Annotated in this window: 58 protein-coding genes, 1 pseudogene and 2 riboswitches (1 of these 61 running past the window's edge); of the genes and pseudogenes, 39 read left to right on the forward strand and 20 right to left on the reverse strand. The window is 29.7% G+C overall.

Annotation, left to right across the window (positions count from 1 at the left end; translation table 11 throughout):
- Positions 1-78: 78 nt before the first annotated feature.
- Positions 79-510, forward strand: a pseudogene (locus ABNK64_RS05395) (2-hydroxycarboxylate transporter family protein); the annotation flags it as partial.
- A 58-nt stretch (positions 511-568) separates the two neighbouring features.
- Here ABNK64_RS05395 and ABNK64_RS05400 read toward each other — a convergent pair.
- From ABNK64_RS05400 to ABNK64_RS05430, 7 genes are read right to left on the reverse strand one after another with little or no spacing between them, the layout of a single operon-like run.
- Entirely contained in the window at positions 569-1291 is a 723-nt protein-coding gene (locus ABNK64_RS05400; RefSeq protein WP_300340841.1) for a COG1470 family protein, read from the reverse strand.
- A 13-nt stretch (positions 1292-1304) separates the two neighbouring features.
- On the reverse strand, positions 1305-2981 hold the full coding sequence (locus tag ABNK64_RS05405; RefSeq protein WP_349763734.1) for a hypothetical protein: 1677 nt from the start codon (positions 2979-2981) through the stop codon (positions 1305-1307).
- Positions 2978-3412 (reverse strand): hypothetical protein, encoded by a 435-nt coding sequence (locus ABNK64_RS05410; protein ID WP_349763735.1) that lies wholly within the window; start codon positions 3410-3412, stop codon positions 2978-2980. The genes ABNK64_RS05405 and ABNK64_RS05410 overlap by 4 nt, the downstream gene beginning before the upstream one ends.
- A complete protein-coding gene (locus tag ABNK64_RS05415; RefSeq protein ID WP_349763736.1) occupies positions 3409-3888 on the reverse strand; it encodes a hypothetical protein in 480 nt (159 codons plus the stop codon). The genes ABNK64_RS05410 and ABNK64_RS05415 overlap by 4 nt, the downstream gene beginning before the upstream one ends.
- A 5-nt stretch (positions 3889-3893) precedes the next feature.
- Positions 3894-6488: a hypothetical protein gene (locus ABNK64_RS05420; RefSeq protein ID WP_349763737.1), complete on the reverse strand. Its 2595-nt coding sequence runs from the start codon at positions 6486-6488 to the stop codon at positions 3894-3896.
- Between the two features lie 12 nt (positions 6489-6500).
- The gene (locus ABNK64_RS05425; RefSeq protein WP_300390280.1) at positions 6501-7205 is read right to left on the reverse strand and encodes a fimbrial biogenesis chaperone; all 705 of its coding nucleotides are present in this window, start codon (positions 7203-7205) and stop codon (positions 6501-6503) included.
- A gap of 48 nt (positions 7206-7253) precedes the next feature.
- Entirely contained in the window at positions 7254-7802 is a 549-nt protein-coding gene (locus ABNK64_RS05430) for a hypothetical protein (protein WP_349763738.1), read from the reverse strand.
- Between the two features lie 409 nt (positions 7803-8211).
- On the opposite strand from ABNK64_RS05430, the gene ABNK64_RS05435 reads away from it, so the two are divergent.
- Positions 8212-9444, forward strand: a complete 1233-nt coding sequence (locus tag ABNK64_RS05435) for a Fic family protein (RefSeq protein WP_349763739.1) — start codon at positions 8212-8214, stop codon at positions 9442-9444.
- A 180-nt stretch (positions 9445-9624) separates the two neighbouring features.
- On the opposite strand, the gene ABNK64_RS05440 is transcribed toward ABNK64_RS05435, so the two are convergent.
- Complete coding sequence (locus tag ABNK64_RS05440; protein WP_349763740.1) at positions 9625-9837, reverse strand: DUF7675 family protein; 213 nt, start codon at positions 9835-9837, stop codon at positions 9625-9627.
- 634 nt (positions 9838-10471) lie between these two features.
- Between ABNK64_RS05440 and ABNK64_RS05445 the strand changes: the two genes are divergently transcribed.
- The 21 genes from ABNK64_RS05445 (at position 10472) to ABNK64_RS05545 (ending at position 28313) form a co-directional block, all read left to right on the forward strand.
- Positions 10472-10654, forward strand: a complete 183-nt coding sequence (locus tag ABNK64_RS05445) for a type II toxin-antitoxin system HicA family toxin (protein WP_349763741.1) — start codon at positions 10472-10474, stop codon at positions 10652-10654.
- A 32-nt stretch (positions 10655-10686) separates the two neighbouring features.
- Entirely contained in the window at positions 10687-11097 is a 411-nt protein-coding gene (locus ABNK64_RS05450; RefSeq protein ID WP_349763742.1) for a type II toxin-antitoxin system HicB family antitoxin, read from the forward strand.
- A gap of 138 nt (positions 11098-11235) precedes the next feature.
- Complete coding sequence (locus ABNK64_RS05455) at positions 11236-11466, forward strand: hypothetical protein (RefSeq protein WP_349763743.1); 231 nt, start codon at positions 11236-11238, stop codon at positions 11464-11466.
- Between the two features lie 171 nt (positions 11467-11637).
- On the forward strand, positions 11638-11865 hold the full coding sequence (locus ABNK64_RS05460) for a tyrosine-type recombinase/integrase (protein ID WP_349763744.1): 228 nt from the start codon (positions 11638-11640) through the stop codon (positions 11863-11865).
- A 120-nt stretch (positions 11866-11985) separates the two neighbouring features.
- Positions 11986-13029, forward strand: a complete 1044-nt coding sequence (gene dinB / locus ABNK64_RS05465) for a DNA polymerase IV (RefSeq protein ID WP_349763745.1) — start codon at positions 11986-11988, stop codon at positions 13027-13029.
- 54 nt (positions 13030-13083) lie between these two features.
- Positions 13084-13350, forward strand: a complete 267-nt coding sequence (locus ABNK64_RS05470; protein ID WP_349763746.1) for a hypothetical protein — start codon at positions 13084-13086, stop codon at positions 13348-13350.
- Positions 13351-13371: 21 nt separating this feature from the next.
- Positions 13372-14247: a DUF2156 domain-containing protein gene (locus ABNK64_RS05475; RefSeq protein ID WP_349763747.1), complete on the forward strand. Its 876-nt coding sequence runs from the start codon at positions 13372-13374 to the stop codon at positions 14245-14247.
- 13 nt (positions 14248-14260) lie between these two features.
- On the forward strand, positions 14261-14947 hold the full coding sequence (locus ABNK64_RS05480; protein WP_291255364.1) for a PdaC/SigV domain-containing protein: 687 nt from the start codon (positions 14261-14263) through the stop codon (positions 14945-14947).
- An 81-nt stretch (positions 14948-15028) separates the two neighbouring features.
- On the forward strand, positions 15029-15235 hold the full coding sequence (locus ABNK64_RS05485) for a DUF896 domain-containing protein (RefSeq protein WP_291255363.1): 207 nt from the start codon (positions 15029-15031) through the stop codon (positions 15233-15235).
- 18 nt (positions 15236-15253) lie between these two features.
- The gene (gene asnS, locus ABNK64_RS05490) at positions 15254-16645 is read left to right on the forward strand and encodes an asparagine--tRNA ligase (protein ID WP_291255362.1); all 1392 of its coding nucleotides are present in this window, start codon (positions 15254-15256) and stop codon (positions 16643-16645) included.
- A gap of 13 nt (positions 16646-16658) precedes the next feature.
- Positions 16659-17681, forward strand: coding sequence for an alpha/beta hydrolase (locus ABNK64_RS05495; protein ID WP_349763748.1), 1023 nt, complete (start codon positions 16659-16661; stop codon positions 17679-17681).
- Positions 17682-17728: 47 nt separating this feature from the next.
- Positions 17729-18274 (forward strand): ribonuclease M5, encoded by a 546-nt coding sequence (gene rnmV / locus ABNK64_RS05500; protein ID WP_291255360.1) that lies wholly within the window; start codon positions 17729-17731, stop codon positions 18272-18274.
- A 121-nt stretch (positions 18275-18395) separates the two neighbouring features.
- A riboswitch (purine riboswitch) is annotated at positions 18396-18495 on the forward strand.
- A gap of 89 nt (positions 18496-18584) precedes the next feature.
- Positions 18585-19919: a uracil-xanthine permease family protein gene (locus ABNK64_RS05505; protein WP_349763749.1), complete on the forward strand. Its 1335-nt coding sequence runs from the start codon at positions 18585-18587 to the stop codon at positions 19917-19919.
- Positions 19920-19945: 26 nt separating this feature from the next.
- A complete protein-coding gene (locus ABNK64_RS05510; protein ID WP_349763750.1) occupies positions 19946-20734 on the forward strand; it encodes an FAD binding domain-containing protein in 789 nt (262 codons plus the stop codon).
- Complete coding sequence (locus ABNK64_RS05515) at positions 20734-21189, forward strand: (2Fe-2S)-binding protein (protein WP_291255357.1); 456 nt, start codon at positions 20734-20736, stop codon at positions 21187-21189. Before ABNK64_RS05510 ends, ABNK64_RS05515 begins: the two co-directional genes overlap by 1 nt.
- Positions 21189-23438 carry a xanthine dehydrogenase family protein molybdopterin-binding subunit gene (locus tag ABNK64_RS05520; RefSeq protein ID WP_349763751.1) on the forward strand — a complete coding sequence of 750 codons (2250 nt, stop codon included), beginning with the start codon at positions 21189-21191 and terminating at the stop codon, positions 23436-23438. The genes ABNK64_RS05515 and ABNK64_RS05520 overlap by 1 nt, the downstream gene beginning before the upstream one ends.
- A gap of 66 nt (positions 23439-23504) precedes the next feature.
- Positions 23505-24071 carry a xanthine phosphoribosyltransferase gene (locus ABNK64_RS05525; RefSeq protein WP_291255355.1) on the forward strand — a complete coding sequence of 189 codons (567 nt, stop codon included), beginning with the start codon at positions 23505-23507 and terminating at the stop codon, positions 24069-24071.
- Between the two features lie 288 nt (positions 24072-24359).
- Positions 24360-25121, forward strand: a complete 762-nt coding sequence (locus ABNK64_RS05530; protein ID WP_349763752.1) for an amino acid ABC transporter substrate-binding protein — start codon at positions 24360-24362, stop codon at positions 25119-25121.
- A gap of 22 nt (positions 25122-25143) precedes the next feature.
- Positions 25144-25770, forward strand: a complete 627-nt coding sequence (locus ABNK64_RS05535) for an amino acid ABC transporter permease (protein ID WP_349763753.1) — start codon at positions 25144-25146, stop codon at positions 25768-25770.
- On the forward strand, positions 25770-26405 hold the full coding sequence (locus tag ABNK64_RS05540; RefSeq protein ID WP_349763754.1) for an amino acid ABC transporter ATP-binding protein: 636 nt from the start codon (positions 25770-25772) through the stop codon (positions 26403-26405). The genes ABNK64_RS05535 and ABNK64_RS05540 overlap by 1 nt, the downstream gene beginning before the upstream one ends.
- 171 nt (positions 26406-26576) lie before the next feature.
- On the forward strand, positions 26577-28313 hold the full coding sequence (locus tag ABNK64_RS05545) for a phosphoenolpyruvate carboxykinase (RefSeq protein ID WP_349763755.1): 1737 nt from the start codon (positions 26577-26579) through the stop codon (positions 28311-28313).
- A 69-nt stretch (positions 28314-28382) separates the two neighbouring features.
- Here the strand turns inward: ABNK64_RS05545 and ABNK64_RS05550 are convergent, their stop codons facing one another.
- The 5 genes from ABNK64_RS05550 to ABNK64_RS05570 are packed head-to-tail and all read right to left on the reverse strand — an operon-like array spanning position 28383 to position 32341.
- Positions 28383-29393: a hypothetical protein gene (locus ABNK64_RS05550; protein WP_349763756.1), complete on the reverse strand. Its 1011-nt coding sequence runs from the start codon at positions 29391-29393 to the stop codon at positions 28383-28385.
- Between the two features lie 53 nt (positions 29394-29446).
- Positions 29447-30217 (reverse strand): flavodoxin family protein, encoded by a 771-nt coding sequence (locus ABNK64_RS05555; protein WP_349763757.1) that lies wholly within the window; start codon positions 30215-30217, stop codon positions 29447-29449.
- A 21-nt stretch (positions 30218-30238) separates the two neighbouring features.
- Positions 30239-31318: a tRNA 2-thiouridine(34) synthase MnmA gene (mnmA, locus tag ABNK64_RS05560; protein ID WP_349763758.1), complete on the reverse strand. Its 1080-nt coding sequence runs from the start codon at positions 31316-31318 to the stop codon at positions 30239-30241.
- A 21-nt stretch (positions 31319-31339) separates the two neighbouring features.
- Positions 31340-31960: a LysE family transporter gene (locus tag ABNK64_RS05565; protein WP_291256112.1), complete on the reverse strand. Its 621-nt coding sequence runs from the start codon at positions 31958-31960 to the stop codon at positions 31340-31342.
- A 24-nt stretch (positions 31961-31984) separates the two neighbouring features.
- On the reverse strand, positions 31985-32341 hold the full coding sequence (locus tag ABNK64_RS05570) for a zinc-ribbon domain-containing protein (protein ID WP_291256111.1): 357 nt from the start codon (positions 32339-32341) through the stop codon (positions 31985-31987).
- Between the two features lie 157 nt (positions 32342-32498).
- Here ABNK64_RS05570 and ABNK64_RS05575 point away from each other — a divergent pair, with 157 nt between their 5' ends.
- From ABNK64_RS05575 to ABNK64_RS05585, 3 genes are read left to right on the forward strand one after another with little or no spacing between them, the layout of a single operon-like run.
- On the forward strand, positions 32499-32645 hold the full coding sequence (locus tag ABNK64_RS05575) for a hypothetical protein (RefSeq protein ID WP_349763759.1): 147 nt from the start codon (positions 32499-32501) through the stop codon (positions 32643-32645).
- A gap of 8 nt (positions 32646-32653) precedes the next feature.
- A complete protein-coding gene (locus tag ABNK64_RS05580; protein WP_291256105.1) occupies positions 32654-32938 on the forward strand; it encodes a hypothetical protein in 285 nt (94 codons plus the stop codon).
- A gap of 21 nt (positions 32939-32959) precedes the next feature.
- Entirely contained in the window at positions 32960-33919 is a 960-nt protein-coding gene (locus ABNK64_RS05585) for a dipeptidase (RefSeq protein ID WP_349763760.1), read from the forward strand.
- Between the two features lie 45 nt (positions 33920-33964).
- Here the strand turns inward: ABNK64_RS05585 and clpB are convergent, their stop codons facing one another.
- On the reverse strand, positions 33965-36535 hold the full coding sequence (gene clpB, locus ABNK64_RS05590; RefSeq protein ID WP_349763761.1) for an ATP-dependent chaperone ClpB: 2571 nt from the start codon (positions 36533-36535) through the stop codon (positions 33965-33967).
- A 214-nt stretch (positions 36536-36749) separates the two neighbouring features.
- On the opposite strand from clpB, the gene ABNK64_RS05595 reads away from it, so the two are divergent.
- Positions 36750-37247, forward strand: coding sequence for a PTS sugar transporter subunit IIA (locus tag ABNK64_RS05595; protein ID WP_300340311.1), 498 nt, complete (start codon positions 36750-36752; stop codon positions 37245-37247).
- A 65-nt stretch (positions 37248-37312) separates the two neighbouring features.
- Entirely contained in the window at positions 37313-38179 is an 867-nt protein-coding gene (locus ABNK64_RS05600) for an ROK family protein (protein WP_349763762.1), read from the forward strand.
- A gap of 47 nt (positions 38180-38226) precedes the next feature.
- Here ABNK64_RS05600 and ABNK64_RS05605 read toward each other — a convergent pair whose 3' ends face one another.
- From ABNK64_RS05605 to ABNK64_RS05615, 3 genes are all read right to left on the reverse strand, one after another.
- Positions 38227-40434, reverse strand: coding sequence for a transglycosylase domain-containing protein (locus ABNK64_RS05605; RefSeq protein WP_349763763.1), 2208 nt, complete (start codon positions 40432-40434; stop codon positions 38227-38229).
- Between the two features lie 9 nt (positions 40435-40443).
- Complete coding sequence (gene rlmN, locus ABNK64_RS05610) at positions 40444-41502, reverse strand: dual-specificity RNA methyltransferase RlmN (protein ID WP_456879372.1); 1059 nt, start codon at positions 41500-41502, stop codon at positions 40444-40446.
- Between the two features lie 88 nt (positions 41503-41590).
- Complete coding sequence (locus ABNK64_RS05615) at positions 41591-42709, reverse strand: alanyl-tRNA editing protein (protein WP_349763764.1); 1119 nt, start codon at positions 42707-42709, stop codon at positions 41591-41593.
- 141 nt (positions 42710-42850) lie between these two features.
- Here ABNK64_RS05615 and ABNK64_RS05620 point away from each other — a divergent pair, with 141 nt between their 5' ends.
- Both ABNK64_RS05620 and ABNK64_RS05625 read left to right on the forward strand, forming a co-directional pair.
- Positions 42851-45655, forward strand: coding sequence for a type I restriction endonuclease subunit R (locus tag ABNK64_RS05620; protein ID WP_349763765.1), 2805 nt, complete (start codon positions 42851-42853; stop codon positions 45653-45655).
- A gap of 57 nt (positions 45656-45712) precedes the next feature.
- Positions 45713-45809, forward strand: a riboswitch (purine riboswitch).
- Between the two features lie 47 nt (positions 45810-45856).
- Entirely contained in the window at positions 45857-47356 is a 1500-nt protein-coding gene (locus tag ABNK64_RS05625; protein ID WP_349763766.1) for an MATE family efflux transporter, read from the forward strand.
- A 45-nt stretch (positions 47357-47401) separates the two neighbouring features.
- Here the strand turns inward: ABNK64_RS05625 and ABNK64_RS05630 are convergent, their stop codons facing one another.
- From ABNK64_RS05630 to ABNK64_RS05640, 3 genes are all read right to left on the reverse strand, one after another.
- Positions 47402-47758 carry an RloB domain-containing protein gene (locus ABNK64_RS05630; RefSeq protein WP_291255156.1) on the reverse strand — a complete coding sequence of 119 codons (357 nt, stop codon included), beginning with the start codon at positions 47756-47758 and terminating at the stop codon, positions 47402-47404.
- Between the two features lie 39 nt (positions 47759-47797).
- Positions 47798-49123, reverse strand: a complete 1326-nt coding sequence (locus ABNK64_RS05635) for an AAA family ATPase (RefSeq protein WP_349763767.1) — start codon at positions 49121-49123, stop codon at positions 47798-47800.
- 175 nt (positions 49124-49298) lie between these two features.
- Positions 49299-49664, reverse strand: a complete 366-nt coding sequence (locus ABNK64_RS05640; RefSeq protein WP_291255154.1) for a hypothetical protein — start codon at positions 49662-49664, stop codon at positions 49299-49301.
- Positions 49665-49793: 129 nt separating this feature from the next.
- Between ABNK64_RS05640 and ABNK64_RS05645 the strand changes: the two genes are divergently transcribed.
- The 9 genes from ABNK64_RS05645 to ABNK64_RS05685 all read left to right on the forward strand — a co-directional run.
- A complete protein-coding gene (locus tag ABNK64_RS05645; protein ID WP_349763768.1) occupies positions 49794-51335 on the forward strand; it encodes a type I restriction-modification system subunit M in 1542 nt (513 codons plus the stop codon).
- A gap of 8 nt (positions 51336-51343) precedes the next feature.
- Positions 51344-52342, forward strand: a complete 999-nt coding sequence (locus tag ABNK64_RS05650) for a PDDEXK nuclease domain-containing protein (protein ID WP_349763769.1) — start codon at positions 51344-51346, stop codon at positions 52340-52342.
- Positions 52339-53541: a restriction endonuclease subunit S gene (locus ABNK64_RS05655; protein WP_349763770.1), complete on the forward strand. Its 1203-nt coding sequence runs from the start codon at positions 52339-52341 to the stop codon at positions 53539-53541. The genes ABNK64_RS05650 and ABNK64_RS05655 overlap by 4 nt, the downstream gene beginning before the upstream one ends.
- Before the next feature lie 112 nt (positions 53542-53653).
- Positions 53654-55099, forward strand: a complete 1446-nt coding sequence (locus ABNK64_RS05660; RefSeq protein ID WP_349763771.1) for a hypothetical protein — start codon at positions 53654-53656, stop codon at positions 55097-55099.
- Positions 55100-55201: 102 nt separating this feature from the next.
- Entirely contained in the window at positions 55202-55381 is a 180-nt protein-coding gene (locus tag ABNK64_RS05665) for a GNAT family acetyltransferase (RefSeq protein WP_349763772.1), read from the forward strand.
- Positions 55381-55950: an ATPase gene (locus ABNK64_RS05670; protein ID WP_349763773.1), complete on the forward strand. Its 570-nt coding sequence runs from the start codon at positions 55381-55383 to the stop codon at positions 55948-55950. The genes ABNK64_RS05665 and ABNK64_RS05670 overlap by 1 nt, the downstream gene beginning before the upstream one ends.
- 82 nt (positions 55951-56032) lie before the next feature.
- Positions 56033-56539: a hypothetical protein gene (locus tag ABNK64_RS05675; RefSeq protein ID WP_349763774.1), complete on the forward strand. Its 507-nt coding sequence runs from the start codon at positions 56033-56035 to the stop codon at positions 56537-56539.
- A gap of 178 nt (positions 56540-56717) precedes the next feature.
- A complete protein-coding gene (locus ABNK64_RS05680; protein WP_349763775.1) occupies positions 56718-57587 on the forward strand; it encodes an RluA family pseudouridine synthase in 870 nt (289 codons plus the stop codon).
- 26 nt (positions 57588-57613) lie between these two features.
- On the forward strand, positions 57614-57671 hold the 5' end (the start) of the coding sequence (locus tag ABNK64_RS05685) for a beta-class carbonic anhydrase (protein WP_291255144.1). It continues 521 nt past the right edge of the window; 58 of the gene's 579 nt are visible here — the first part of the coding sequence; its start codon is at positions 57614-57616; the stop codon falls past the right edge of the window.

Consider the following 57671-nt stretch of genomic DNA (forward strand, 5'->3'; position numbering starts at 1 on the left):
TTTAGGGTAAATTTACAATGGATTTTTTATTGAAATTTTATGCTGCAACTTCTTGGAATTCTATTATACACCAAACAGATGATAATATCAGTTGTTATATGTAAATTGTTTGGAGCAATAGATCCATATTATGAGGGGTGTTGTGCAAAATGGTTTAACTTTGTGGCTAAGAACTTTACAATTCCACTATTAGTTGGAATAGGAGTGGCTTATACAAGTATAGAGCAAGTTCTAGCATCATTTAGCTTAACTTATATAGTTTTAGTTACAACAACTGTTGTAGGGGCTATTATAGGTACAGCAATAGTTGGACATTTTATAGGTTTCTATGTGATAGAAGGGTCTATAACTGCAGGACTTTGTATGGCAAATATGGGTGGAACAGGAGATGTGGCTGTTTTATCAGCAGCAAATAGAATGGTACTTATGCCATTTGCTCAGATCTCTTCAAGAATAGGTGGGGCGTTTATGTTACTACTCACTTCCCTTATAATAAATTTTGTAAAATAAAAAAGAGTTGATAAAAAAGGAAAAAAGTTACTTCAGAGTAATTTTTTTCCTTTTTAGTTTAAAATTTAACTATTTTTAGAATGTTTTGACTAGGGAATTCAATAACCTCAATTTTATCAAGATCAGTTATACTAGAAAAATTATCACTTAAAAGAGTATCAAAATTTTTGCTCTGATCAATAAAGATAAATCCACCGTCAATAACTTGAGAACTATTTTTACCATAGGCTGTAACTCTATATTGAACAAATCTCTTTTTAGTAAGATTTTTTAATGTTCCTTTTATATGAAGTCTACCATTTTTTTTATAGACTTTATAGTTGTAGAGATCAACTTTTGGGGGAAGATCACCAACCCAAGCAAACATCTGTATAGCTATATTTACTCCAAATTGAGTGCCTGCTACAAGGGCAGTTTTTTCTTTATCAAAGACAAAATCTGGAATGGTAATACTCTCTATGTAAGTATAGAAGGCATACTCTCCTACTTGAGCATTCAAAGGAGAGTTAGCAAAAATCTTCAAGCACCTGCTCTCTCCAGGTTTTATAGTCATATATCTAGGCTGAAATACCACCCACTTATCCATACTCTTCTCCTTTATTTTACTAGGAAGAGCACTAAATCGGTAACGAACAGTATGGTTTGTCTTATTACTTATGGTATATTCTTGAAAAGCACCTCCATTATCCAGACGTTGTCCAAAATAATCTGGGGTAATTTCAAAGGCAAATAGATTTAAAGTGATTATGAAGGTAAAAATAAGTGTTGTAATTTTTTTCATAGTTAGCTCCTTTTTAAAATTTTCCACTCTTATTTTTTGGAACAAGAGTAACCTTTACATTTAATCTCCCTTGGTAGTATCCTGGGATAGTTTTTGTGTAATCAACAATTTGGGCTGTGATTAGAAATTTTCTTTTGTTAAATCGTTCATCAACACTTATTGGCTCTTTAGGTATGATTGAGTTAACCTGAGCAGTAACAAATTTTGTAGGATCAAGTCTGTTCTTTTTTCCAATATATTTTAAAGTCATACTTTTTTCAGTTTCGACTAAACAATCATAATTTTTATTGTATTCAGTAGCTATTTCAGCTGTTTTTTTCTCACCAATAGAACCATTTTTAACTTTACCAAATTCAAAATTTTGAAGGGTATTAACAAGGAGGTCAGGTTTTGGATCTTCAGTAAAAAGAATTTCCAAAACAGTATTGGGAAGGAGAAAGCCACCATAGAACTCAGTTTTAATCTTGTCTATTCCCACTTTTTTAAACTCCTCTCTATTTATTTTACAAGTGATTATGTTATTAGCAATAGAGTAGGAGATAGAGTCTTTTCCTAAACTCAGATTTAAATCCATATATTCTTTTACTTTAGGACCTTTTTTTACCTGTTTATTTCCTCTATAAAAGAATATCTGCTTAGATTTAGTATCAAATATCCTAGCTCCAAAAAATGAATCTTCTTGAATAACTTCAGAAGAGGGAAGGTGGTTTTCAATATACCCCCACCACAATATTTTCTTTATATAAAAAATATCATTATTAAGTGTTTTTGCATAAACTTTGATAACTCCATTGTGTTCCCAGAGAAGACTATAGGGTTTAAATGAATAAAAATTAGCAGGAGGAGTATCAATATTCGTGCCTCTTTTCATCAATCTAGGTCTTGTTGAAAACTTTACCTCAATAGGATAACTAGACAGATTGCTCTCTTCAGATTTTAATACATACTCTTTAGATTCAAGTGGTATATTGATATTGGAATCAATTTTTCCATAGAGAGTGTCAGAGTTATGTATATTATTTAGATTGGTTAATTGCTTATTATTTTCAAAATAGAGAGAGATTGGAATTTTTTCTTTAAACTCCTTCCCTTCTAAAAAGTACTTGATATTCCTAATATCTAAAACAATATTTTGATTGCTCTCTTTTCTATGAGATATTTTAGCTATTTTGAGAACTACTCCATATCTATCAAGCTTGTAAAGTGTATCTTTTGTGTCGTTGACACTTTCAATTATAATATGTCCGTCTGCTCTTGAAAGATCAACATATTCATCTACTATTCTTCCAGTGTAAACTTTTTTTATCCTATCTCCTTGGATCAACCAAAAATATAGTTGTTTAGGAGTAGAGGTAAAAGAGTAATCAACTTCTAAATACTTTTTATTGTTAAGAGAGATAACTTTATTTGGGAACATTCCAACAATATCTGTAAAGGATCTTATACCCTTTATGCTATCAGTTATATATACCCTGTTTGAAAATAGATCCATATCTGATGTCAGTTCAGCATAGAATTTTTTATTGTTACGATCGACTATTAAATCCAAATAATTGTTGCTTTTAATTTTTGTAACCTCTATATTCAATTGAGCAGTACGTCCTTTTTCATAAGCCATTATCCCAGCTGTTCCCAAAATTGTATTTGTAAATAGGAGAAAAGAGATGAGAGTGGTAATTATTTTTTTCAAATCTCCTCCTCCTTACCATAAATAGAGTAGTTAAGAGGAAGAGTTCCCAGATAATCTCCCTCTATCTCATTTTGATTTTTTCCTTGAGAAAACTCTTTCTTATCTAAAATAACAAAGTATATGAGCTTTTCATTCTCCTTCTCTATTATGATCTCATCTTTTTTATTTTCAAAATTAATATTTTCACTTTTAATAAAGTTTTTTCCATTACTTAAAACCAATTGTTCAGGAGTTTTAAATTTAATAAGTTTTCCAATATCCTCATCTAGATTATCTGTAGTTATTATGATTATTCCTCTAGCAGTAGCACTATATAGTCCACTATTTTGTGCTCTGATTTCGTGAAATTCTAAAGGTTTAACCTTTATTTTAATTTCAGAATAAGAGATTCTATTAAAAATTAAAAGCAAAAGTGTAATTAACTTTTTCATCTACTATCTACCTCCACAGTTATATATACTCTTTTTCTATGAGTTCCCTCCTTACTAATATTTTTTCCAGAAATTTTAACATAGTTATCTCGAATAATTTTACTATCAATATTTTTATTAACATAGATTACAGTGTCAATTTTTCCATCACTATCTATATCAATCTCTTTATTACTGAGATTAAATCTGTATTTATAAAAAGTATCAGGTTTTTTGTTTAATTCCATTTCAAACGGAAGAGTAATCTCCTCATCATCTACAACTAAGGTTTTTACCTCTATATCTGAGATAACTTCTAGTGGAACAAACACTTTAGCCTTAGCATCAACTCTGATTGAATCACTTTTTATTAACTTTCTCTCTTTTTTTACAACTTTTGTACTCTCTTTGTTTTCTGTATCTACAGTAGTTACTGTGGTTTCAGCCCAAAGAAGAGCAGAGGAGATAAAACATAGAGAGATAATTTTTTTTAACATCTTTTCTAACTCCTTTCTACTATTTTATTTTTATCAATAGTTGCATTTAATATAATTGTATTTCCATTTCCTTTTTTGTATTTAACTCTTATTTTTTTTATTAAAGGAGTTATATTTGTATTTTTAAATGATCTGATCTCAAGAGTGTATTCACCTTGAGGAAGTTGACTGATATCATAGTAACCTAAATAATCAGGAAGTGTGTTAGTAATCAAATTTCCTTTACTATCTTTTAGAGTAATTACTATTTCTGAAAGTATTTTTTCATCAAGTTGTAACTGTCCAGAGACACTGAAAAAAGGTTTAATTGGAATATCTACAAGAATATCCCCACTACCTGTTCCCTTAAGATAGAGTTTTGTATTATATAGATCATAGCCAGGAAATCTAATAATTGGTTTAAGTTCATAGAGTATATCATTGGGAATATTGTAAAAATATATGGGTTTTTTAGAGTTTGTTATCTTCTTTTCTCCATTAATTTCAATTTGAACATTCCCTACAAAGCTCTCCCCAATATCATATCTATTATTTCCATTTAAATCTAAAAAGCTTCTCACTTTAGCTCGAGAACTATCCATATTATCAATCGGTTTTCTAATATCCTTGAGATCCATAATTCTATTGAATCCAAGAGAAATATCGTAATTTCCATTATCTTTTGTATTCACATCAATTTTAAATAGATTGTCAAGCTCTATATTGAACTTAAAGGTTAGTTTTTCTCTCTCCTTTTTGTCATAGGAAAATTCAATAGAGTAGTTTACTCCACTGTTTCCTCTGATGTTGTACAGGGCTATTTTACTTTTTAGATCTCTTTCTCTTTCTGTTATGGAGCTATTCCATCTGATTCCATAATTATTAGGTAGGTAGTAATAGAGATTGGCCGAGTAAATATCATCTCTATTGTCAGCTCTCTCATATTCAAATGTAGTTAAAACCCTTCCAAAAGATTTAGAAATCTCCATATCCCAATTATATTCACTATATCTTTCGCCCTTCCAACTCTCTCTCCATTCATAGGATTGATTTAGTGTTAGAAAGGAGAAAGGTTGGTAGTTTAATGACAGAGTATCTAAATTTTTATCAGAATAGTATTCACTATAATTAGCTTTTTCATACTCAAAAGTTAAATCTGAAATTTTGATCTGTGTTTTTCCAAAAAAACTGTTACTCTTCCTATAGATATTTTTATTCAATATTTTTTCACTGTTTAGATCAATAGTATAGGTAATAAAATCAAGAGTATTTGTATATATAAGCTCCATACCACCAAACTCTAAATACTTTAAATCTCTGTTATTATCTTTATTAACCAATAATTTTGGAGATTTAGAGTAGCTACCACCAATTGTTAAAAAGTCAGTAATACCATAAAATATCTTGGAGTTAAATTCACTTCTTTTTCTATCATATGAATCTTCCAACTGAGAAATATCTAGTTGATATTGAAATTCACCTCTATTCTGTTGATTAAAATTATCAGCTGTTTCAATAGTTTTAATCTCTATTGTTCCGTTGGGGTTGTGTATTCTAAGAGTGTACTCTCTATTATCTCTAAGTTCCTTATTATCAAAAACAACTACTCCATTAACAGCATCTTGAATATCAATAGTGGTTCCTAGATAGATCAGTTCTACACGACTTCCAATTGGTACATTCTCTTTGATAATAAAGTTTTTTCCATTGTCATAATAGCCAAGGTTTTTATCAATTGAGATAGAGTTAATCCAACTACCATTGAAGCTCTTTTCTCCCTTAAACTCTAAGTAGTGATAGTAGGGTAAGTTATCATAACGTAGTTTTAAAAGATCCAATTTTCTGTTTTTTAAATCATAATTTCCAGTAAAAGTTCCATAGAGTAGATCGCTTTGATATATCAGTTTACCATTCCAATCACTATTTTTTTTCTTGGAAAATCTAGAAAAATATCGATTAAAATCAACTTGTAAATAACCTAAATTGATAAGCTGATGTTTATTTGTATAGTATATTTCATCAATGTTTTTTTTCTTTTCTAATAGGGATTTAGTTTCTTTTAGTCTATTGCTAATTTTATCAGGAAGGTTGTATTTAGAAGTTAGAGATAACTGTTGCTTATTGTTATCAATGTGAAAAGTTGAAGTGAAAATGTTTTTAAATAGATTGATACTAATATAATATCTATTCTCCTCTATATAAAAATCAGATTGTTTAAATTCTGCTGTTCTATTATCTTGTATAACCGTGAAATTTTCAAAATCAATCTCCACTTTATTTAAAGAATCTTCTAAATACATCGTTAATACACTATTTTTAAATTGATAGTTATTAAAATGTATTAATTTAAAGTAATCATCTAAGGATATATAATTTTTATTATTTCTAGTTAATATTTTTAAGTTGTTTGTTATTAGTTTTCTATCAATAAAAAGAGAGTATGAATAATCTTCTTTTAATCTACCCTCTAATTCTGCTTTTAAAAAAGCATAATCTTCATTAGTTATATAATTTTTAGCTTTTAATTGTTCTAGTTTTTCAAGTATTAATCTATCTTCTCCCAAAATAGTGGTACTTACTAAAATAAGAGAAGAGAGAAAAAAAATAAGTTTTTTCTTCATTGAAGTCTTCTCCTATCTTAATTTAAAGATTTTGATCTCTTCATCACTATCAAAATCTTTAATCACCAGTTTTTTAGGTCTTTTATAATTTTTATCTTTTAAATAGTAAAATTCATTTTCCTTAAATTCAAGGGAATCCCCTTTATTTAAACGTAGATTTCCTAAGAAATATTCATCTAAATAAATCTTGTATCTTCCCTGCCTTTTACCTATATTGGTAATTGTTCCTTTTAATGTAACTCTATCACTGTTCTCTTCAATACCTATATTTTTTATCTCTAATTTTGGGAATATGTTGCCAGCATATCCATTTAATACAAGTTTGAAATCTGTATATACAGCAATAGAACTTTTTTCCTTTTTAATCTCTTCTTCATATACAGGAATCTCTCTAATACCTAAAATTGCAGAATACTCACCTTCAGGAAGTGGTTCATAACTAGCTATATTGATCTTTATTATTCCCTCTTCTCCAGGTTTTAAAGTTAGAGAGTGTGGAAAATAGTTTATCCATTTTGACATATCTCTATCTTTACTGTTAGAAGGCTTTTCAACATAAACACGATAAAATATTGGTTTATCTGTTTGATTAAATAGTGAGTATTCTTGATAACTCCCCTCATCATCAATTTTTTTATCAAAGGAGAGAGGGTAGATATTAATATAGGCATATGTTATCTGTAAGGAGAGAAGAAAGAGTGTTATTAATTTTGTCATAAGATCTCCTATTTTAAAATAGGAAGAGATGGTTCTCTTCCTAATTGCCTAATATTTTGAATTTTTTGTGTATGTAACTACTAAATTTTGAGGAGTAGTAGTGTAAGTCTTTAAGTTTTCATAAATATATTGACTATTATCTTTGTTAGAAAGGGTTGAAGTAACAGAAAATTCAGCCTCAACATCTTTACCAATGGAATTTTTGTTGACAGAAGTGCTAATAGTTGTTTGTAGATTTGTGGTATCTACAAAGGGAATAATTTCACTAGTTCCACTTTTTCCATCAAAGCTTATTGAAATTTCACCTGTACTATAATTTCCCGGTGTTGTTTGAATAATTTTAAACTTTTCAGTAACTGGAGTAAGTCTAGAGATCTCTGTTCCATTCTTGATTTTTCCATGGTTTAAAGTTATTTTATCAATATCATTTCCTTCAGAATTTACAATTTTGAAAGAGATATCTTCTGGGATAATTTCAACAGTAGCTTCAACAGGTACAGTGACACTATTTTTTGTTTCACCACTTGTTACAACCCCTTGAATAGCACCAAAACTAATTAAAGAGATTGAGCATGTTAAAAAAATAATTTTTTTCATAATAATATTACCTCACAATAAGTTGTTTAAATGTTTTTTACTTAAAGAAAGGAATTGTTTTTATTTTAAATAAAGTCACAATTCCTATAATTTCTTTAAATAATAGAAGTAATTACAATTAATACAGAATTACTAAAAAGTAAGAGTTAAAATATAAAAATATTGTAGAAATAATATCAAAAATAATTGGTAATTATATGGTTGAAAGATGAAGAATGTGAAGAATAGATAAAAGCTTCTATTTTTATATCCTTAAAAAATTAATATCAATAGATATAAATTAATAAAAATATATTGTTTTGTATTATTTTTGATAACTTTTTAATAAAATAATAAAAAATCAACTTTTTTTATATTTTAAAATATAGTATAATATAGTAATAAATGTAATATAGGAGGTTTTTGTAAAATGATTCAATATGAAAGTTTAGAAAAATTACATTTTAAAGGTGAAAATGTAGTTGAGGAATATAGAAAAAGAATTGAGAATTATTGTACTTATAATACTGAATTAAAAATTTATCCTATATTAAGAGGAGAAAGAGTGGTAAAGGAACAGTATTCTTTATTCTGTTTACCTATAAATGAAATTAATTTTCTTCAAGAAAAAATATTTTTAAATAGTAAAAAGATTATGGCACTAGATTCAGAGTTACCAGATGCTGCAAAGTTTGCTTGTATCAATGATATTATGACAAATGAAATTACTAAAACTAATGGAATCGAAGGGATACATTCGACCAAAAAAGAGATATATGAGAGTATGGAACAAAAGAAAAACACTCGTTATTCTGGTATTGTTAATAAATATACCCAAATTATATTAAATAATATTGAAAATATTGATTCTCCAGAACAAATAAGAAAAATGTATGATGATATATTTTCAGAAGATATTTTAAAAAATCCAGAAAATAAATTAGATGGAGTTTTATTTAGAAAAGGAAGAATAAATGTTTCAAATGGAACTAGTAACATACATAGTGGAGATCCTTCAGAAAACACCATAGTAGAGCATATTAGTGACTTAATTAAATTTATGAATAGAAAGGATATTCCTTCTTTGATAAAAGCTTCTATTGTTCATTATTATTTTGAGTATATACACCCATTCTATGATGGAAATGGAAGATTTGGAAGATTCCTTTTCTCTATGTATTTAGCAAGAAAAATAGATATTTATACAGGTTTATCTCTTTCTTATTCAATATTTGGAGATAGAAAAAAATATGCTGAACTTTTCTTAAATACTTCAAAAGTAAAAAATTATGGAGAGATAACATTCTTTGTAATAGGAATGTTAAATTTCATTGTTAATGGTCAAGAAAGTATTATACAAATGCTTAAGGATAAGATATTAAAACTTAACTATGCAGAGAAGTATATAAAAAGTATTGAGTCCTCTTTTAATCTCTCAGAGATTGAATGTAATATATTATTTATCTATATTCAAAACTATATTTTTGCTAAAGAAAATCCATTATCCGATAAGGAATTATTAAAATATGTAGAAGGAATAAAAAGTATTCAAACTTTAAGACGTCATTTAGATAATTTAACAGATTTAGGTTTAATTGATTTAAATTCAAAGAAACCTTTAATCAGAATTATTAGTAATACTATTAAGGAAGTGTTAGATTGATAATTCCATATGGCTATAAATGGAAAAGAAAAAATACTGATAATTAAATCGAGTACTTGACAGGGTATAGTTCAGTTGTTATTACAGGAATATTATGATTAAGTAAAACAAGTTTAAGATCAAAAGTTAAATAATTAAGCACCTAGATTTCTCTAAGTGTTTAATTATTAACTTTAATTTTTATTTACTTCTATCTTTAAAAAATTTAGCCCAGTATGGATTTTCTCTATCAAATATTTCTTTCTCTTTTTTAGATAGAGTGTGAGGATAATCTGCAAATAAATTGTAGATTTTCTTTTTATCAAAACTAAATAAAAATTCTCCTTTGGTATCTAAGTCATTAACCCACCAAATAGTATCATCTTTATTTTCTTTATAAAAATCACTTTTCATATCCCTCAACTCCTTTTAGCTGCTTTTTTTTAGCTGTATTAATAAATCCCAACATTTGTTTAAATTCTTTATTACTTATAAATATACTTTACGATTTCCTTTAAAATCAAAAGTTTTATAACCATTCTTATTTCAAGCATATACAAAGGCTAAAGATGAACAGGATACCTTATTTTATTTCTAACATCAAGTTCTGAAATAATAACCTCATCAAGAGAAATGGTTAAGAATTTTTCTATACCTATATATTTCCCCTGCTTTTTTATGCAGCTTTTTATTATTATTTGAGTTATTATCTAATTGTATTATATCATTTTTTTCAAATTTTTGCTTTATATATTATTATACCATTCTTTATAAGTTATGTTTATGGAACATATCCTACTAAGTTAATAGCCAATGGAGTTCCTAAAAATAGTATCATTGCTGGTAAAATCAGTAAAATCTTTTTTCGTGAAACAATGAAAATTTAATGAACTTGAAATTAAAGCAGAAAATGTTTAGGCACTAAAATTAAAAGAAAAAAGTACAGTGATTAATTGAAACTTATTGAATATTAGCAAGTGAATAAAACTGAGGAAAAAAACATTGACGTACACACTAATAATGTGTATAATATAAATGAGGTGATACCATGGGAACAAACTTTAAAGACCTCATCCAGCTATTAAAAGAAAATGGTTGGGAATATTGTAGAACTAAAGGTAGCCATTATATTTATACTAAGAATGGGAAAGCCTTACCCATTCCTAGACATAACAAAGATATTGGTAAAGGGTTATACAATAAAATTCTTAAGGAAGCTAGGGCTAAATAGCTCTAGTTTCTCTTAACAAAAGGAGGGAAATTATGAAAGATAAATATATTTATCCTGCAATATTTCATGTAGCAGAAGAAGGTGGGTATTGGATAGAATTTCCAGATTTACCAATGGCTAATACTCAAGGAGAAGATTTAGAAGATGCCTTATTTATGGCAAAAGATTGTTTAGGAGTTTATTTAAGTTGCTTGGAAGAAGAAAATGAAAAGATACCTAGACCTACTATTCCATATACTAATACTAATGAGTTAAGCAATGGCGATTTTACTCAACTAGTAGAAGTTTATATGGCTCCTTACAGAGATGAGTATAAGAATGAAATGGAAAGAAAAAATGTGACAATCCCAAGATGGCTTAATGATATTGTAAAAGAAAAGAAGATAAATTGTTCTGCAGTCCTAACTACTGCTTTAAAGGAAAAATTAGGAATTACATATTAAATTTATGAATAGCTTTATTAAGCCTCAGAGTAAAATCTGAGGTTTTTGTTTATATAGTTCTATATCAAGTTGCAAATAATTTAATAAATAGTAATCTTCAGTATTAATTTACTAGGGATTTTTTATTGGAGGAAGAAAATGGAATTTAACATAAATGATTTAGAAAAATATAAAAATAAAATAATGAAATTAAAAAAGAAAGTTCTGAAGTTTGATAATGGGTATTCAAATATTTACTCATTAATTTTAATAGGTAACAATTCGATATTTGATAAAAGAAATATTGTAAAAGTAAAAAATGAAAATTGTGATATGTTCAAAATGGAGATTTTTAGGTATGAGCAGACAAGCAAAGAAAAGAGAAATTAATAAATATAATGAAAATTTAATCTTGATTAATTTGGTAAAAAGAGGGTATTATATAAGTAATCCTCTCTTTTTTACAAAAAATAAAGTTATAGAGGAGAAAATTATGAAAAATGAAAACGGATCAGGAAATATTTATAAAATTAAAGAGAAAAAGGAAATACTGCTACTCAATTGAGTTACTCTACTTTTAAACCTAGGTTTATTAAGTTAATGAAAGAACTGGGGTTAGAACATACTATTCATGATACACGGCATACCTTTGCAACTTTGTTAAGCAATGCTAATGCTAATCCAACTTCAATTGTTAGGTTAATAGGTCATAGTAAATTTTCTACTACTGAAAATATTTATACTCATAAAGATATTAAAGAGTTAGAAAAGGCAATAAATTTAATTTAATTTTTGCTAGCTACTTGCTAGCTAAAAAGAAAAAATACAGAGAATTTAGATAATAAATATAATACATAAAAAATAGAAAGCCTTGATTTTAAAGAGGTTTTGAAAAATAAGGAGTGATTAATGGATAAGATAATCATGCATTATGACATGGACTGTTTTTATGCTTCAATAGAGATCAGAGATAATCCAAAATATAGAGGGCTCCCATTAGTAGTAGGTGGTGGTGTAGTTACAACAGCTAGTTATGAAGCTAGAAAATATGGCATACACTCTGCTATGAGTGTTTTTGAAGCTAAAAAGCTTTGTCCTAATTTGCTAGTGATACCTGTTGATAAAGATAAATATATAAAGATTTCACAACAAATTCAAAGATTAGTTTTAAAAGTTACAGAAAAGGTGGAGTTTATAGCCTTAGATGAAGGTTATGTAGATATAACAGATATAGCAAAAAAGTATGATTCTTTGGATAAGTTTGCTAAAAAATTTCAAGAGAGAATAAAGCATCATACCAATCTAACTTGTTCTGTGGGAATAGGAATAAATAAATTGAGTGCTAAAATTGGAAGTGGAATAAATAAACCTGGGGGAAGATATATATTCAATTCACAGATGGAGTTTGCAACTTATATTGGACCAAAAGATATTAAGATAGTTCAAGGGGTAGGGAAAAAATTAAGAGAGTTATTAAATAGAGATGAAATATATAAAGTGGAGGATCTTCTGCCCTACACATTTCAAGAGTTGGTAAATAGGTATGGGAAATCTAGAGGAGAACTCTTATATCTCTCTTGCAGAGGTATAGATTATAGTGAAATTGAGTATAAAAGAGAGATACATTCCATTGGAAATGAAAATACTTACAGATACCCTCTTGATTCAGATGGGAATATTCAAAAGGAGTTAAATGATATATTTGAATACTCCTATCAGAGATTATTAAAAAAAGAGTTGATAAGTAAAACAATAATATTGAAAGTAAAATATAGTGATGGGAGTTTAATAACTCGCTCAAAGACTTTATCAAGACCAACTGATGATAAAATAATACTTTTTGAAAATTTAGAATTATTGTTGGAGGAGATAGAGGACAAGCCAATAAAACTATTAGGAATATCATTTGGTAATTTAATAAAAAAATCTATTAGGCAATTAAGCTTTTTTTAGGTATAATATAGAAAAAGGTGTATAATAGGTTGTGAAGCAAAAGGAGAGATAGCTATGGGATTATTAAGATTAATAGTGTTTATAGGGGTGTTTTTTGGAATAACTTATGGGATTGAGCTTGTTTTACCACCATTTGGAAAGTTATTCTATACTAATCCGTTGGATATAATAGGATCAATAGCTCAAGGAATATCTTATGGAGTGAATATAGCACCAAAATATGCCTTTGGATTAACAGTTTTCTTAATAGGACTTCCACCCCTAATAATAAGTATTCAGATTGGAAAAAAACTAAAAAAGAGTGGAAAATATAGATTTTAGAGTATTTTAAGGAGAAAATTAATGGAGTGGAAAGAGTATGGTATTCAGGATAAAGAGATAATTGATGAGTATCTAAAAGGAAAATTCAATATAAGTGATTATAATTTTACAAATCAATACCTATGGAGCATAGGAGAAGAGAGTAAATATAAGATAGAGAATAATGTTTTGATAGTTAAAGGAGTTTTTGCAGAAGAGGAGTATTATTATATGCCTGTCCCTAAAGATAAGACAGATGATAATTTGAAGGCTTTAGTTGAGGTAATAAGGGAGATTATCCAAGATGGGCATAGAATAATCCTTGTTCCAGAAGAGTGGAAAGAGATCTTAGAGAAAGACTTTATTCTTGAAGAGAGAAGAGAGAGTTTTGATTATATCTATAACTCTAAAGACTTAGGAACCTTAAAAGGGAGAAAATACACTAAAAAGAAGAACAAAATAAACAATTTTACTAAAACATACAATTACACTTATGAGAGAATCTCTGAAGATAATATTAATGAAGTAATTGAGTTTCAAAAAAATTGGTGTTTAGAAAGGGAGTGTGATACTATTCCTATACTAAAAAATGAAAACCTTGGAATAATGAATCTTTTAAATCATTATACTGAGATGGATTACATAGGGGCTATGATAAAGATAGAGAATAAAGTTATAGCTTATTCATTGGGAGAGATTCTAAATGATGACTATGGAGTGATTCATATTGAGAAGGGGTTGAATGAGTATACAGGAAGCTATCAGTTAATAAATCATCTATTTGCACAGAATGAGTTTTCTAATTGTAAATATATTAATAGGGAAGATGACTTTGGTGACGAAGGATTAAGAGAAGCAAAAGAGTCTTATCATCCAGCTTTCTTGCTAAAGAAATATGAGATAGTTGGATTAAAATAAAGGAGTGAGAGAGATGACAACAAAGATTTTAAAATCAATATCAATAGGATTAATATTAATGTTTCAATTGGCTTGTAATGGAAAAAATGTGGATAACAATTTAAAAGTTAACTCATTGGACTACAAAAGTGAGGAGAATGCAGTTGCTAAATATGAATTAAAGATACCACAAATTGAAGATGAAAAGAGTGAGGATATAACTTATTTCAATGCTACAATGAAGGAGGAAATGAGATACATACTAGAAAATCTTTCAACTAGTGAAAATGATGGAAAAATACAAGATGCCTATGTTAATTTTGAAGAGTATAAAAACAATTTTGGTGTTCTATCAGTAACAGTATTATCAAGTGTATATACAGGTGGAGCACACTCTACAAATGGATTTGAGAGCTACAATATCAATTTAAAAGACAATAGCATTTTAACTTTTGATAAACTATTTACAGAAGAGGCTAAAGATTATTTTAATATGAAAATAAATGATATGATAAAAAATAAGGATAAGGTTTTAAACACTAATGGTGATGAAGTGATGTTCTTCGATAACTGTGAAGCTAATATAGCTAATGCCGTAGTGTATTTTGAAGGAGATAATGTTGTATTTGTATTCCATGAGTATGATTTATCACCGTATTCAAGTGGTATGCCTGTATTTAAATTCGATAAAAAAGATGTAAAAAAATATCTAAATATCTAGTCTTAGTAAAAAAAGTTGATTTATATATACAAAAAGTGATATAATATTCTGTATTATATATTTAAACATAGGAGAAGTAATATGGAAATGAAAGATATCATTGCAAAAGTCAATTATTTTTCTAAAATAGCTAAGGAAAGAGAGTTGACTGAAGCAGAAAAAGAAGAGAGACAAAAATATAGACAACTTTACTTAGAGCAGTTCAAAGCTCAAGTTAGAGGTCATCTAGACAATATAAAGATCGTAGATGGAGAAGTTGAAAACAAAGGAAAAATTAAGATAATATAGTTTATGGGGGCATATACAATGGAAAAAGTTACAGTAAAATCTCTATTTAGAGAAACAGAAAAATACCTGGACAAAGAAGTAGTAGTAACAGGTTGGGTAAAAAAGATAAGAGATCAGAAGAACTTTGGTTTTATTGAAATCAATGATGGTTCATTCTTTAAGGGAGTTCAAGTTGTATTTGATACAAGATTGGCAAACTTTGAAGAGATTTCACGTCTATCAATAATCTCTACAATAGAGGTAAAAGGAAAATTAGTAAAATCACAAGGTGCTGGACAAGCTTTTGAAATAGTAGCAGAAGAGATAAATGTATTTCAAAAAGCTGACTTAGATTATCCTTTACAAAATAAAAGACATACTTTCGAGTATTTAAGAACAAAAGCACACTTAAGACCAAGAACAAATACTTTTGCAGCAGTATTCAGAGTAAGATCTGTAGTTGCTTATGCAATACACAAGTTTTTCCAAGAGAACGGATTTGTATATGTACATACTCCAATCATAACAGGATCTGATTGTGAAGGTGCAGGAGAGATGTTCAGAGTAACAACTCTAGATATGAATAACCTACCTAAAAAAGAGGATGGAAGCATAGATAACAGTAAAGATTTCTTTGGTAAAGAGACTAACTTAACAGTAAGTGGACAATTAAGTGGAGAGACTTTCTGTTCAGCTTTTAGAAATATCTATACATTTGGACCTACATTTAGAGCAGAGAACTCTAATACAGCTAGACACGCTTCTGAGTTCTGGATGATAGAGCCTGAGATTGCTTTTGCTGACTTAGAAGCAAATATGGAATTAGCAGAATCAATGGTAAAATATATTATTAGATTCGTAATGGAACAATGTCCAGAAGAGATGGAATTTTTCAACAACTTCATAGAAAAAGGATTATTTGATAAGTTAAACAACGTATTAAACAATGAGTTTGGAAGACTTACATATACAGAAGCTATAGATATACTATTAAAATCAGGTAAGAAGTTTGATTACCCAGTTGAGTGGGGAATTGACTTACAAAGTGAGCATGAGAGATTCTTAGCTGAAGAGTATTTCAAAAAACCTGTGTTCTTAACTGATTATCCAAAAGATATTAAAGCTTTCTATATGAAGCTTAATCCAGATGGGAAAACAGTTAGAGCTATGGACCTTTTAGCTCCTGGAATTGGAGAGATAATTGGTGGTTCTCAAAGAGAGGATAGTTTAGAGATATTAGAAAATAGAATAGTAGAGTTAGGAATGAGACCAGAAGATTATGAGTTCTATTTAGACTTAAGAAGATTTGGAAGCTTCCCACACTCTGGATATGGACTAGGATTTGAAAGAATAATAATGTACATTACAGGAATGACAAATATCCGTGACGTAATTCCTTTCCCTAGAACACCAAATAACGCAGAATTTTAATTAAGAGGAATTTATGATAAAATTTTTTATAATCTTAGCAGGATTGGGGTTACTATTTTATGTAGTAACCTACCCCTATGCATTTAAACTTTCAAGGAAGATACGTAGAGTATTGTCCTTTGAAGAGGTAACCTATATAGAGAATCAAGATTTTGATTATAGCAGAATATCTCCAGAAGATCTGAAAAAAAGATTGGTGATGGAGAGGAAAATCTTAAAAAATGAACATATAACTGAGGAGTTAGAGTATGTAGTGATAAAAAATTCAGATGAGAAAAGAGATGATCTTCCATGCTTAATTTTACTTCACGGACTTAGAGATTCTTCAAATGATTGGTTAGAGAGAGGAAGAATAAGAGAGAATTATCTTACTCTTTTAGATCAGGGGAAGATAGATAAATTGAATATCGTACTTATAAACTCTGGTTGTAATGGAATGTCTTGGTATACAAACTTCTATAGAGATAGACACAATAGATATGAGGAGTCTCTAGTAAAAGGATTGTTAAGTGAATTAAAGCAAGAGTTTCCAAAATCTCAATTTGGAATAGCAGGATTTTCAATGGGAGGTTATGGAGCCTTTAAATTGGGACTTAAGAATCTGGATATATTTAAGGTGATTGGAAGTTTCTCAGGAGCTACAAGCATAGTGAGAATGAGTGTTAATAGAAGGGTTATTAGAATTTTTAATTTCTTATACATACCCAAACAACTTTTTACAAATGAAGATAAACTACATTTTCTAAGAGTTTTTGGTTCGTGGGGGTATAAGATTTTAAAAGAGGATCCTTATACATTGACTAAAAGATTACCTGAATCAAAATATAGAGATAGATATTTTTATCTAAGTGTAGGAGAAAAGGATGTAGAGACACATCTGATGTTACAGCAGTGGCTAGACACTGTTAGAAGAATGAAAAAACATAAGTATAACTTTATAGGTTATCTTTGTAAAAATGAGACTCACACTTGGGAGTATGTAGCAAGAGATTTAAAAAATTTTTTAGTATATTTTAATGAGAAGATAAAATTATAGAGTTAGGGGCTGTTACAAATTACAGCCCCTTTTAACAAGGAGTTAAAATGAAAAAAATTATAAAAGAGATCATAGTAGTAGAGGGAAGAGATGATATCTCTGCTGTAAAAGCAGCTGTTGATGCTGAGATAATTCAAGTAAATGGTTTTGCTGTGAGAAAAAAAGGTACTATTGAAAGAATACAGGTAGCTGAAAAAAATAGAGGAATAATAATATTAACAGATCCAGATTATGCTGGAGATGAAATTAGAAAATATATACATAAATTTTTTCCAGAGGCAAAAGATGCTTATATAAGAAGAAGTGAAGGGACAAAAGATGGAGATGTAGGAGTTGAAAATGCATCACCAGAGGCTATTATTAAAGCTCTTGAGAAGGCAAGATGTACTGTGGCTGAGGAGTTACAGGAGAATTTTACTGTGGAGTATCTAATGGAGTGTGGACTAATTGGAGGGGCAACTTCTAGTGAGAGAAGAGAGAAAGTTGGTGGAAAATTAGGTATAGGGTACTCAAATGGAAAACAATTCCTTTCAAAATTAAATAGATATGGAATAAGTAGAGAGGAATTTGAAGAGGCTTTAAAAGAGATCTAAACAAACAAGTTGTTTATAAATTGGATTTAAATTTATATATAAATAGGAAAAATATTTATATTGAATAAATAGTTCTAAAAAAGTAGTTGAATTATTGTGAAATATGTGTTATATTAAAGGTAAATGATAATAAATAAAAACTCATATATCCCTGTAATATGGTCAGGAGTCTCTACGGGTTGCCATTAGAATAACCCGCTATGAGTTGAAATTGTAAAATTCTTTTGTGGTATTTTTAAATATCAGTTTTTTGCTATTTCACTTCTAGATATATTCAGATAGATGAGAATAAAATTTTTAGGAGGAAAAAGTGAGAAATAGATCACCTTATCACTTAGATGGAGTTCCATCATTAAAAGAAGCTATACCATTAGGATTACAACATGTATTAGCCATGTTTGTAAGTAATATCACGCCGTTAATAATAGTAGCTGGAGCTCTAAAATTACCGTCTGAAACAAAAACTTTTCTAATTCAATGTACAATGTTTGTAGCTGGAGTGAATACTATGATACAAGCATATACTGTTGGACCTATCGGAGCCAAATTACCTATCGTTGTTGGTACAAGTTTTGCTTTTGTACCTGTTGCACTTTCAATTGGATTACAATATGGATATGAAGCTATATTAGGAGCTGCCTTAGTAGGTGGAATTTTTGAAGCATTCATAGGATTGATTATAAAGAAAATAAGAAGATACTTCCCACCAGTTGTAACTGGAGTTATTGTTTTATCTATTGGATTATCACTATTACCAGTTGGTGTATCAAATTTTGCTGGAGGAGTAGGAGCAGCAGATTTTGGTTCATTTTCAAACTTAACTTTAGGAATGATTGTTTTAATTACAGTTATTTATTTTAAACAGTTCACAAAGGGGATTACAAGTACAGGATCTATGTTTATAGGTACAGTAGTTGGATTTATAGTGGCTATATTTATGGGAAAAGTAGATTTATCAAGCATAGCTACAGCTGGATATTTCAATGTTCCAAGACCATTTACATATGGATTAACTTTTCACCTAGATGCTTGTTTGGCAATGGTAATGATGTATATAGTATCAGCTGTTGAAACAGTAGGAGATATGTCTGGAGTTACTATGGGTGGTGCTAATAGAGAGTTGACAGATAGAGAGTTATCTGGAGGAATATTAGCTGATGGAATAGGAAGTTGTATAGCAGCTAGTTTCTCAATATTGCCAACTACATCATTCAGTCAAAATACTGGACTTGTGACAATGACAGGAGTTATGAGTAGATTTGTAGTAGGGGTAGGGGCAGCATTCTTAATCTTAGGAGCTTTTATTCCAAAAGTAGGAGCGATACTTTCAATAGTTCCACCAAGTGTAATTGGAGGAAGTTTGGTAATGGTATTTGCTATGATCTCAATATCTGGAATTAACCTTATAACTAAGGAGCCATTAAAAGGAAGAAACGCTTTAATACTTTCAGTTTCTTTAGGACTAGGTTATGGATTGGGAAATGTTCCAGCAGCATTAAATAATTTCCCAGAGAGTATAAGACTTATATTTGGGGGATCTGGAATAGTTGTTTCAGGATCTATAGCAGTAATATTAAATTTAATACTACCTTTAGATGAAGAGTTAGATAATAAAAAAGTAGAAGAGAACAAAATAAAAGCATAAATTTATTAGTTATTAGGAGGTTAGTTTTGTTTAGCTTTAAAAATTATATAGCTGTAACTTCTTTGGAAGAAGCTTATGATGAACTATTAAAAAATAAAAAAAATATTATATTGGGGGGAACCTCTTATTTAAGAATGGGGAATGTAGCCTATAATACAGCTATTGATCTATCTAATCTTGAATTGGACTATATAAAAGAGGGAGAAACTTGTATTCATATAGGAGCAATGGCAAGTTTTAGAGATTTAGAGATAAATGAAATTACTCAACAACTATTTGATGGAGTGTTGGATAGATGTGTGAGAGGAATATTGGGAGTACAGTTTAGAAGTAATGTCAGAGTAGGAGCTACTGTATTTTCTAAATATGGATTTTCAGATTTAATTCCAACTCTATTAGCAATGGATTCCACTGTTGTTTTATACAAAGGTGGAGAGATCTCTTTGGAGGAGTATTTGAAAGAGGAGAGCCTAAGAAGAGATATTTTGGTGGAGATCAAGATAAAAAAAGAGGGAAGAGGATCTTTCCAAAGTATTAGAAAGAGTAAGACAGATTATGCTATAACAAATACTTGTGTAACTAAGATTGATGATAAGATAAGAGTAGCTATTGGAGTAAGACCTGGAAAAGCTGTATTATCTTATAGAGCTATGGAGATTTTAAATAATAATGAGAGAACAGAAGAGATAATAGATAGAGCTTGTGAAGCTATGAGTGAAGAGATTAGTTTTGGAAGTAATATGAGAGGAACAGCTGAATATAGAAGAGCTGTTTCTAAAAATCTTGTAAAAAGAGCAATTCAGGAGGTATTATAATGATATTAACTCTTAATGTGAATGGAAGAAAGAGAGAGATCTCAATATCTCCTGACGAATATTTACTTGATGTATTGAGAAAGTTGGGTTATTTAAGTGTAAAGAGAGGTTGTGATACAGGCTCTTGTGGTCTATGTACAGTTCTTGTAGAGGAGAAACCTGTACTCTCTTGTAGTACTCTAGCAGTGAGAGCTCAAGGGAAAAAAATAACAACTATTGAGGGTTGTCAGGAGGAAGCAAAAAGATTTGCAGAATTTATGGCAGCAGAGGGAGCAGAACAGTGTGGATATTGTGCTCCAGGATTTACATTGACAGTATTGGCTCTTATGAAAGAGAATGAGAATCCGACAGATGAGGAGATTTTACACTATTTAAATGGAAACCTATGTAGATGTAGTGGATATATATCTCAACTTAGAGCTATTAAAAACTTTATGGAGGCAGAGAAAAGATAATGAGATTTGTAAATAAAGAGATGAAAAAAATAGATGGAATAGGTCTTATTACAGGAAAGCCATTCTATACTGAAGATCTAGTTGCAAACCAAGAATATCTGATAGTAAAGCTTTTAAGATCTCCTCACGCCTATGCTAAGATAAAGAGCATAGATATAACAATAGCTTTGAAAGTTCCAGGAGTAGAGGGAATTTATACATACAAAGATGTACCACAAACTATGTTTACATTGGCAGGACAATCTTATCCAGAGCCATCTCCATATGATAGAAAAATTTTAGATGAATATGTGAGATACGTGGGAGATCCTGTAGCTATAGTAGCAGCAGTTGATGAAGAATCAGCTGAAAAGGCTATGAAGCTTATAAAGGTGGAGTACGAAGTTTTAGAGGCAGTAGTAGACTATGAAAAAGCTTTGGACTCACATATTTTAGTACATAAAGATAGAGCACATATAAACTATGACACTATAGGTTATGATAATAAAAGAAACTTAGCTTCCTCTTATTTGCAGGAGAAGGGAGATGTAGAGAAAGGATTTTCAGAAAGTGAAGTAATAATTGAAAACACTTACTACACACAACCTCAAATTCATGCAATGATGGAAACATATAGATCAGCTTCATATTTTGATGTATATGGAAGGTTGACAGTAATCTCTTCTACACAGATACCTTTTCATGTTAGAAGACATCTAGCTAGAGCCTTAGATTATCCAAGTAGTAAGATAAGAGTTATCAAACCAAAATTAGGTGGAGGTTTTGGTGGGAAACAAACTTCTGTATGTGAGATATATACAGCTTTTGTAACATTAAAAACTGGAAAACCATCTAAGATTATATATACAAGAAAAGAGACACAAGCTTATTCAAATACTAGACATGGAATGAGATTAACAGTAAAAATTGGTTCAGATAGAGAGGGAAATATAAAGGCTATAGATATAAAAGTATTATCAAATACAGGAGCTTATGGAGAACATGCTCCAACAGTTACATCTCTAGTAGTGTATAAAACATTCCCATTATATGAGAAAGTCCCAATGAGATGTAAGGCTGATATAGTTTATTCGAATACTATGGTTGGGGGAGCATTCAGAGGATATGGAGCTACTCAGGGGACATTTGCTGTGGAGTCAGCTGTCAATGAGTTAGCACACAAATTGGGAATGGATCCAACAGAGATTAGAATGAAAAACTTAGTTGATCAATCTGAAACTGTAAGTGGAGATATAAAAAAATGTATCCAAATTGGAAAAGAGGCTTTTGATTGGAAAAATAGAAAAGTAGTAGATATGGGAAATGGAAAAGTCAGAGCTTCAGGAATGGCTGTAACTATGCAAGGGTCAGGAATAGCAGGTTTAGATACAGGATCAGCAACTGTAAAATTCCACGATAGTGGAGATTTTACACTTATGATAGGTGTAACAGATATGGGACAAGGTTGTGATACTGTTCTAACTCAGATGGCAGCTGAAATATTGGAAGTTCCAATGGATAAGATAGTATTGAATGCAGCAGATACAGATGTATCACCTTATGACCCGGGAGCATATGCTTCAAGTGGGACATATGTAACAGGAAATGCTGTTATAATAGCTTGTGAAAAGATGAAAAAAGAGATTTTAGCTTCAGCTTCTAAACTTATGAATAAAGATATAGATGAATTGCAATATACTGGAGAGTATGTTGAAGCTAAAGATGGAACAAGATTGACTTTAAAAGAGATAGCTATAAGAAGTGTAGGATTTGAAGGGAAAAATCAGATAACTACAACAGGAACTTGGGGAGGAGAAAATTCACCACCACCATTTATAGCTAGTTTTGCAGAAGTTGAAGTGGATACATTAACAGGAGAAACTAATGTAGTTGATTTCCTTTCAGTTGCTGATTGTGGAACACCAATTAACCCAGCTCTAGCAAGAGTACAGGTAGAGGGGGGAATAGCTCAGGGGATAGGATTAGCACTTACTGAGGAGATAACTATTGATAAAAATGGAAAACTTTTACAAGATACATTGATGCAGTATAAGATACCTTCAAGAAAGGATTTAGGACCAAAAGTAGAGGTGTTGTTCAGTTACTCAAATGAACCAACAGGACCATTTGGAGCTAAATCAATAGGTGAGGTAGTTATAAATACACCAGCTCCAGCAATAGCTGATGCAATATATAAGGCAACAAAATCAAGAGTTAGAAGTCTACCTATAACTAGTGAAAAATTATTCTGGGAAATGTATTCAAAATAATTGTAGATTGTGATATAATATACAAATATCATTAATTTAGAAGTAAATATTGGAGGCTTATTTCAGATGAAATTATTAAAAGATTATATTTTAAATACGGGAAAAACAATTGATTCAAAAATCTTGAAAGTAGATAATTTTTTAAATCACCAAATCGATCCCGTTTTGATGATGAAAATGGGAGAAGAGTTTAAAAAGAGATTTGAAGGGGTAGAGATAAATAAGATTCTTACAATAGAAGCTTCAGGAATAGCTGTTGGATTAGCAGCTGCATATGTTCTTAATGTTCCTTTGGTATTTGCTAAGAAGAGAGTACCTTCTACAATGTCAGATTTTTATACATCAAAGGTTTACTCTTTTACTAAAAATAAAGAGTATACTATCTGTGTAGGAAAAGATTTTTTAAATCCAGAGGACAGAGTTTTGATAATAGATGATTTTTTAGCTATGGGAAATGCTGTACTAGGGTTAAAAGAGTTAGTAGACCAAGCTGGAGCTAAGGTAATGGGTGTAGGAATAGCTGTTACTAAAGGATTCCAAGGTGGAGAAAAGCTATTACAAGATCAAGGATTGAGAGTTGAATCTCTAGCTGTAGTAGAGTCACTAGAGAATGGAGAGATCAAGTTTAGATAAAAAAAGATTGACAAATATTTAATATGGGTGTATCATAACAACATATAAAAAATTAAAAAGGAGATTATTATGAAAAAGAGTTTTGTTTTACTAAATTTAAAAACAGTTCATCATCACCATCATAGGTAGAGAGTTTGTTTTGTGAAGATTGATTCATAGATACAGACTCTAATTGACGTGCAATTGAGAATGTGTCTATGATGGTAAAACAAAAGATTTCATAATTTAGTTAGCCATCTGGATAAAAACAGATGGCTTTTTTTATTAATTATTTTAGGAGGTATAGAGATGAAAAAAATTATAATAACTATGGTGATGATGCTAAGTTTGGTTGTAACTTCTTTTGGAGCTGATAGATCTTTGGAAGATGTGAAGAAAAAGGGATATTTTACAGTTGGATTAGATGCCACATTTGCACCTATGGGTTATAGAGATGAGAATGGAGAGATAGTTGGATTTGATATAGATTTAGCTAAAGAGGTAGCTAATAGAATGGGAGTAGAGGCAAAATTCAGACCTTGTGAGTGGGATGCTATCATATTTGATTTGAGAAGTAAAAATATAGATATGGTATGGAATGGAATGACAATCACTCCAGTAAGAGAGAAACAGGTGCTATTTACTAAAGCATATTTAAGTAATAACCAGATAATATTCTCAAGAAAAGATAGTGGAACAATGACAACAGCAGATTTAGCTGGAAAAGTTGTAGGAGTACAGTTGGGAAGTTCTGGAGCTCAAGCTGTTGAGGATAGTGACATTAAGAGTCAGATTAAAGAGTTAAAAAAATATGCAACTAATGTAGAAGCTCTTATGGATTTGGAAGCGGGAAGATTGGATGCTGTAGTTATGGATGAAGTTTCTGGAAAGTACTATAATCAGAAAAAATCAACATTGAACTATTCAGTTGAAAATCTAGCAGAAGAGGGATATGGAGTGGCACTAAGAAAACAGGATAAGGCTTTGACTGACGAGATTAACCAAAAACTTGATGAGATGAGAGCAGATGGAACATTTGATAAGATCAAAGAGAAATGGCTAGGAAAATAATAGAGATTAAAAGGAGATAGGAATGGAAGAGAACATATTATATATATTACAGGGATTGGGATTGACAGTAAAATTATACATAGTAACAATGGTTTTTTCACTACCTTTAGGTGTGATATTATCATTGGGAAGAATATCAAAAAATAGCATAGTAAACAATGGAATACAGATATATACTTGGATATTTAGAGGAACACCTCTATTGCTACAACTATTCTTTGTATATTATGGATTACCTGTAATAGGAATTACACTATCTCCTTTTACAGCAGCATCTCTTACATTTATAATTAACTATACAGCATATTTTTGTGAGATATTCAGAGGAAGTATATTGGGAATAGATAAGGGACAATATGAAGCTGCAAAGGTTTTAGGTATGAATTATTGGCAGACTATGAGAAGAATAATAATTCCTCAAGCTTTAATTACAGCTTTGCCACCACTAGGAAATGAGGCTATTGCTCTTATAAAAGATACATCTTTAGTATCAGCAATAGGAATGGCAGAGATATTAAGAAACTCAAGAGAGATAGTGACTAGGGATTTTTCAATAACTCCATTTATAATCTGTGCTGGGGTATATTTAGTTCTATCAACAGTTGTAGTAATTTTCTTTAAAAGAATGGAAAAAAAGGTGATGATATAATGATTATAAAGATAAGAGATCTATATAAAAACTATGATAATGATGTAAAAATATTAAAAGGTGTAAACTTGGATATAGAAAAAGGAGAGGTAATCTCAATAATAGGAGCATCTGGTGGTGGAAAATCAACTCTTTTGAGATGTATGATTGGACTTGAAAAGATAGATGGTGGGAGCATAGAGACACCAGATAGAAAGAAGATGGGAATGGTATTCCAAAACTTTAATCTTTTTCCACATAAGACAGCTCTACAAAATATAATGGAGTCTTTAGTTATAGTTGATAAGATATCAAAAGAGGAGGCTAAGAGAGTGGGGCTTGAGTTGTTGGAAAAAGTTGGATTGAAAGAGAGAGCAGATTTCTATCCGAAGGCACTATCTGGAGGACAGAAACAGAGGGTAGCAATAGCTAGAGCAATGGCAAAAAATCCAGAGGTTTTACTTTTTGATGAGCCTACTTCAGCTTTAGATCCAGATATGGTAAATGAGGTTTTAAATGTAATTCAAAATTTAAAGGATACAACTGATATGACTATGGTAATAGTGAGTCACGAGATTGATTTTGTAAATAAAATCTCTGATAGAATAGTTGTAATGGAAAATGGGAATATAAAGGAGATAAGAGAGAATAGATAAGAATAGAGAGGTTTTAACTGTGACTCAAGGGTTAAAATCTCTTTTTTTAGCTTTGTATAAAAAATAATTTTTATAAAAATATAAAAATGAAAAAATAATTATAAAATTATTGACAAATAGATTAGTTCTGTGCTAAAGTATATTCATAAAAATAGCTGAGGAGGGATAAAAATGAGACAAGAAGCAACGATCAATAGAAATAGTATAACAGTTAACTTTACAGTAAAATATTGTAATAATTCGGAGTCACTATTAGATAGTGATGGATTTAAAAGAGTTCTTACAGCTTTTATTGAAAAAATTGAAAAAAAAGAGACACCTGTATATATCTATATAAAGGATTGTTGTGGAAAAAATAGTAATTTAGTTCAGGAGATTACAAAATTATTTAAACTGTTAATAGTTTTAGAAGCTGATGAGCTGGCTAAATTAGATGAGAAATACTGTAAATTATTGGAAGATAGGAATACATTGATAGAGTTTATAGAGAATCTTTACACATTCTGGAGAAGGTATGAGAGATATGCAATTGTGAGAAATAGTAAAAAGGGGGAAGGACTTCAAAATGTAAACTTTATTGAAGCTATAAATAATTTTAAAAATCTGATATTGAGTACTTATCGTCAAATAGAAGAGACTATAATGGGGTATAAACATAGAGTATATAGACAGTTGAGTGCTGGGATAAATGCTGGAATTATATTGAATGATATGAATAGAAACTGTCCAGCAGAATATTCAGTTTTAGAGAGAATACCATTTATTGAAACTGTGATACTTCAGCCACCATTTATAACATATCCTAAGAGAAATACAAGAACAGGGATATTCCAAGAAGTGTTTGAGAATCCTTTGAAAGAGGTATGCATAAATGAAGAGAACTGGTTTTGTTATCCAGCAAAAGTTGGAGAATCTTTAGCTTTTGTATATTTTAATAGATCTTTTATGTCACAAGGAGTGGCACTATGTAATCTATTTGAATTGGCTAGAGAAGAGGAGTACAAGAATAGAAAGCCAGATATTGTATATATGTACGGAGTAAAAGATTATGATAGAGAGATGAAGACAGTTTTCTATGACGATAAAGAGAATGATATGTTGGTTGGTTATGCTAATTATGGTGAGGATATAGATTATTTTGGATATATGAAAAAGATGATACTAACTCTTCATAATATAAGAATGATAAAAAAAGGTGGACTGCCAATACATGGAGCTATGGTACATGTTATAATGAAAAATGGAAAGAACTATAACATAGTGATAATGGGGGATAGTGGAGCTGGAAAATCAGAGAGTTTGGAAGCATTTAGAAATCTGAGTGAGAAGTATGTAAAGGATATGAAAGTAATATTTGATGATATGGGAACATTGATATTGAATCCTAAAAATGGAGCTCCTTTGGGAATAGGTACAGAGATAGGGGCATTTGTAAGATTAGATGACTTAGATACTGGCTATGCTTATAAAGAGATAGATAGAAGTATATTTATGAACCCAGATAAGAAAAACTCAAGAATTATAATTCCAATAGCTTCTTATAGTGATATTATGAAAGGTTATCCAATAGATTTCTTTTTCTATGCTAATAACTATGATAAGGTAGAGGATAATGAGTTGGAATTTTTCTCTACTCCTAGTGAAGCTATTGAAGTATTTAAGGCTGGAAGGAGAATGGCTAAGGGAACTACAAGTGAGGTTGGAATAGTGGATTCATACTTTGCTAATCCATTTGGACCTGTACAGAAACAGGAAGAAACTAATATCTTAATTGAAAGATTCTTTAGAGAGATGTTTAATAAGGGTGTTAAAGTGGGAGAGATAAAAACTCAGTTAGGAATAAAAGGTATGGAGAAAGATGGACCACTTAAGGCAGCACAAAAACTATTTGAATTGATAAAGGATTAAGAAAAAAGAGCAAGTATAGCTAGGCTCATTATATGCTTTTGCTAACTTGCTCTTTTAAATTTTTAATAATTATTTATTTTCCTCTTTGATCTCTTTGAAAATATTTATAATAGGAGTTTTTACAACAGCTACAAAGATTCCTAAAAATACTCCTAAAACAGCTCCAATAAGAAGAATTAGCTTATTACTAACTCCTTTTTCAGAATTTAGTTCATCTAAAGTAATGGAAACTATTTTATTTTCTCCAGAAAAAGATAGGATATTTTTAGAGTTTTCTTTTATACTATTTAGTATAGCAACTTTTGAATAAAGATTATTTAAAGTTTTAATCTCTTGCTGATATTGAGTGTATAGTATTGGATCTATTATAGAGAGATTTGTATTTAAATTTTCTTTTGAAGATTCTTTAAAATTCTCTTTGATTACATTCATAACTTTTTCATTTGAAATTTTAATTTGGTCAAGTGTCTTATCAAGATCTCTATCATAAGTGATGATAAGTTCTGATAAATTTTTATCAAATTCATCATTTAAGTAGTTCATATCTTTTTGTGTTATCTCTGTAATCTTATCTGTTAAAGTATTGATATCTTTAGCTTTTACTTTAGTAAAAAGCTTATACTCCTGTTTTTTAACATCTATAATCTTTATAAAATCATACTTCTCTTTTAAAATATCTTTTATCTCTTGAATATTTTCAGAGTTTAAAGCAGTAACTCCATCTTCTTGAAGATCAATTAAAGGTAAAAATGATTTTTCTAAAATTGTAGTAATATCATTATTAATTGTATTATTATCTAATTTATTATTTTTTTCATTTTCAGTATTGATTGTATTATCTTTGAAGTCATATAGAGACAATATATTACTTATATTTGTAGAAACTGAAATATTAACTCCATAGTTATGAGAGCTATTATTTTTATAGAAAATAAATCCAAATGCTAAAACTATAGATAAAATAACCATAGAAATAACTGTATTTTTTTCTCTTATAATCGTTTTTAGAAGATCAACTAAATCAATCTCATCTTCATCTTCATATCTTTTTTCTAATTCAAAATTCTCTATTTTTCTCATCTTTTACCATTCCCTTATTTTAATATAATCTCTTTTATTTATAACATTAGCAATTACAGATATATCTCTGCTTCTCTTCTCTCAATATACTTAGTTTCAAGCATATCAATAATAGGTTGAATAGGATTATTAAAAACCTCTCTACCATTGAAAGTACAAATTTTGATACAAGCATAGCAATGTATACATTTTTCAACTTCAACAATATCAGGTTTTCTAGGATCAATTGCCTTTACAGGACACACTATCCAACACTTTCTACAATAGACACAGTTGTTATTAGCCATAGGTGTAAATAGAAGTTTAGGCATTCCCTGTTTGTATGGACGATTTCCAGGGAGAGTAGGTTGAGAAAGATCGTTTCTCTCTAATTTTTCTCTTATCTTCTTTCCAAATTCTAGGGCTATCTCTAAATCTTCTGTATCGGGTCTATTTGTTCCAACTTTCTTACTATATGAATGTTCACCTATAAAAGCACCACCAGCCAAGATAGAGAAACCATTATCTTTTAGAATATCTTCTAACTCAACTAGTGCATCTTCATAGGCTCTGTTACCATATACCACAATTGGGATAGCTAGGCTAGTTCCTTTAATGTTGTTTAAAGTAGGGAGTATCACTTGAGGAACTCTACCAGCATAGACAGGGACACCAACAATTACTAAAGTATCCTCATCATTATCGTAACTTGGTTTGTTGTTGTCAATAAAGGTAATATTTTCCTCTATCATCTCTACTCCAAGTCCTTCGGCTATCTTTTCTACCACTTTTTTAGTTGTGTTTGTAGGGCTAAAATAATAGTACCTAACTTTTTTTATTGTCATAAGTTTCCCCCTCTATTTTAATTAAATTATAAATCCACTTCCTAAAACCTTTTTATTTTTATCATAGAAAACTACTCCTTGCCCTGGAGTTACAGCTCTAACTTTATCTTCTAAGAATTTAACTTTTAAATTTCCATTTTTTAGTGTTTCTAAAATACACTTATGTAATTTATCTCTTGAACGAGTTTTTGCCCAACAAACTATTCCGTCAAGATCTTCATATGAGTTTACAGAGATTAAGTTTATATCCTTAGCTTCTAACTCATCTTTGAATAACATCTCATTATCACCAACAATAACACTATTAGTCTTTCCATCTAGTTTGATAACATAGAGAGGTTTTTCTTGAGATATTCCCAAGCCTTTTCTTTGTCCAATTGTATAGAAAGATAATCCGTTGTGTTGACCTAAAACTTTACCATCAACAGTGACAATATTCCCTTTTTTTCCGGCTTTTCCTTTAGTTTTTTCCAAAAGAAACTCTTTTAATTTCCCATCTTCTACAAAACAGATCTCTTGAGAATCTTTTTTAGCATAAACTCTAACACCTAGAATTTCAGCCAATTCTCTAACCTTAGGTTTTTCCAAATCACCAATTGGGAACATTAGATATTTTAAATTCTCTTTTTTTATTTGAGATAGGAAGTAAACCTGATCCTTATTAGGGTCATCTCCCATAGCTAAAATTCCATCTTTCAGCTGTGTATAGTGACCAGTAGCCATAAAGTTTGCCCCCTTTGAACGAGCAAAGTCAATCAACATACCAAACTTAATATGCTTATTACATACCATACAAGGATTAGGAGTTCTACCATTCATGTACTCATCTACAAAATAGTTCATTACAGTGTTATGAAACTCTTTTGTAGCATCTAAAACATAGTGAGGTATTCCTAAATCTTCACATACTCTTTTTGCATCTTCATCTTCAGGGGTACAAGTTCTCATAGTTATACCAATCAGATCATATCCCTGTTTTTTTAAAATATAAGCTACTGTAGAGCTATCTACTCCTCCACTCATAGCTACAGCAATCTTTATATTTTTATTGTTTTCATTGTAGACTAAGTATTTTTCAAAGTCTTTATTTAAATTTTCCATTTATAACAAACCTTCCTTTTTCTAAAAAAACTTAATAAGAGTTAATGCTAGAGTTATTACTCCTCCAACAAAGATTAACCCTCCTGAAATTTTTGAAATCTTAATCAATTTATCTTCGTTTAAAACTCTAGTACATTTAGAGATGATGTAGGTAGTGATAAACCACTCAACAGCTCCTCCAGCAAATATACCAAAGGCAATGAATGGGGCTACTAAGTCAACATCTTCACCATATACTTTTAAAGTTGTAAAAATAACTAGTATTGTAAAAATACTAGAAATATTAGCTAGTGCTAAGAAAAAAGTTGTAAAATAATCTTTGATCATTCCAGCTGGAGTACACTCTATTTTTTTTATTTTTACTTTTTTCTCTAATTTTTTCCAACCCACAAACATTAGAAAAAAAGCTACAATAATTTGTAAAAAAGATTCAAATTTTACTATAATGTCTTCTACACGAGTAATAAAAAGCAAAGCCGTTAATCCATAAATTACATCAACTGTAACCATACCTAAAGCTGATATATACCCTTTTCGTTGATTTTCTATTAATGTTTTTTCCATACAGTATATTCCTATAGGTCCAAAGGGTAATGATAGTATTAATCCAGTAACGACTCCTTTTAATGCTGTTAATATCAACGGTACCTACCTCCAAAAAATAATTTACTTTAAAGCTTTCCCACATTTAGGACAATAAGAAAAATCTCTCGCTATACTTGTACCACAATGAGGACAGGTATTCGTTTCTAATATAATATTTTCAATATCTTCATACTCTACATTTTTAGATTCTAAAACTTTTAAAATAGAACTCTTTTTTAATTTGTAAACACTCTTACAACTATTACAAATAATTATATACTCTTTTGAATATTTAAAAATTGGAATAAAAAAAATATCAAAAGTTCGAGATAACTCCATTAGAGAAAATGTCTCACTAATACATCCAGTACATTTAAATGAAACAGTACCCAAATTTTTATTTTTATTACCTATTCCTAAAACTCCAATAAAAAACATTTCAACTCCCTTACTATAAGTAAATAAACTGTGAATTACTCCCTAGATGATTATACCATATTCTAGAGTTGTTTAAAAGAGAATTTATAAAATAGTGTTTTCAAGAATAAAAATATATTATATAATATCTAATATAAAGAATATAAGGAGAAGAGATTTGAAGAGAAATATGTCAGAGGCTGAGATAGAGAGGCAGATGGAAAGGGCATTAGACAGAATACCTTTTGAAATGAAGAAAATTAAATTAATTCTTTCAATAGTGAAAAAAATAAAAAGAGTGAAGACGATTTTTAAGTTTAAGTAGGAGGAAATATGTTAAGTGAAAAATTAACAAAAAAATTGGGAACAATAGCAAAAGAGTTTGAAAAGAGAGGTTACACATTGGAAGAGGATTTAATAGAACTGTGTGAAACAAGAGAGGATATAGCTGAAAGAATTGAGAATACAAAGTTCAAGAAAATAGAGTTTTTTCAAGATGAGGAGCTAAACTCTGTGGGAATAACTCTTGAAGATGTTCAGGTAGAATTTTTTGTAACTGAGGGAGAAGATGAAGAGGGACCTTGGTATGAGGCAGAGGCAGAGATAATTTTCTTTTAAATAGATTTAGGAGGGACAACTATGAAGATGTTTGACGGTCATGCAGATATTTGGTATGATGTAGCAAAAAAAAGAAAGTTGGGAGAAGAGAGAATTGTAGAGAGATATCATTTGGATAGAATGAGATCTGGAAATATAATGGGAGGTATATTCATAGCGTATCTTGGTTATGAAGAGGGGCAAGATGATGTAAAAGAGATGTTACATTTAGTCAATTCCACTATCCATGAGATAAAAAATAATCCTGAACTTTTTAATATAATCAAGAAAAAAGGAGATTTTAATAGAGGGTTAGTAGAGGAAAAATTAAATGTTCTTATGGGAATAGAGGGATTAAGAGCTATTGGTAAAAATTTGGATTGGTTGGATACTCTATATGAGTTGGGATTTAGACATGCATCACTTACTTGGAACGAGGAGAATGACTTAGCTACAGGAGTAGGTGGAGATGAGAATAGAGGACTTACTGATATTGGGTTAGAGGCTGTTAAAAAAATGGAGAAATTAGGTATGATTATTGATGTTTCTCATGCCAATGAAAAAACATTTTGGGATATCTTTAACAATACAACTAAACCGATAATAGCTTCACACTCAAATGCATATTCTCTATGCAAACATAAGAGAAATCTTACTGATGAGCAGATTAAAGCTATTGCAAGTAGAGATGGAATAATAGGAGTAAATGCTTATAAAGGATTTGTGGCTATTGATCCAGCTAGACAGAATTTAGAAAAATATGTAGATCATATAGAGTATATTATCTCTCTTGTAGGAGTAAAACATGTAGCACTAGGTTTTGATTTTTGTGAGTATTTGAATCCAGAGAAAAAAGAGGAGGATATAAATCCAAAAGGACTGGAAAATGCTTCAAAAGCTTATGCTGTAATTGAGGAATTAAGAAGAAGAGAGTACAGTGAAAGTGATATAAGAAAGATTGCTTATGAAAACTTTATGAGAATAGCGGAAAATTTATTATAAGTAAAATAAAGCCAGAGGTCATAGTTACAACCTCTGGTTTTTCTATTATCTCACTTTAAAAGTGATCTCATTATTTTCAAGTACAACATCAACAGTATCTCTCTCTTTTATCTGATTAGAAAGGATAAGTTTAGCAAGTGTTGTTTCAAGTTCTTTTTGTATATATCTTCTAAGTGGTCTTGCTCCATATTGAGGTTCATAAGCATTTTCAGCTAGATATTCTACAACCTCATCAGAGAAGTTAAGTTGAATATATCTATCTTTTAACTTATCTTCAACAGATTTAAGAGCAAGTTTAACTATATCTTTAATAGAAGCAAGATCAAGAGCTTTAAAAGTAATTATCTCATCAACCCTGTTTAAAAACTCAGGTCTAAAGTTAGCTTTTAATTGATCTAGTACTCTCTCTTTTGTAGCTTCACTCAAATTGATATCATCAAGAATTAAGCTACTTCCAATATTAGAAGTCATAATAATCAATGTATTCTTGAAGTCTACAACTCTTCCCTGTCCATCTGTCAATCTACCATCATCAAGCACTTGTAATAGAATGTTGAACACATCAGGATGAGCTTTTTCAATCTCGTCAAATAGTATTACTGAATAAGGTTTTGTTCTTACAGCTTCAGTAAGTTGTCCACCCTCTTCATAACCTACATATCCTGGAGGTGCACCAATAAGTCTAGTAGTAGAGAATTTATCCATATATTCACTCATATCTATTCTAATAACTGAATCCTCACTATCAAAAAGATTATAAGCTAGAGATTTAGCCAAGTAAGTTTTACCTACCCCAGTTGGTCCTAAGAAGATGAATGATCCCATTGGTCTGTTAGCATCTTTAAGTCCAGCTCTTGATCTGATCATAGTATCAGCAACAGCTTTTACAGCCTCATCTTGACCTTTTACTCTCTCTTTTAGAGAAGTTTCAAGATTTAATATTTTTTCTTTTTCAGTTTCGGCAAGTTTTGATACAGGTATACCTGTCCATTTAGATACAATATCTGCAATCTCATCAGAAGTAATCTCTTGTTTTAAAAGTCCACTACTTCCATAAGCTTCATCAAGTTTGTCTTGTTGCTCTTTTAATTGTCTTTCAAGCTCACCAAGTTTACCATATTTTAACTCTGAAAGTTTAGTTAAATCATAGTTTCTTTCAGCTTGTTCCATTTCAAGTTTAACTTTTTCAATCTTCTCTTTGATCTCTTTTACCTTAGTAATATCTTTTTTCTCAAGTTCCCATTGAGATTTTAAAAGAGATTTTTTAGAGTTTATCTCAGCTAACTCTTTTTCAAGATTTTCCAATCTCTCTTTAGAAGCTGTATCAGTCTCTTTTTTTAAGGCTTCCTTTTCAATCTCAAGTTGCATACTTTTTCTAGTAAGCTCATCAAGTTCAGCTGGCATAGAATCAATCTCAGTTCTGATCATAGCAGCAGCTTCATCTATAAGGTCAATAGCCTTATCAGGAAGCTGTCTATCAGTGATATATCTATTACTTAGAGTGGCAGCAGCAACAATAGAACCATCAGAAATTCTAACTCCGTGATACATCTCAAACTTTTCTTTAAGTCCTCTCAATATTGATATAGTGTCTTCAACAGTAGGTTCATTAACTAATACAATTTGGAATCTTCTTTCAAGAGCTGGATCCTTTTCAATATATTTTCTGTACTCGTCAATAGTTGTAGCACCAATAACTCTAACCTCTCCTCTTGCAAGCATAGGTTTTAAGATGTTACCTGCGTCCATAGCTCCATCAGTTTTTCCAGCACCAACTATAGTGTGGATCTCATCAATAAATAGAATAATATTACCATTTGAAGTTTCCACCTCTTTTAAAACACCTTTTAATCTCTCTTCAAATTCACCTCTAAATTTTGCCCCAGCTATTAGAGCTCCCATATCTAGAGAGTAGATAGTTTTACCTTTTAATGACTCTGGTACGTCACCATTTAAAATTCTTTGAGCTAATCCCTCAGCTATTGCAGTTTTACCTACACCAGGTTCTCCAATAAGGATAGGATTATTTTTAGTTCTTCTAGAGATAATTTGAATAGCTCTTCTAATTTCACTATCTCTACCTATGATAGGGTCAATTTTTCCCTGTCTAGCTAATTCAACTAAGTTTTTAGCATATTTTTCTAAGACTTCATAATTAGCTTCTGGATTTTGAGAATCAACTTTTTGATTTCCTCTAATCTCTTTGACAACCTCTTCATATTTTTTCTCATCTAAACCTAATCTTTTTAAGATAGGAAGATGTCTTAATAATGCCCAGAAAAGATGTTCAACACTTATGTAAGAGTCTCCCATTTTCTCCATAAGGCTTTCAGCTTCTATTAAAACTCTATGAGTTCCTTGATCCAATGAAGTATCCCCTAGATTACTACCCTCTACCTTTGGAAATTTTAAAACTTCATTTTCTAGCTGACCAACTATATAGTTTAAATTTAAATCTAACTTTTCAATAATTCTAGGAATAAGTCCCTCACTATTTTTAAGGAGAGCCAAAGCTAGAAACTCAGGTTTTATAGTTTGTTGTTTAGCTTTAATCGCAAGTGTTTGTGCCTCTTGTAAAGCTAATAATGAGTTTTCTGTAAATTTATTTTGATTCATATAAAAACGACCTCCTTTTAATTTGTTAGCACTCTAATCGCTTGAGTGCTAATTCATTTATATTCTGATTATAGAACATAAAAATAAATTTGTCAACTATTTTTAAACAATTTTTTTAAAAAATTAAAATTAAGTCAAATAAAAAAAATAATTGATTTATTTTTAAAAATGTGAAATAATATGGTGTACTATTAATTCGAATAGGAGGATTTTTATGGGATTATTTGATTTTTTTAAAAAGAAAAACAGTGAGGAATGGTTTGAGATATACTCACCTTTAAATGGTAGAGTTATTGACCTATCAGAGGTTCCTGATGATGCTTTTGCTCAAAAAATGGTAGGAGACGGATGTGCTATTGATCCAACTAGTGGAGCTATATATGCACCAGTAAATGGAGATATAGATATTTTTGAAACTAACCATGCTGTTAGCTTTGAAACACCAAACGGATTAGAGATGATAGTTCACTTTGGTATAGATACTGTAACTTTAAAAGGTGAGGGATTTAACAGAGTGGCAACTTCTGATTCTGTAAAAGTTGGAGATAAATTGGTAGAGTATGATTTAGACTTTATAAAAGATAAAGTTCCATCAACAAAAACTCCTGTGATTATCAACAATATGGATGCTGTAGAGAAAATTGAAGTTGTTGCAAAGGGAAAAGATGTTAAGGTTGGAGACCTTATAATGAGAGTTTTATTAAAAAAATAGTATAAATTAAAATGGTTAGTTAATTCTAGCCATTTTTTTCTATTAATTAGATAGAGGTGAGAATTATGAAAATAGGAGCAATAGAAGCAGGGGGAACAAAATTTGTATGTGGAATTGGAAATGAGAAGGGTGAAATTTTAGAAAGAGTTAGTTTTTCCACTGAAACTCCAGAGATAACTTTAGCAAAAGTAGTAGAATTTTTTCAAGACAAGGGAGTTGAAAGATTAGGGATTGGCTCTTTTGGACCTATTGATATAAATAAAAATTCTAAAACTTATGGATATATTACTAAAACACCAAAATTAGCTTGGACAGATTGTGATGTTGTAGGATATTTAAAAAAATATTTTGAGATACCTATATATTTTGACACTGATGTAAATGGGGCAGCTTTGGGAGAAGCAACTTGGGGAGCAGCTAAAGGCTTAGAAAACTGCCTATATTTAACAATTGGAACAGGTATAGGTGGTGGAGCATTAGTTTCAGGAAAATTAGTTCATGGAATGTTACACCCAGAGATGGGGCATATATTGGTAAAAAGACATTCAGAGGATAAATATGAAGGAAAGTGTCCTTTTCATAAGGATTGTTTGGAAGGAATGGCTGCAGGACCAGCAATAGAGGAGAGATGGGGTAAAAAAGCTTATGAACTACCAGTGGAACACAAGGCTTGGGACATGGAGGCTTACTATATAGCTCAAGGTGTAGTGAATTTTATCTTGACTCTTTCACCAGAAAAAGTAATACTAGGTGGTGGAGTAATGAAACAGGAACAATTATTCCCTAAGATTAGAAAAAATGTTGTGGAGTTATTAAAGGGATATATTCAAACAGAGAATATTTTAAAAAATATAGATGAGTATATAGTTTATCCAAAATTGGGAGATAATGCTGGGCTTTTGGGTGCTATGGCACTTACATTGGCAGATTAAAAGAGTATATAAAAAGGTGCTACAGAAAAATGTAACACCTTTTTTTATTAATTACCTAACAATCTTTGGAAAAGAGAATCTTCAGTATTTGAAGGGGATTTAGTCTTGTTTTCAATAGGAGTAACCTCTTTGAAATTACTATTTCCATTTAAACTGTTTTCCTCTTTTTTAATTTCTGTTTGAGAAGAGTTTCTATTTGAATAACCAGCTCTCTCAAATATTCCAGAGATTCCTTTAGAGTATTTCTCGCTATTTTCTAATTGTAGCTTTCCTCTTCTAATTGCAAAATCTCTTCCATTGTTTACTTTTAGACCTGTGTCTAAGGCTAAGTTCTGAATAAAGATATCACCATTTTTTAAATGGTTATCTAGGAATGAGAACTTAGCAGAGGTATCATAAAGTTTTTTATTAACTAAATTTTGATAGTATTGTGCCCATAGAGGAGCAACTCCACTACCACCTGTAATATTACCCTTTATAGGTGAGTTATTATCATAACCTATATATATAGTTGTAACATAGTTAGGAGTTATTCCAGCAAACCAGATAGTTCTATTTTCATTGGTTGTACCTGTTTTTCCACCCTGTTCAATTCTTTTCTTCTGTAGATCATAAACAGATGCTCTTGATGAGCTACCATGTAGGACAGAACTCTTCAGCATATAAGTTATAAGGCTGGTATCAATACTGTCATATACTTTCTCTTTGTCTGGTAATTCCTCATAGATAGAGTTTCCATACTTATCCACAACTGAAGTAACAACTATAGGTTTAATTTTGTAACCACCATTAGCAAAGATACTATAGTCTAAAGCGTGTTGTAATGGTGTATTTTCAAATGAACCTAAAGAAGCAGTTAAGTCATTAGGTATTTTTAAGTTTGGATCTAACTTAGCTATATTCTTTTTAAGATTAGCCACTCCAATATGATCTAAAAGCTGTATTGATACAGTGTTTACAGATCTATCTAGGGCAGTCAAAAGAGTGAGATTGTTACTATATCTACTACCATAGTTTTTAGGAATCCACTTACCATACTGTAAATATCTATCTTCAACAACTGTATTTAGCTCATAACCATTTTGTAAAGCTGTAAAGTAAAGGAATGGTTTGAAAGATGAACCAAGTTGTCTTTTTGCCATAGTGGCTCTATTGAATCCACCAGCTTTAAAGTTTCTACCAGCTACAATAGTAATTATATGTCCGTTGTTAGGATCAATAGTGATCATACCACCCTGTAACTCGTTTTTACTATCTTTTTTAAATAATTCATAGTTATCAAAACTCTCTTTAGCAACTTTTTGCATATCTAAATCAAGAGTAGTATAGACTTTTAATCCACCCGTATAGATAAGATCCTCATCAAAATTTTCTAGCAAAATCTTTTCAACTAGGTCAGAAAAATCAGGAACATTATATTCAACAGCATTTTTCTTATTGTACACAATAGTTGTATTATCATCTAGGACAAAATCCTTAGGAATATCCTTTTCATTATAGAATTTATGGGCTAGAGCTTTCTCATACTCCTCTTTTGTGATCATACCATCTTCATACATCTCCGAAAGAATCAACTTCATTCTTTTAATAGAATTTTTTAACTTTTTAGTAGGGTTGTATGTGTCAGGTCTATTTGGTATTCCAGCTAAAAGAGCAGACTCAGCCAAGCCAATCTGTGAGATATCCTTTCTGTAAAATTGTTCAGCAGCTGTTCTTACACCATAAGCTCCAGCTCCAAAGTATATCTCATTAAGATATTTTTCAAAAATCTCATCTTTTGTATATTTTCTCTCAATTTCAAAGGTGATAAGAGCTTCTTTAATCTTTCTAGCCAAGCTTTTCTCATGAGATAAAAAGGCATTTCTAGCCAATTGCTGTGTGAATGAACTAGCTCCTTGTACAGCAGATCTATTTTTTACATTGGCAACTATAGCTCCAACCAATCTTTTAAAGTGTATACCGTGGTGAGAGTAGAACTGTTTGTCTTCAATAGCCAAGAAAGCATTTTTTACATTTTGAGGAATATCTTTAAACTTTGCCACTTTTCTACTCTCTCTAGATATTATATCAATAACTTTTCCGTTTCTATCATATACAGTTGTAGGGATAGATGGAGAATAATCCTCTATTAGAGTTGAAATTTCTGGAAGTTCTTTATAATACTTGTACACTACTCCAAAAACTACTCCTGAAGTAATTACTCCACCTAAAAATATTACAGCTAAAAATATCTTTAAGTATGTAAACTTTTTCATTCTTCCCCCTTATTTAGTAGGTTTTTTATTTTTTTGTCTTAATTGTCCACAAGCTCCATCAATATCTGTTCCTTTTTCTCTTCTGATAGTTACATTAACTCTTCTTACATTCTCCAAGAAGTTTACAAATCTCTCAATTTTCTTATCAGAAGGTCTTTCCATCTCTGTTCCCTCTACTGGGTTGCAAGGGATAAGGTTAACTACATGATCAAAATCGTGTACGAAATCAGCTAGAGCATTGGCATCAGCTTCTGATACGTTAAAGTTATTGATCAAGATATATTCAAAAGTTATTCTTCTCTTTGTCTGTCTTTGGTACTCTTGTAATACAGCATGTAGATCCTCTAATGGATATCTTCTATTGATAGGGATAATCTCATCTCTCTTCTCATTGATAGCTGTATGTAGAGATATAGCTAACTCTATTGGAACTTTCTCAAGTAGTATCTTTTCAATATTTGGTACAATTCCAGAAGTAGAGATAGTTATCTTTCTCTTAGATATGTTTATACCATTTTCATTAGATAGGATCTCTAGAGCCTTTAAAACATTAGTAAGGTTTAAAAGTGGCTCACCCATTCCCATAAATACAATATTATTAAGGTTAGTTCCCTGCTTAACCAATCTTCTCTCTACAGTATATACTTGGTTTATGATCTCACTTACATTTAGATCTCTTACAAATCCACCTTGTCCTGTTGCACAGAAAGCACATTTTACAGCACAACCTACTTGAGATGAGATACAAAGAGTATTTCTCTTATCTTTATGTCTTAATAACACAGTTTCAATAGTATTTCCATCTTCTAATTGGAATAGGAATTTCTCTGTTTTATCTATTTTAGACACTTGGTGCTTAAGTAGATTTAAGAATGGAATGTATGCTTTTTCCATCAAAGTTTCTCTATCTTTTAAAGATAGGTTAGTAACCTCATTTAAGTCTCTAACTATTTTTTTATGTAACCAGTTAAAAAGTTGTTTCCCGTAAAACTTCTTCATTCCAAGAGAGATGATAAACTCCTCTAACTCTTGTTGATTAAGATTTAATAAATTTATTCTATCTGACATTATTTTCCTCCATAAAGTTTTTAATTAACAATGTATTATAACAGAAAAAATGAGTAATTACAACACTATATTGTTGTATGAGAAAGATTTAATTAGAACATAGATATTCAGTTAATATATCCTTTAATTCTTGTTCAGAAATCTTCCCTTTAAAATTACCCTTAACTTGATTTCCTCCCCCTTTAATATCAGGTTTTTTATCCATAAGATATTTAATGAACTCCTTGCAATTAAAGGATTTTGAGATGATAGAAAAACTATCTCCATTTCCAGTGATTAAAATATTATCATCTTTCATCTGCTTTATTAAAAATTGAGCTACTGTCTTATCTTCAAAATAAAATATAGGCTGATAATTTGAGATCTTTTCACACTCTTTTAAAAGTTTTTCAGCTAGGAGTTCACTATAGTGAGAAGCTAGATTTTTGAATTCACTCTCCACTTTTTTTCTCTCATCTAGGCTCTTTTCTATCATATCCATAATCTCATAGTCTTTACAGCTAAAAGATTGACATAACTCCTTTGTCATTCTGTGTTTATATAGATAATCTTCAAAGGCTCTATTCCCAGCTATAAAGTAGAATCTTGTATAATTTCCTTTGATCTTTTCATGATTAATAATTTTAAAAAGTTGAATATCTTTGGTATTTTTTACATGAAAACCAGCACAAGCACCTAGATCAATATCAGGAATCTCAACAAATCTGACATCACCAGTTACCTTTTCTTTGATAGCTCTACGAAGTCCCTCTATTTTTCTAGCTTCTTCATTTTTCATTGTAAAAATTTTTAATTGTATTCCCTTTCTGATAACCTCATTGACCTCTTTTTCTAAACTGTTTATAGTTTCCTCTGTTATCTCATTGGAATTTAAGTCCACAGTACTATAATCAGGAGTCATTCTAAATCCCACTGTATTGAGGTGATAGTTATGATAAGCCAAGGCAGAGAATAGATGTTGAGCTGTATGCTGACAAGCTATATCCTCTCTTCTCCCATAATCTATGCTGTATTCATACTCCTTACATTGAAGTTCTCTATCCACTAAGATATTCTCTTCATTTACTGATAGGACTTGAGAATTATCAATAGTTCCACGATCTCCTAATTGTCCACCTTTACCATCTGGATAAAATATATCTTTTGGTGTAGTTTTTATCAAATAACCATCTTTAGATTTTTGACAATCTGTAACTAATATTTTCATACCTAACCTCTTCAATTTAAAGTTTTTAATTTAATCCCATTTAAATTTATTATACAGTAAAAAACTGGAAAATAAAAGGTATTTTAAAATCTTATGAAAATATGATAAAATAGAGGAGAGCATAAAAATGGAGGGGAGATTATGGTTTCTGAAAAGGAGTTAGAGAAGCAACTGATAACTCAATTATCTTCACAGGGATATGAAGTTGTAGAGATAAAAGATGAAGAAGATTTAGTATATAATTTTAGAAAACAATTGGAAAAATTTAATGGAATAAGATTAAGTGATTCAGAATTTAAGAAGGTTCAGGTACATTTAGCTGGAGGAAGTATATTTGAAAAAGCTAAAAAATTGAGAGATAAATTTGAATTGCTGACTGATAAGGGAGAGATGAAATATATCTCCTTTATAGATAAAGAGAGTATGGAAAATAATATCTTTCAAGTTACCAATCAGATAACTATGAAGGGACAATATGAGAATAGATATGATGTAACTATCCTAGTAAATGGATTGCCACTTACACAGATAGAGTTAAAAAGGAAGGGTATTAGATTAAAGAAGGCATTTTTTCAAATTCAAAGATATCAAAGACACTCTTTTTCCTATAAGGCACTGTTTCAATATATTCAGATATTTGTAATCAGTAATGAGGAGAATACAAGATATTTTTCAAACAATGGAGAGTTGAGATATGAATTTACTTTCCCTTGGACAGATGAGCATAATCTCAAGAGAAATAGATTGGTAGATTTTACTAAGAGCTTTTTAACAAGAGAGCATCTGTGGAGTATGCTTACAAAATACATAGTTACCAATGAGACTCAAAAGGCACTTATGATATTGAGGCCATACCAATACTATGCTGTTGAAAAGATAATTGATAGAGTGAAAAACTACCCTTCATTCAATGGATACATTTGGCACACTACAGGAAGTGGAAAGACACTTACATCTTTTAAGGCTAGTCAGATTATAGCTACTCTTGATGAGATAGATAAGGTTGTATTCTGTGTGGATAGAAAGGATTTGGACTATCAGACTGCAAAGGAGTTCAATGCTTTTGAAGAGGGTTCTATAAGTAGAGTAGAGGATACAAATGAGTTTGTTCAAAAGATGGTAAGAGGAAATAAAAAGGTAGTTGTAACAACTATACAGAAGCTAAATAATGCTATCTCAAAACCATACTATTTGGAGCAGATGGAAAAGATAAAAAATAAGAGAGTGGTGTTTATCTTTGATGAGTGTCATAGAACACAGTTTGGAGATACACATAAGAGAATAGATGAATTTTTTACAAATAAACAATTTTTTGGATTTACAGGAACACCAATATTCTCTGCCAATGCTATAAAATATAGAACTACCAAGGATCTATTTGGAGATTGCCTACATAAATATACGATAAAAGAGGCTATTGATGATGAGAATGTTTTAGGATTTTCAGTGGAATACTACTCTACATTTAATTTGAAAAATAAAGAGGGTTATGATCTATCACCAGATGAGATGATAGAGAATGGAATTGACACATATGAGGTTTACTCAAAGAGAGAGAGACTTGAGAAGATAGTTGATTTTATAATAGCTAATCACAATTTGAAAACATCTAATAGAGAGTATCAGAGTATATTTGCAATAGGGGATATAAACACTCTTATAGAGTATTATCATATATTTAAGGAAAAAAATAGTAACTTGAGAATAGCTAGTGTATTTACCTATGAAGCTAATGTTGACTTGGCAAATGATGAGGGAACTTTTGAAGTGGAAGGGGTAGAGTGTAAACACCCAAGAGAGCATCTCGATGAGATGGTAGCAGATTACAATAAGCTGTATGGATCTAATTTTAACCTTAACTCTGATAATGGATTTAATAGCTATTTTATAGATATATCTAAAAAGGTAAAAGAGAGAAAGATAGATATACTTCTTGTAGTTAATATGTTTTTGACAGGATTTGATAGTAAGTATCTAAACACTCTATATGTGGATAAGAACTTAAAATATCACGGTTTGATACAGGCTTACTCTAGAACAAATAGAATACTCAATGCCAATAAATCTCACGGGAATATAGTTTGCTTTAGAAATTTGAAGAAAAGAACTGATGAAGCTATTAAACTTTTTTCTGATGAAAATGCTGTAGAAACTGTATTGATGAAGAGCTACGAGGAGTATGTAGCCATATTGAATGATTATGTAGAGAGATTGAAAGGATTGGCTCTTACACCTGAAGAGGTTGATAATCTTGAAACTGAAGATAATAAACTAGCCTTTATAGAGAGCTTTAAAAATATTTTAAGAGTGTTAAATAAATTGGAGTCCTTTAGTACATTCAGCTTTGAGGACTTGAATATAGATCAAGATGAGTTTGAGTCTTATAAGAGTAAATATATAGATATGTATGATACATTGGTAGGTGGAGGAAGAGACAAAGGTAAGACCTCAGTTATAGATGAGATTGATTTTGAGATAGAACTACTTGCTAAAGATAGTATAAATGCAACTTATATAGTATCTCTTCTAAAAAATTTGGACAATAAAGATCCTTCTTTTGTAAGAGATGTAGAGTATATATTAAAGACTGTGGATAGCATACCAAAATTGAAAAATAAAAGAGAGTTATTAGAGAGATTTATAGAGGAGAATAGGAGAATTTTCTCTGTTGATTTTGAAGGAAGTGTCGAAGATAAACTTATAAAGTTTATGAAGAAAAAAAGAGAGGAAGCTATTCAAGAGATGGTAGCAGAAGAGGAGCTTGTTTATGGAAAAGTGAATGAGATCGTTGAAAACTGTGAGTTTGCAGATAAAAAACCGGATTTTAATGATATAAAAGACTCTTTTTCTGGGAAAATAAGTGTTTTAAAGATAAATAAAAAGATACAGAGCATACAGGAGAGAATTGAGAAGATATTGGATAGATTCAATATTTTTAATATGTAGATGAAAAAGAGAGGGATAAACTTACAAAAAAGTGTTGACAAAAATTACAAAAATATGTTATTCTGTATGAGATGAACTTATATAGGTTTACAATTGGGTGAACGTATCTACAAACTACCGCAAATAGTTTACTATAAGGCATTAACTTGCAAATAGTAGGCTGTTTGCAGGTAGTTTTTTTATTTTAAGGAGGACGTTCAGATGGAAAAAAACAGGATTTTAGGAGAAAAACCAATTTCACAACTACTTTTAAAATTCTCACTCCCTTGTGTAATGGGATTATTGATCAGTGCATTTTACAATATTGTAGATCAAATTTTCATAGGAAATAGTGATCTAGGATATCTAGGAAATGCGGCAACAGGAATATCATTTCCTATTGTATGTATATGTAATGCTTTTGCTTGGTGTGTTGGAGATGGAGCTGCGTCATATTTAAGTATATGTTCAGGGCGTCAAGATAGTGAAAGTGCTCATAGATGTGTAGGAACAGGGCTTAGTAGTACTTTGATAATCAGTATAGTTTTATCAGTTATCAGTCTTGTATTTTGTGAACCTTTGATGGTTTTATTTGGAGCTTCAGATGCTACACTTTCTTTAGCAGCAAATTACTTTAGAATTATAGCAATGTTTTTCCCAGCATATTTAATGTTCAATGTGATGAACAGTATGATAAGAGCAGATGGAAGCCCTACTTATGCAATGGTTGCTATGTGTTCAGGAGCAGTTTTAAATATAATTTTAGATCCTATTTTTATATTTTGGTTAGATTGGGGAATTGAAGGAGCAGCAATAGCCACAGTAATTGGACAGATGGTATCTTTCATAATATGTTCTGTATATTTTTTCAAACCAAAAAGCTTTAAATTGTTAAAAGAGAGCTTTCATATAAAAAAAGATATGTTAAAACACTTAGTAATTCTTGGTGGATCAACATTTATTATTCAAATATCTATGGTAGTAATGACTCTATTGAGTAATATTACTTTAGCAAAATATGGAAGTAGTTCAATGTATGGAAGTGATATACCAATATCAGTTTTTAGTATTCAGACAAAAGTATACACAATAGTTAATAACATAGCTGTGGGTATAGCTTTAGGTGGACAACCAATTTTGGGGTATAACTATGGTGCTAAAAAATTAGATCGTGTAAAACAGACTTATCGTTATATTTTAATCTCTTCACTTAGTGTTGGGATCTTAGCAACTACAATATTTGAATTATGGCCAGAGAAGATAATTCTTATCTTTGGAAAACAGAATGATCTTTACATGGACTTTGCAATAAAAAGTTTCCGTATCTTCTTGGCATTATGTTTTGTAACTTGTTTTATTAAAATATCATCAATCTTTTTCCAATCTATTGAAAAACCAATACATTCAATGGTAGCTTCAATAATAAGAGATATGTTCTGCTTTGTGGTATTTACAATAGGATTGAGTATGGCTCTTGAAGGAAAAGAGATAGGAAAAGGAATATATGGTATCCTATTTGCTTCTCCAATATCAGATGTCATATCAGGTATAGTAATTATAACTATGACAATATCATTCTTTAAGAAATTGGGTGTAGAAGAAGAGGAAGAGAGAAGAGAAAATCCTGTACTTGCTTATTTTAGATCATTAAGTGATTCTGTGACAATGGGTGTAAGAAAAGTTATAGGCTATGTACTTGGAGAAGAGAAGAGCAAAAATTAAAAATAGAGAAGATATAAAAACACTCCTTTAAGGAGTGTTTTTGTATTAGATATTAAATTTTTCAACTAGCTGATATACATTAGTTCCTAAGTTATCTTTGAGTTTATTTATATCAGTCTCATATTTTTTAGCAACTTTTATAGCATTATCAATTCTATCTATGTAGTGTTCAAATAAGATTTTTTTATTGAAACTTTTTGCTTTTGATAGATTGTTTTTATTTAAATATTTTTGAAGTTCTTTTGCTATTTCTCCATTTTTAGATAAAAATTTATCTTGTTGTTCTAAAGTTATCTCTTGTATAAAGTGAAATAACAACCATAATTCAAAATTAGGATTACTTAAATAAAGATTAAAATTATTTTCTTTGCAACCATTGACAACTTTTATATTTAGTCTCACTGGTCCTAATAAAAGGATTTTTTCCTCGCTCTCTTCCCATTAATTATCACACTCTATATCCTCTTTAAAAAGAGTTTTAATTTGAGGAATTCCCCCATATCTTCCAAGTAAATAAGCTTTGTCTAATTTTAGATCAAATCTTGTTTTAAATTCTTCTAATGAATAGAGGTTTGTACCTTCTTCAATGGAATTTTCTGCAAACCATACCTCATCTCTTCTTATTATATCTAAATCTAGCAATCTTGATTCATGAGTAGTAATTATTAATTGAGAATTAGTTTTTTCCATATTTTTATAGAATCTTCTTAAAAATTCTTTTACCAAAACAGGGTGTAAGCTTCTTTCTAATTCATCTATCAATATTGTTTGATTGTTACATTTTACTTTTTCTAATAGAGGAAGTAGTTCTAATAAACGTTTAGTTCCATCAGACTCTTCATAAAATTTGAATTCTACCTCTTTTTCTAAGCCTTTATGCCTAAATATAATCTCTTTAGCTTTTAATTTATTATTTTCTAAATAAAGATTTAAAAAATTATCTCCAAGTCCAATAATAATTTTTTTATTATCTTCCTTATCTAAAACTAAATTAGCCATATCATTTGAAATTTTACTTTTTAGTTCTTTAGGGATAGGCAACTCCTCAAACTCACGTTCTCCAAAAGAAATTTCAGTAATTCCTATATCAAAGATATTTAAATATTCTACCCAACTATTAGTATTTTCAAAATATTCCATAACATAGTTAGTCGTATTTGGAAAAATAATTATTAAATTTTCTTCTAACCATTTTAGAACTTTTAAAAACTCATAATCATTTTTCTCCCATTTCTTTTTATTTAAAGTTTCTAATAGTAAGGTATTTGATTCTAAATCGCTTAAATAAACATTTAATTTAATATTATCTGTTTCTGTTAATTTTAAAGAATTTTCAATTTTATTTTTTTCTCTTGTGAATATATTTATATCTTCTTTTTTTCCTACTTCAACAAGCCATTCTTCTAATATTTCTTTTGTTTTTAAAAAAAATGAAAAGCCATAGGCGTAAATTTTATCTTCTATTAAAATTTCAAATTCAAATTGAGTGGGTCTATTTAAGCTATCTTCATCTAACTTGTAATTTTTTTCTAAGGTATTTACACTAGCCATTCCATTAAGGATACATTTTCTAGCAAAATTAATACTTTTAATAAAGTTAGTTTTTCCAGAAGCATTTGCTCCATAAATATATGAAGTTTTTAGTAATGATAAATTTGGAGTGCTATAAATATGAGAAGTATGTGAACGAGATTTCCCAGTTATCATACTAAACTCTTTTTTATTATTGAATGACAAAAAATTTTCTACTGTGAATTTAATTAACATAAAACCTCCTTTTACATATTTTATGTGAATTTTACACTTTTGTCAATTTTATTTTTACTATTTTGTGATATATAATTGTAATTATAGATATAAAAAGTGATTTTTTCACTTAAAATTAAAAATGTGTTTTATATAAATTCAACAATAAGTCTTAATATTATTTTTGTTTTCTTAATTAATCATCATCAACATCTAAATCTCTACTATCAACTAGAGTTTTTCTTAGATAGTACAATTCCTTTTTAGTCTGGAATATCTTGTATTTCTTATCGAATAATCTTCTTGCATCTCTTTCTCTTAAAGTAGCAAAATGTTCATCAGTGATATGGTTGATAAGTTTTTCTGTTTTTTCTAAATTGTTAAAAGTCTTTCTGATACTCTTTCTATTTGGTCTTTCAAAGCAGATTGAAACAAGAGTATAGTTTTCAGTTGTAAGCCTATCCAATTTTGCAATATCTCTGTCTAAACTGTTACAATGTTTCTCTTTAGCATAACCAAGAGTTGCAGTAGCTAACATCAATACAATTAAAAGTTTTTTCATAAATACTCCCCCCTTTCTCCTATTTTACTCTTTTTTAGCTCTAAAGACAATAAAATATATACAATTAATGAAAATACTGATAAAATAAAGATAGATAGTAAAGAAAATATGGAGATTATGGAGGATAAAATGACAGAACATCAAGCAGAATTAGAGAAAAGATTATGGGCAATAGCTAATGAACTTAGAGGAAATATGGGAGCAGATGAGTTTAGAAACTATATATTAGGCTTGATATTTTTTAAATTTCTATCTGAAAAGATTGAAAAAACGGGGAATGATATATTATCAGAGGATAATATGAGATTTGAAGATATTGAAGGAAATGATGAATATATTGAGGCAGTGAGAGAGTATTGTGTAAATAGTATTGGATATTTCATAGAGCCGAAATATCTATTTGGAGTTTTGGCTAGAAGAGCTAAAAATGGAGAATTTATTATTGAAGATTTGGGAATGGCATTAAAATATATAGAGGACTCTACTAATGGACAGGCTAGTAATGATGATTTTTCTGGACTATTTGGAGATGTGGATTTGACATCGTTGAAGTTGGGAAAATCAGTAGATGATAAGAATAAGATGATTTCAGAGGTAGTAAAACATCTAAATGATATTGAGTTTCAATTTGAAAATACAGAGATGGATATTTTAGGAAATGCCTATGAGTATTTGATTGGACAATTTGCTAGTAATGCTGGTAAAAAAGCTGGAGAGTTCTATACACCAGCTCAAGCCTCAAAACTATTAGCTATGTTGACTACAACGGGAAAAGATAGAGTGAGATCTGCCTATGATCCTACTTGTGGATCAGGTTCATTGTTGTTAAAAATAGCTAAATATACAGATGTAGCTAATTTTTATGGGCAGGAGTTAAATACTACTACTTACAACTTAGCTCGTATGAATATGATACTTCACGGAATTAGATTTAATGATTTTGAGATAAGACAGGGAAATACCTTAGAAGATCCACAACATTTGGATAAAAGGTTTGATATAGTGGTGGCAAATCCTCCATTCTCACAAAAATGGAGTGCAGATGATAGTTTTCTTTCTGATGAGAGATTTGCAAGTTATGGGAAATTAGCTCCAAGTAGTAAGGCTGACTTTGCATTTATCCAACATATGATATATCAATTGGCTGATGAAGGAACTATGGCTGTAATTGTACCACATGGAGTACTATTTAGAGGTGCTAGTGAGGGAGTGATTAGAAAATATCTATTGAAGGATAAAAATTATATAGATGCAATAATAGGGCTACCAGCAAATATATTCTATGGTACATCAATACCTACTTGTATAATAGTAGTGAAGAAAAATAGAAAAGCTGATGATGATATATTGTTTATTGATGCTTCTAATGAGTTTGAAAAGGCTAAAAATCAAAACTATCTAAGAGATGAGGACGTAGAGAAGATTGTAAAAACTTACAGAGATAGAGAAGAGATTGAGAAATACTCTAAAAAGGTAAGTATGAAAGAGATAGAGGAGAACGATTACAATTTGAATATTCCTAGATATGTAGATACATTTGAAGAGGAAGAGGAGATAGATCTTGATGAGATAGTAGAAAAGATCAAGGGTATTGATAAAGAGATGGCAGAAGTGGATAGTGTTATTAAATCTTTCTGTAATGAGCTTGGAATAAAAGCTCCTATAATGTAGGTGAGAATATGGAGATTGAGAAAAAAGATGTTTTTATAGATATTAAAAATATCATTGAATTATCTAGGAAAAAAATAGTCAGCTCAATTAATTCCACAATGACAACAACATACTTTTTGATTGGTAAGAGGATAGTTGAAGAGGAGCAAGGGGGAGAAAAGAGAGCTGAATATGGAAAAAGTTTAATAAAAAATCTCTCGATAAAATTGACTGAGAGCTATGGAAAGGGATTTTCTGAAACTAATCTAAAACAGATGAAAAATTTTTATCTAGCTTATAAAAAAAGGCAGACACTGTCTGACGAATTTAAACTTTCTTACTCTCACTATCTAACTCTTATGAGAATAGTTGATATTGAGGAGAGAAATTTTTATGAGATTGAAGCAATAAATAATGGTTGGAGTTTGAGAGAACTCAAAAGACAGATGGATTCTGCTCTATATGAAAGATTGGTTCTAAGTAGAGATAAGGAGAAAGTACTTGAATTATCTGAAAAAGGACAAGTGATAGAAAAACCTCAAGATATAATAAAAGATCCATATGTTTTGGAATTTTTAAATTTAGACGAAAAAGCTATATATTCAGAAAATGATTTAGAAACGGGTATAATTAATCATATAGAAAAGTTTATAATGGAACTTGGAAAAGGTTTTCTATTTCAAGGAAGACAAGTGAGATTTACTTTTGATGAAGAACACTTTTTTGTTGATTTGGTTTTCTATAATAGATTGTTAAAATGTTTTGTATTGATAGATTTGAAAATAGGAAAATTAAAACATCAAGATATTGGACAGATGCAAATGTATGTAAATTATTATGATAGACATGTAAAACTTGCTGATGAGAATAAGACAATAGGAATAATAATTTGTAAGGATAAAAATGATACCCTTGTAAATATGACACTTCCAGAGGGAAATGAACAGATATTTGCTAGTAGATATATGACAATCTTACCTAGTAAAGAGGAGTTAAGGAAGATAGTAGAAAGTGAGGTAAGAGAATGAGAAAAGTACCAAAGTTAAGATTTAAAGAGTTTAGTGATGAGTGGGAAGAGAAATCATATAAAGATATTTTTAAAATTAATCAAGGCTTACAAATAGCAATAAACGAAAGATTTTTAGAGCCAGCAAATAATAGAATGTTTTATATAACTAATGAATTTTTAAAAAAAGATTCTAAAATAAAATATTATATAGAAAACCCACCATTAAATGTTATTTGTAGTAAAGATGATATATTAATGACAAGAACTGGAAATACTGGACAAGTTGTAACTAATGTAGAAGGAGCATTTCATAATAACTTTTTTAAAATAAATTATTCTAAAGAAAAATTTAATAAATATTTTATTTGTTTACTATTAAAATCTAATAAAATACAGAAAACAATATTAAAATTAGCAGGAACATCTACAATACCAGATTTAAATCATAGTGATTTTTATAGAATAAAAAGTATTATTCCTTCTATAAAAGAGCAAGAGAAAATAGCTAATTTCCTTTCTACTGTAGATAAAAAAATATCTCTAACAGAGGAAAAATTAGAGCTATTTAAGGAATATAGAAAGGGGGTTATGCAAAAGATTTTTTTTCAAGAGTTAAGATTTAAGGATAATGAGGGTAATGATTATCCAGAGTGGAAAGAAGGGAAAATAAAAGATTTTGGATATTTTTATTATGGTAAAAGTGCTCCAAAACACTCAGTTGTAGAATTAGGGGGAACACCTTGTATTAGATATGGAGAACTTTATAGTACGTATAATGAATATATAAAAGAAATAAAATCTTATACTAATATTCCGATAAATGAATTAAAACTAAGTAAAGGTGGAGAAGTTCTTGTACCACGGGTAGGAGAAGATCCTTTAGATTTTGCTAATTGTAGTTATTTGCCTTTAGAAAATATAGCGATTGGAGAAATGATTTCTGTTTATAATACTGAAGAAAATGGATTGTTTATCACATATTATTTTAATGCTACTATGAAAAAAGAGTTTGCTAAATATGTTGAAGGAGCTAGTGTTTCAAATTTATATTTTACTTACTTAGAAAATATAAAAATAATTATTCCTTCTTCTTTAGAAGAACAACAAAAAATAGCTGACTTCTTATCTTCAATAGATAGTAAAATAGAGAAAATTGAAAAAGAGCTTGAGAATTTAAAGGAGTTTAAAAAAGGTTTACTTCAACAGATGTTTGTATAAAATGAAAATATGATCCTCAAAATTTTAAAAAGAGGGTCATTTTTAATTTGAGATTTAGAATGTGGTATAATATAGATATAGAGAAAATAATGTATAATAGGGGGTAATACCAATGGAAAAAGAACTTGAAAAAAGAAATTTTTTTAAAAAATATAATACATTAGAAACTTTAAAGTATGTATCATTTTCAAATAATATAAATTATATTAACAAATTAAAAAATAATAATAGAATAGAAACTTATTTAAAAAATATACATTTTTTAAATGTAAGATTAGCTTTTTATGTAATTAAATATAGTAGTGATTTTCGAGGAATTAGAGAATTAAATGGAAGCGAAATAAGTAAAATATTTAAAAAAATTATGAGTGACTTTTCATACGTTCCAAGCTCTAATCTTTCTCAAGAAGAATTGAAATTAGAAATAGCAACAGGACATTCTCAGGAGCAATTTTTTGGTCAAGAAATTCAACAATTTTTACCACCAGCTATTGCAAGAAATAAAAAAATACTAAGTTTTTATAATCTTCCAATTACGATTAATGAAATTTTATCAAAAGAATTAAATATTGACATAACTTCTAGTAGATTTGAAACAGGATTAGAAGTTTTATTGTATTTATTCATTCATAAAAATATTCATTTTGAGTCTGAATTAGATAAGAGCATTTTAGAAATATTAGAAAAGAATAAATTGATGATAAATTTAGAACAGATAAAATCTATTTTGGGTTATTATACTTGTGATTATGAATGGGTAAAAACTAAAAATGAAAAGGATAGACCTTTTTTTATAAAACCAATTATTAAAATCCCAAATTATAACAGTCATATAATGGTAGATATATTTTCATTTAGTTCTAAATTTGCTGATGGAATATACTGGATAATTAGAAATTATTATAATAAAATAACAAATGCTGAAGTTGAAAAACAAAAGTTTGTAAGTGAATTTGGAAATATGTTTGAAAAATACATAGAAGAATTATTATCATTTTTATTAGATAAAAAAACTTTTAAAAAATTAAATCCTTATGAAAATAAGAAAACGAAAAGTTTAGCTGATTGGATAATAGAAACTAAGAATTATAATTTAATAGTTGAACAAAAATCAACACTTTTACTATCTTCTTGTAAAACTATGGAAATGAATATAGAAGGACTGAAAAGGAGTTTTCTTCCAAAATTGAAAAAAGCTTTTAAACAGTTACAAAATACTGAAAAAATTAAAATAGCTAATTGTAAAAAAACTATAAAGTTAATATTGCTGTATGAATATTTTCCTACTTTAGAATGTTTAAAGGAATATTTTGAAAGTATTTTAAAAGATGAAATTAGTGATTTACAAAATTATATTTTTATATCAGTAGATGATTTTGAGATCTTGATGACACTATTAAAAAATGATGAAAATATATTTGATAAAGTTATTGAAGAAAAATTAAAACGAGAAAAAGAATTATTTAAAGGGGCTAAATTTTCAGATGTTTTTTATAAGTATAACTTTCATAAAAATGAATATATAGAATATTTAATAAAAAAAGAAAAAGAAATATAAATTAAATACTAGATAATATTGACAAAGCAATTCAATAGTTATATACTCTGTTCAAGTAGTATCCTGAATTGAAAAAGATAAAATTACAAGGAGGATTAATTTATGAAAGAAGATAAAAATACAGATAATCTATTTGAATATATTCTTAATTTATCGACTTATGATTTTAATAAATTGATAGAGGGAGCAAAGACAGAGGAAGAAAAAATATTCTACTTGAAATTAGAGGAATTAAAGACTCAAATACTTCAAGATAGATTGATAAAAGAAGGTGTATTCTAATGGCAGATTTTGTTATATTTGCTGGAGTTAATGGAGCAGGTAAATCTACTCTATACAATACAATTATACCTACTTTAGATTTGGGAGTTAGAATTAATACTGATGAGATTGTAAGAGAGATAGGAGATTGGAGAAGTGGAAAGGATCAGATAAGGGCAGGAAGAATAGCTTTAGATATTAGACGTGATTGTATAGAGAAGAATCTATCATTCAATCAAGAAACAATTCTTACAGGAAAAAATATCATAAAAGCAATAAAGGAGATAAAAGAGAAAGGATATACACTACATCTCTATTATATTGGTTTGGAAAGTGCTGAAATTTCAAAAGAGAGAATAAAAAATAGAGTGTTAAATGGTGGACATAATATCCCTTCTGATGTAATAGATAAGAGATATAAAGAGACTTTTGAAAATTTAAAAGAGATACTACCTTTAGTTGATTATGCTAAAATTTATGATAATTCTAATAAGTATAAATTATGTTATGCTAAGCTCTCATCTTCATATATAAAAGTATCTAATGATACACCATTATGGCTTAAAAATGTATTAAAAGATATTATATAAATTTAGTAGATAAAAATTTTGCATAAAATGGAGAAAAATGGTATAATACTGAGGTTGTATAATAAATAAAGGAGATGTTTTTATGAAAAAATTACTATTAGGAGTATTACTATTTACACTAACAATTTCTACTTTTGCTTTTGATGGGTATTTGAGAGTGGGAACAGTAAGTCCAGCAAAATCATACAATAGTGAGGAGAAATCTTTTGAACACTATGCACCTACAATTGGTGGAGAGATAACACAAAGCTTTATATTTGCTGATTTAGGAGCTGGAATTGCATATAATGGAAAGACAAGTGGAACAGATATTAGCACAGTTCCTGTATATCTAGTAGCTAGATGGACACCATTACCAATATTAGTAAAACCATACCTAACTGTAAAATATGGTACAGTTTTAGAGACATATGACAATGTAAGGCATTCAAAACCAGAGGGAAAACAGTATTATGGAGTGGGACTAGGAGTTAATTTTGCTTCATTACAAGCAGAGATCCTATACTCAAAGACAGAGATTGACCACGACAAAAGAGGAAATGATGATTTAGAGCAAGTATCATTAGTAGTAGGATACCAACTATTCTAAAGATTGCTAGATTTTACACCTGAAGTCTTTAATTTAAGATGGAGGGTGTATTTTTTATGGTGAGAAAAATAAGCAAAAAAATATGTAAAATTAGATATTTGTATGCTATAATCTAAAGGAAATAATTAAAAATTGGATTTTTAATTGAAGACAAATTAAAAAGAAGGGAGAAAAGGGAATGTCAAAACACAATACAAGTTTTAAAGTTGATAAAGATAATGAATTGATGAAATTTTTGATGGAAAAGATGCCAGAGAATAGTCGTAATAGTATAAAATCTCTACTTACTCAAAGGAGAGTAATGGTAGATGAGAAAGTTGTATCACAATACAATGCACCGCTAAAAGCTGGGCAAATTGTAAGTATTGGAAAAACTAGAATAACTAAGCACAACTTAGATGGAGTTTCTATCGTATTTGAAGATAAGGATATATTAGTAGTAGAAAAAGAGAGAGGTATATTGTCAGTAGCTACAAAAAATGAGAGAGAAAAGACAGCCTACAATATCCTAAAGAACTACTTAAAAGAGAAAGATCCAAAAGATAAGATATTTGTAGTACACCGTTTAGATAGAGATACATCAGGAGTGATGATATTTGCCAAATCTGAAAAGGCTCAAGATATATTACAAACTACTTGGAATGACTCTGTAAAGGAGAGAACATATGTGGCTCTTGTAGAGGGAAATGTAAAGAAAGATAGAGATACAATCATCTCTTATCTAGCTGAAAATAAGGCAATGGTAATTTATTCAACAACTAATGAGGAAGAGGGTAAAAAAGCCATATCTCATTACAAAGTATTAAAGAGAAATAAAAACTTCTCACTATTAGAGGTTAACATTGAAACAGGTAGAAAAAATCAGATCCGTGTACATATGCAAGATTTAGGACATAGTGTAGTTGGGGATAAAAAATACGGATCTACAAAAAATCCTATTAGAAGATTGGGATTACATGCACATACAATAGTATTTGTACACCCTATCACAAAAGAGGTTTTATCATTTACAAGTAAGATTCCTGACGCATTTTTATCAGTATTTTAATTATTTTGTAAGGGGGATTTAGCATCATGGGAAGAAACAATTTAGAAGAGATTTTACAATTTAATAGAGAGTTTGTTGAAAATA

It is taken from the genome of Fusobacterium sp. SYSU M8D902 (genome assembly GCF_040199715.1).
GTDB lineage: Bacteria > Fusobacteriota > Fusobacteriia > Fusobacteriales > Fusobacteriaceae > Fusobacterium_A.

Bases quoted from the DNA above. Each gene is read 5' to 3' on its own strand.
- mnmA (WP_349763758.1), bottom strand. From the start codon at position 31,318: ATGGAAAATTTAAATAAAGACTTTGAAAAATACTTAGTCTACAATGAA.
- ABNK64_RS05665 (WP_349763772.1), top strand. From the start codon at position 55,202: ATGAAAGAAGATAAAAATACAGATAATCTATTTGAATATATTCTTAAT.
- ABNK64_RS05595 (WP_300340311.1), top strand. From the start codon at position 36,750: ATGGGATTATTTGATTTTTTTAAAAAGAAAAACAGTGAGGAATGGTTT.
- dinB (WP_349763745.1), top strand. From the start codon at position 11,986: ATGGATAAGATAATCATGCATTATGACATGGACTGTTTTTATGCTTCA.
- ABNK64_RS05550 (WP_349763756.1), bottom strand. From the start codon at position 29,393: ATGAGAAAAATAGAGAATTTTGAATTAGAAAAAAGATATGAAGATGAA.
- ABNK64_RS05485 (WP_291255363.1), top strand. From the start codon at position 15,029: ATGGAAATGAAAGATATCATTGCAAAAGTCAATTATTTTTCTAAAATA.
- ABNK64_RS05545 (WP_349763755.1), top strand. From the start codon at position 26,577: ATGAGACAAGAAGCAACGATCAATAGAAATAGTATAACAGTTAACTTT.
- ABNK64_RS05675 (WP_349763774.1), top strand. From the start codon at position 56,033: ATGAAAAAATTACTATTAGGAGTATTACTATTTACACTAACAATTTCT.
- ABNK64_RS05660 (WP_349763771.1), top strand. From the start codon at position 53,654: ATGGAAAAAGAACTTGAAAAAAGAAATTTTTTTAAAAAATATAATACA.
- ABNK64_RS05640 (WP_291255154.1), bottom strand. From the start codon at position 49,664: ATGAAAAAACTTTTAATTGTATTGATGTTAGCTACTGCAACTCTTGGT.
- ABNK64_RS05495 (WP_349763748.1), top strand. From the start codon at position 16,659: ATGATAAAATTTTTTATAATCTTAGCAGGATTGGGGTTACTATTTTAT.
- ABNK64_RS05415 (WP_349763736.1), bottom strand. From the start codon at position 3,888: ATGTTAAAAAAAATTATCTCTCTATGTTTTATCTCCTCTGCTCTTCTT.
- ABNK64_RS05430 (WP_349763738.1), bottom strand. From the start codon at position 7,802: ATGAAAAAAATTATTTTTTTAACATGCTCAATCTCTTTAATTAGTTTT.
- ABNK64_RS05535 (WP_349763753.1), top strand. From the start codon at position 25,144: ATGGAAGAGAACATATTATATATATTACAGGGATTGGGATTGACAGTA.
- ABNK64_RS05555 (WP_349763757.1), bottom strand. From the start codon at position 30,217: ATGACAATAAAAAAAGTTAGGTACTATTATTTTAGCCCTACAAACACA.
- rlmN (WP_456879372.1), bottom strand. From the start codon at position 41,502: ATGTCAGATAGAATAAATTTATTAAATCTTAATCAACAAGAGTTAGAG.
- ABNK64_RS05615 (WP_349763764.1), bottom strand. From the start codon at position 42,709: ATGAAAATATTAGTTACAGATTGTCAAAAATCTAAAGATGGTTATTTG.
- ABNK64_RS05515 (WP_291255357.1), top strand. From the start codon at position 20,734: ATGATATTAACTCTTAATGTGAATGGAAGAAAGAGAGAGATCTCAATA.
- ABNK64_RS05475 (WP_349763747.1), top strand. From the start codon at position 13,372: ATGGAGTGGAAAGAGTATGGTATTCAGGATAAAGAGATAATTGATGAG.
- ABNK64_RS05455 (WP_349763743.1), top strand. From the start codon at position 11,236: ATGGAATTTAACATAAATGATTTAGAAAAATATAAAAATAAAATAATG.
- ABNK64_RS05655 (WP_349763770.1), top strand. From the start codon at position 52,339: ATGAGAAAAGTACCAAAGTTAAGATTTAAAGAGTTTAGTGATGAGTGG.
- ABNK64_RS05425 (WP_300390280.1), bottom strand. From the start codon at position 7,205: ATGACAAAATTAATAACACTCTTTCTTCTCTCCTTACAGATAACATAT.
- ABNK64_RS05525 (WP_291255355.1), top strand. From the start codon at position 23,505: ATGAAATTATTAAAAGATTATATTTTAAATACGGGAAAAACAATTGAT.
- ABNK64_RS05530 (WP_349763752.1), top strand. From the start codon at position 24,360: ATGAAAAAAATTATAATAACTATGGTGATGATGCTAAGTTTGGTTGTA.
- ABNK64_RS05440 (WP_349763740.1), bottom strand. From the start codon at position 9,837: ATGAAAAGTGATTTTTATAAAGAAAATAAAGATGATACTATTTGGTGG.
- ABNK64_RS05410 (WP_349763735.1), bottom strand. From the start codon at position 3,412: ATGAAAAAGTTAATTACACTTTTGCTTTTAATTTTTAATAGAATCTCT.
- ABNK64_RS05420 (WP_349763737.1), bottom strand. From the start codon at position 6,488: ATGAAGAAAAAACTTATTTTTTTTCTCTCTTCTCTTATTTTAGTAAGT.
- rnmV (WP_291255360.1), top strand. From the start codon at position 17,729: ATGAAAAAAATTATAAAAGAGATCATAGTAGTAGAGGGAAGAGATGAT.
- ABNK64_RS05435 (WP_349763739.1), top strand. From the start codon at position 8,212: ATGATTCAATATGAAAGTTTAGAAAAATTACATTTTAAAGGTGAAAAT.
- ABNK64_RS05400 (WP_300340841.1), bottom strand. From the start codon at position 1,291: ATGAAAAAAATTACAACACTTATTTTTACCTTCATAATCACTTTAAAT.
- ABNK64_RS05470 (WP_349763746.1), top strand. From the start codon at position 13,084: ATGGGATTATTAAGATTAATAGTGTTTATAGGGGTGTTTTTTGGAATA.
- ABNK64_RS05680 (WP_349763775.1), top strand. From the start codon at position 56,718: ATGTCAAAACACAATACAAGTTTTAAAGTTGATAAAGATAATGAATTG.
- ABNK64_RS05600 (WP_349763762.1), top strand. From the start codon at position 37,313: ATGAAAATAGGAGCAATAGAAGCAGGGGGAACAAAATTTGTATGTGGA.
- ABNK64_RS05580 (WP_291256105.1), top strand. From the start codon at position 32,654: ATGTTAAGTGAAAAATTAACAAAAAAATTGGGAACAATAGCAAAAGAG.
- ABNK64_RS05625 (WP_349763766.1), top strand. From the start codon at position 45,857: ATGGAAAAAAACAGGATTTTAGGAGAAAAACCAATTTCACAACTACTT.
- ABNK64_RS05570 (WP_291256111.1), bottom strand. From the start codon at position 32,341: ATGTTTTTTATTGGAGTTTTAGGAATAGGTAATAAAAATAAAAATTTG.
- ABNK64_RS05445 (WP_349763741.1), top strand. From the start codon at position 10,472: ATGGGAACAAACTTTAAAGACCTCATCCAGCTATTAAAAGAAAATGGT.
- ABNK64_RS05635 (WP_349763767.1), bottom strand. From the start codon at position 49,123: ATGTTAATTAAATTCACAGTAGAAAATTTTTTGTCATTCAATAATAAA.
- clpB (WP_349763761.1), bottom strand. From the start codon at position 36,535: ATGAATCAAAATAAATTTACAGAAAACTCATTATTAGCTTTACAAGAG.
- ABNK64_RS05480 (WP_291255364.1), top strand. From the start codon at position 14,261: ATGACAACAAAGATTTTAAAATCAATATCAATAGGATTAATATTAATG.
- ABNK64_RS05670 (WP_349763773.1), top strand. From the start codon at position 55,381: ATGGCAGATTTTGTTATATTTGCTGGAGTTAATGGAGCAGGTAAATCT.
- ABNK64_RS05650 (WP_349763769.1), top strand. From the start codon at position 51,344: ATGGAGATTGAGAAAAAAGATGTTTTTATAGATATTAAAAATATCATT.
- ABNK64_RS05585 (WP_349763760.1), top strand. From the start codon at position 32,960: ATGAAGATGTTTGACGGTCATGCAGATATTTGGTATGATGTAGCAAAA.
- ABNK64_RS05540 (WP_349763754.1), top strand. From the start codon at position 25,770: ATGATTATAAAGATAAGAGATCTATATAAAAACTATGATAATGATGTA.
- ABNK64_RS05620 (WP_349763765.1), top strand. From the start codon at position 42,851: ATGGTTTCTGAAAAGGAGTTAGAGAAGCAACTGATAACTCAATTATCT.
- ABNK64_RS05645 (WP_349763768.1), top strand. From the start codon at position 49,794: ATGACAGAACATCAAGCAGAATTAGAGAAAAGATTATGGGCAATAGCT.
- asnS (WP_291255362.1), top strand. From the start codon at position 15,254: ATGGAAAAAGTTACAGTAAAATCTCTATTTAGAGAAACAGAAAAATAC.
- ABNK64_RS05520 (WP_349763751.1), top strand. From the start codon at position 21,189: ATGAGATTTGTAAATAAAGAGATGAAAAAAATAGATGGAATAGGTCTT.
- ABNK64_RS05605 (WP_349763763.1), bottom strand. From the start codon at position 40,434: ATGAAAAAGTTTACATACTTAAAGATATTTTTAGCTGTAATATTTTTA.
- ABNK64_RS05450 (WP_349763742.1), top strand. From the start codon at position 10,687: ATGAAAGATAAATATATTTATCCTGCAATATTTCATGTAGCAGAAGAA.